Raw genomic sequence first — 57,671 nt, 5'->3', positions numbered from 1 at the left:
GCCCGGCGTGGAGCATTGTTGCTGCATTAAGCTTTCCTATTGGCTATGGGCTATGGGACTTAAAAGAATCTGGAAAGGTCAACGGCTTTTCTGTGCTAGGTATTATCAGCGTGCTGCTCACTGGCGGCTTCAGTTTACTTAAACTTCCTGCTGAATACATTGCGATTAAAGAAGCGGCTATACCGGGTCTTATCGGCATTGCGGTACTCATTACTCAATACACCAATAAGCCTTTGGTTAAAATCCTCATCCTAAACGACCAAATTATCAACTGGCCTCATCTTAACCAAGTACTAGATGCCAAAAACAAACAGAGTGAATTTAAAAAGAAAGTAGCAGTTAGCTCTTATATCGTTGCCAGCTCCTTTTTTCTTTCATCGGCGCTTAACTACATACTGGCTAAAATGATTTTGGTTAGTGAACCGGGCACAACCGCTTATACCGAAGAACTAGGTCGAATGACTGCGCTTAGCTATCCAGTGATTGTCATTCCGAGCATGATTTTGCTTATTGCTGCCCTTTGGTATTTGTTTGCGCAAATTAAAAAGATTACTGGCGAAGAACTCGACAATTTTATAAATCAGTAACGCGTTTACTACTAAGGGGCTCACCGCCCCTTTTTTGTTTCTCGCAAACAGCTACGCCTTTTAAGCCTAATACCTCCCCCATGCGTATAGAATTTACTGCTGAGTATTGTCGGCGCTTATAGACTATAAAAATACCTGCCTATGCTGATTATAAACAAGTTGAAAAAATCATTTTCTGCCTCAGAAAAGCCGCTGCTAAACAATCTTGAACTTACATTAAATAGCGCTGAATCAGTAAGCATTCAGGGCGCATCTGGCTGCGGCAAATCAACGTTGCTGTCGCTGATCGCTGGTTTCGACAGGCCAGATAGCGGTGACATATTCATCGACAACTTATCTATTACGAAACGTACAAATAACGCTCACGACATTGATGGGTTTCGCAAAAACAAACTGGGCATTGTTTTTCAAAGCTTTAACTTATTCGATTGCTTTAACGCATGGGACAACATTGCCTTCACAGCACGGCTTAAAGGAAATTACGATAAAGGCTATCAGCAAGCACTTATGCAGCAGCTGGGTATTGTTGCGCTTTCCAAAAAGCCCCTAAGCCAGCTTTCTGGTGGTGAACAGCAGCGCTGCGCCATTGCCCGTGCCCTTGTGCATCGCCCTTCCCTTGTGCTAGCCGACGAACCTACAGGTAACTTAGATGAAACCACCAGCGAAAGCGTAGCAGATCTGCTTTATCAAACCTGTAAGAATACTAATACCGCGTTAGTGGTAGTTACGCACAGTAGCGATGTGGCCAAACGAGCAGACCGAGTTATGAGACTGCATAAAGGTGTACTAGAAAACGCTGAGTCTGAAGAAACGCTTGTTACAACCACCATGTAGTCCATGACATTGCGATGACATCCAACACCAAAATAAAGCACCAAAACAGCAAGTAAAAGGAGAAACGGTTGCGTACCTTATTGCTCACTACCTTAGCTCTCTTTGCTATGGCGAAAAAGCGCCCGTGGGAGCCGTTGCTTATTATTTTTGCAATAGTGTTGGCAAACGCAGGGTTGGTTACCGTTCTATTGATAAACGAGGGCGCCACGCAGGGTGAGCTGCTGCAAAATAAGCAAAACCTTTTAACCAATAGCCTTGTTACGCCAGCTGACAAGGCGGTAAATTTCACCAAAGAGCAGTATTCGTTATTGCGAAGAAGTGGTTTTACTCAGCTTATTGCATTTACTACACGAGATATCACGCTAACTTGTAGCAGCAATAAAAACGAAACTCAGGAAACCAAAAAGCATTCGACGATTACGCTGTTAGGTATAGATTCTCAGCCGTTTCTGGGAAGCCGGATGCGAGGCTTTTCGGTCCCTGACCTGTCTTTACTCCAAAACTCAATGTCCACTGCTCAGGCTTCATCGAAAAATAACGCACGGATATTTAGCCTAAAGCCATCGAGTTCACAGCGCTCAGTCTCAGATACGTTTAATGCTTTTCCAGTAAATGGGCTTCTACACTCCGCCACCAGCGCCAAGCTTGATTGCCATAACCATCATGTGCCGCCGCAAATAAGGTCAGCAGAAGGTAAAGAAACACGACTTTTCTGGCCTGCGACTATAGCTGCCAGCACTACCAACCTGGTTCCCCAAGATACGCTGGTGATCCCAATTGACGATTTCTATAAAGCCGGTGTTAATTTAAACGATGGGCAATTTCCACTTGCCGGGTTTATTGCTTTAACTGCGCTTAAAACACAAGACGTTAGGGATATAGAGGCAATTCTTGGTACACCCGTCTCGGTGACGACTTCAGGTGCTACAAATGAAACAGGCTCTCTACCCGACAGCTTTCGTTTAAACCTGTGGGCGATGAGTGCACTTATGGGGGTAGTAGCGCTATTCATCGTGCTTAATGCGCTTAATTTAATGTACCGTACACGCTTACCTAACATCATTCGTTTTCGTCAGTTGGGTATTTCAAGTGCAATATTAACGAGTGCTTTATTCACAGAACTCCTTTTATATTGTCTGATAAGTATACCTATTGGAATGTTTATAGGCTTTCAGGCCGCTACTTTGCTCTCTCCGGTAATCAGCGGTACTTTTACATCGTTGTTTAACGCGGTGTTTGTGAACCCCGATGTTAATTTACTCTCGCTGTTTGGCCTGGCGCTATTCGTAACATTTCTCTCGCTAGCCCTGTTTGCACTCGTACCGGTGTCAAAGCTTTCAAAGGCTTTGACCGTTAATCGAGTAAAGAAAACAAAAGGCGCTTCTCTCTTATTTGTTCTGACTTCAACACTGCTGACACTCCTGTTGCTCTTCGCTATAGAGCAGGTTGTCGCCTCAACCGCATCTGCACTTTTCTTCGTTGCACTGCTTCTGCTATCTAGCTGTGTGCTAGTACTTCTATGGATTCCAATTATCGCAAAAGCACTAACGAGCATTACGCCCAAAAGGTGGCCGGTGTTTTATTATGTTATTGCCAATATGCATTCATTATCGGGCAAAACCCGCCTTGCAGTATGTGCTTTTTTCATCGCCCTTACTGCCAATATTGGCATGAATACCATGACGGATAGCTTCAGGAACGCTACCGAGCAGTGGTTAACCCAAAGGCTTTACGCCCCCTTCTATTTATATACCGACCAGCCTCTTTCAAGGGTAAAACTTTTACCCTCAATGACAACGACACCTCTTTTGAAAGTAGAAGGAAAAATCATAGGCGTCGCTGGAAACGAAGGAGGAGCAATACAAAGGGTAGATGCGCCCACAAAGATATCTATAAGTAGCTACCCTGTTCACGACACCGGCAAAAAAGCACTAGTGTTAGATTCAGTGCTAAAAACAGTTTCAAGTACCGTTTCGGGCTCAATGTCAGGCTCAGTGTCAGGCCCAATGTCAGGCTTAGCGCCGAATTCAGAAAAAGGCACATCATCACAGAACGAACTAAAGGGAAACAAAGCGATTAATTCTGTGTGGCAAGAATTCATTAACGGCGAAGGTGTTTTTATCAATCAGCAGCTTGCCTACAATTATGATATAGCGCTAGGTGATACGTTGGCTATTTCGAGTATCAAATTTCGTCAGTCAGAAACATCAGACAACGCTGCGCTAAATGCTCAAATAGCAAAGGCTGGTTCAGAGATAAGTTCAACTGTCTTTTCAACAATGCCTACGTGGAAAGTCCTCGGCATCTACCCAGATTATGGGAATCTGAACGGTCAAGTATTAGTCCCCCTGCCCTTCTTTGCTACGCAGGATGATGTGGTTAAAAACGCATTGTATTCTGGCGTAATGGCAATATATCCAACGGCTAAAACCGATAAACCTGAAGCCAAGACCACTGAAAAGAATAAAGAGAGGGGCAGTGGTATTAGCGGTGGTAGAAGCGGTGATAACAGCGACGGATCATCGACGCCTCTTAATTCAAACGACGCTGAGTTTAAAGCTGAAGTAGAAAAGGTGCTAGATGCACAGCCCCAAATGCAAGGTAAATACACCTTGTATGCCAAGCAAAATTTACTAGATATCTCCATGCAAACCTTTGATAGGACTTTTGTATTGACCGATGGCCTAAATATAACAACGCTTTTGGTTGCGGGTATTGCTTTCGCGGTTTCACTGACGGTGCTAACCCTAGGCAGCGCGGCGCAGCTATCGGTACTTAGAGCCCTTGGAGTAAGCCAAATCAAAGTGAAATTTGCACTTTTTATGCAGTACATGTTGCTGTGCTTTATATCTGCACTTCTTGCCGTACCTTTTGGTATTTATCTGGCGTATGTATTTATCAACTTAGTAAACAGATACGCCTTTAACTGGACATATCCGCTCGCCATTAACGCACAAGTCATTGTATCTAGCGTGGGCTTGTCTCTGCTTATCGTATCGCTTGTACTGCTGCTTCCTTTGGGCAAGTTAAAGCCTAAAATAGACTTAAGACAGGAGGTTCAGCTATGACGCTAAATCATGCTAAAAAGCTGTCATTACAACTGTTAAACCACTATCTAAAACATTTGATAACGTTATTCGTAAGCCTGTTAGATAAAGAGGAAAAACAGATAAAATCTTCAGCACTGCTTGGAATTATCGCTACGTGCTGTTTATTAACAGCTTGCAGCGAGCAAGCCGATGGAACAATGAAAAATGAAACCGGTGGTAAAATTATCTCCCACAGCGAAGCTAGTATCGGTACAGCGGATAACACTGTAAAGAAACCGGACAGTAAAAACAATGAAGTGAATAGCACACCCAACCACTTCTTTGGAGACATGGAAACTAGCACTCGGTTTACCGCTGTAGAACGCGATAACCCCTTAAAATTACCTTCTGATCACAAAAGCCATCCTGATTTTCAGCTTGAGTGGTGGTATTTAACTTTCGTATTGGAAAGCGAAACTGGTGATGAAATCGGCCTTCAATACACTCTCTTTCGCTTTAATACCAGTGACGATGCTCATAACGATGCCACAAGTAGTCGCTGGTCAAACGGGCAGCAGTGGATGGGACATGCATCACTTCATACCGCAAACACTCACTACTTTGAAGAACGCTTTGCTTCTGGCGGCGTAGGCAACGCTTATGTTCGCTCTCAGCCGTTCAGTGCAGCCATAGACGATTGGGTGTGGGAAAGCTCAGCTAGAGATACAGATGACAACAACGAACGCGAGAGCATGTTTCCCTCCACACTGTCCTTTGCATTTGGGCTACCTAAGCAAGTAATGTCTGACATACCTGAAAAAGAAAACCAACAGGCATCATCACCTGCTGCATTAACCAGTGCTCACAAGCTCAACGATAATGCAGTAGCTGTATCGCTGAACCTCACCTCTTCAGGCCCTTTTATTAAGCATGGTGAAAAAGGCTACAGCAAAAAGACCGAGGATGGGCGTCTGCGCTCGTACTATTACAGTCAGCCTTTTATTCAGGCAGAAGGCGCTATTAACGTTAACGGTAAAGCGATAAAGGTAAAAGGAAACGGTTGGTTCGACCATGAATGGACAAGCCATCTAGCCAATAATCAAGCCATGGGATGGGATTGGTTTTCGCTTCATTTAAACGATGGCAGTAAGTTGATGGCTTTTCGCATGCACGCCGCTAACCAGAGCGAGAAAGTACGTAAGGATAACGACAAGCGTGGCGAAAACCACGTAAACGAAGTTTACATAACCGCCAGCTACATCACTGAGAATGGAAATAAAGAGACTCTGAGCCAGAATGACATTCTTATCTCGCCGTTAAAAAATGAAACGATACACCGCGAGAATAGCCGCCATATCGTTTCCTCTCATTGGCAAATAAAAATTCCTTCAAAGGATATCGATGTGACTATCTCTGCGTTTAAGAAAGATCAGTGGAATGACAGCGTTTTCCCCTACTACGAAGGGCGGGTTCAGGTAAAGGGAAGCCACTCAGGGAGCGGCTTTATGGAGTTGACAGGCTATTAATAGATAGACCAGTTTATGCGTTGGCTAAGCGAGGTTAGCGCGGCAACGCCTAGCTGGGAGTTACCTACACTGTTAAGCGCTGGTGAAAATACGCAAATTGAGAAACGGCCAGGTACAACGGCAACGATACCACCGCCTACCCCGCTTTTACCTGGCAGCCCCACTTTGAAGGCAAAACTACCTGCTTCGTCGTACATGCCACTGGTTGCTAACAGGGCGTTCACCTGTTTAGTTTGATAAGGCGTAAGCACTTGTTCGTTGGCGCAGGTAGAAAAACCGGCGTTAGCGAGAAAACTGGTAGAGCGCGCTAAATCTTCACAGCTCATTTCCAGCGCGCAGTTGTGGAAGTAGTTTCTAAGCACATCCTCCACCTCATTTTCAAAGTTACCGTAGGCTTTCATCAAATAAGCCATTGCCGCGTTGCGGGAGCGATGCTCAAATTCAGATTCTGCTACTACTTTATTAACAACAATCTCACTGTTACAACTTAAGCGTCTCACAAAGTCTCGCATGGCAATGAAGGGGGAAGCAAAACGAGACTGCACCATATCGCTAACCACCAGCGCCCCGGCGTTGATAAAAGGGTTTCGTGGAATACCATTTTCATATTCTAGCTGCACTAACGAGTTAAACGGCAGACCTGAGGGCTCACATCCCACGCGTTCCCACATGGTTTCTCCATAGTGATTAATAGCTAACACTAAGTTGAAAACCTTCGAAATACTTTGAATAGAAAAAGGCACGCTGGCATCGCCGATTGACGTAATTCTCCCCTGGGTGTCACAAATTGATATGCCAAATTGCCGTGGGTTTACCGTCGCCAAAGCCGGAATGTAGTCAGCAACCTTTCCCATTCCCAACATAGGTTCAACTTCTTCAAAGATATCTTGAAGTAACGACAGCATTTCGTTTTCCATTCTCTGTTATAGCCTCATTTTTTGCTGATAAAAATAAAGCGCCTGTTATAACGTCGGCGCTTTATTTATGACAAGCTACTTCTTAAATCAAAGAAGCAATCGCATTAACTAGTTGCAGTGCCAGTCCTCTTTAAAATTGCACTGACCATCATCGTCTTCGTCAGACGTAAGCTCTATATTAGTAGATACTTTCTTCGATGGAGACGCGATCTGTACCGGCTGCTTTTTATCAATAAAGCTGAAGATTTTCTTCGCAATATCCGTATTGTCAATTTGCCCCATGAACGATTGATAGCCCCGACCGAAAGCAAATACTTCAACATCTACCCCAGTATGGCCGCCAGTGGTCCAGCCTGTGTTAGTTTTTGTATCTAAAAAGGTCTTCACAGCCATGAAGCGTGTCTTATCATCCTGATTAGATACGCTATCAAGGGTAGCGAGCTCTTCTTCACTTAAAGAAAGACCTAGCTTTTTCGCAACAAACTCGCCAGGATTCTCTTCGTTAGCCATTTCAAGAGCAATAGTCATTACTGATGCAGACATTGACTTCAAATGCTCTGGGCTCCAGCGATAGTCGCCATTAGCACCAATCGTTAAACCGCCGGTACTGTGATCAGCAGTTAACACGACCAAGGTGTCTGGATTAGCTTTAACGTAATCCCGTAGATATTCCATGGTAAGCGCTAAGTCGTGCATTTCAGCCATAGCAGAAGCGATGTCATTTGAATGACCAGCCCAGTCTACCTGACTTGCTTCAACTAAAAGAAAGTATCCGTTATCGTTTTCTAAATGCTTGATGGCATTTTGCGTTAGGTACTCAAGGCGATTTTTACGCTTATCATCAAGCACTGCAGGCAGCGCTACAGGTGCAAATAAGCCCAATACGTTACTGCCTGCAGGTACTGATGCTAGGCGGTTGTATGAATCGGCATATTCGTAGCCCGCATCAATAAACTCGGCCAAGATGTCTCTGTCTTCACGTTCAAAGTATGAGGTTCCACCACCCAGCATTACATCAGCAACGAACTTTCCATCAGCGCGAACATCGAAAAAATCTTCAGCAATTTCGTTATAGTTCTTACGGCTTTCATTGTGAGCGATATAAGAAGCAGGCGTCGCATGAACAATTTGAGAAGTCACCGCTAAACCAGTTCGCATACCCTTGCTTTTCGCGTGATACATCACTGAGTTTACAGGCTGCTTATTTACATCAACGCCAATGGCACCATTATATGACTTCACGCCAGTAGCCAATGCGGTAGCCGCTGCGGCTGAATCTGTTACATAGCCGGAAACCTGAGCAGGATAAGTCGATGCATTGCCAACTAAGATATCGTCGAAGACAACGGGTTCTATCTGAGGTGTTGAAGGATCGTCAACAAAATTACGATATGCCGTTGTGTAGGCAGGCCCCATACCGTCTGCAACAACCATAATAATATTCTTCGGTACAGATTGTGTATAAAGACTGTTTGGGCTGGCAGGCTGATTTGCAGATTCAGTGATACCACAACCCGCTAGAACGGCGATTGACGCACAGCTTAAAACGGATGTGCGAACAAATTGTTTAATCATTTAAACTTCCCTGAGTAAGTTAAAAGTATCTAACAGCCCTTGTAGTCGGGTGCAGATACAAAACATCGGTGCTATCGCTACTATTCGCTCATGTGCACTTAGGTTTGTTAAGCGATAGAAAATAGTAGTGTAATGCAGGCAGGCATGATGCTCAAAGCTTTTGGATAAAAATGCTGCGCCACCAGATGACTAAAGGTTCATCTGGCAACGCTAGGAGGTCAAAAGGCGAAAGAGAAAAGAGGGCTACTTATTGTTTGTAGACTCAAGATATTCGCGCATGCGCTGCTGAGCAACGTCAACAAGCATATCTGGTTGGAATTTTGAAATAAATCGATTACATCCCACTTTTTCTACCATGGCGTCGTTAAAGCTGCCGCTTAGGGACGTATTAAGCGCAATAAACAAATCACTCATCCTTGGATCGCCGCGCACCTCCGATGTCAGCCTATATCCGTCCATCTCTGGCATTTCAGCGTCGGTAAACATGAGTAATATCTCGTCGGTAGGATTTTTGCCTTCATCAGCCCATTTCTTCAACAATGAAAGCGCCTCGGCGCCGTTCTTACGCTCAATAATGGTAACACCAAGCTGTTCCAAGGTATCTTTGATTTGTTTTCTTGCGGTGCTGGAGTCGTCCACTATAAGCACTTTTTTGCCCGCAAAGTGATTAACTATTTCTTTGTCCAGTACTTCCTCAGAGATAGATGTGTCGTAATCAATGATTTCAGCTAATACTTTTTCAACATCAATTATCTCGACCAGCTCTTGTTTACCCTCAATATTCACCTGAGTTATGGCGGTTAAATAGTTTGACTTTCCTATTGCTGAGGGAGGCGGTTGAATAGAGCCCCAGGAGGTGTTAACAATGTTTTTTACGTTACCTATGATAAAACCCTGAATGCTTCTATTATATTCAGTAATGATCACGTTCTTCGCCGTTTCTTCGGTAGACGTACCGCGCATTTTAATAGCTTGTCGCAAATCAATGATAGGAATTGAACTACCTCGGTAGTTCATCACGCCTTTGAGATTATGATGAGAGCCAGGCATGATGTTAAGCTTTGGAACATTAATGACTTCTTTAATTTTAAAGACATTCATTGCAAAAACGTGCCGCGTTCCAAGCTGGAACATCAAAAGTTCTAGCCTGTTTTCACCAACCAGCTTGGTTCTTTGATCAACTGACGACAGTACACTGCTACTCATAAAACCCACTTTTTATATTAATATCAATTAGCTAGCCAAAATATTGCAGGCATGTTACCGCCGTATTTACTCGCGGAAATTTACCCTGCCTTCTCACACAATACTATTACCCTTTTAGCTAATAGACTGATTAAAAAAACGACAGCAACTACCGCTTACTGTACATATCATCGTACTTGCTAATACATGTACGCCATTGTACGCCCCTGTACTCCCCATATATATTCACAAAATAAATGACCGTAATGCAAAATATATATTTCTCTTATTCCAATTCCGGCACTAGGATGAAATGGAATCAACGGGAACGCCCTACAGCGTAAACATAAACAACGTTAAGTATTTTAATTATAGTCGGGAGAGACGCTCATGTCGCAATATCAACAAGACATTGATAACTTCGCCACATTAAAGGCAGCACAAAACGGAACTTGGGAAGGCATTAATCCAGAGTTCGCTGCACGCATGAAGGTTCAAAACCGTTTCAAAACAGGTTTAGACATTGCTCGTTACACAGCAAGTATCATGCGCAAAGACATGGCTGAATACGACGCAGATTCGTCTCAGTACACACAGTCACTTGGCTGCTGGCATGGTTTCGTAGGCCAACAAAAAATGCTTTCTGTTAAGAAGCATCAAGGCACTACAAGCAAAAGCTACCTTTACCTCTCAGGTTGGATGGTAGCAGCACTTCGCTCTGAATTTGGTCCTCTTCCTGACCAATCAATGCACGAAAAAACATCAGTATCTGCACTTATCGAAGAGCTTTATACTTTCCTTCGCCAAGCAGATGCGCGTGAATTGGGCGACCTTTTCCACAAACTAGACGACGCAAAGAAAAATGGCGGTGATGTAGCGGCTATCCAAGCTGAAATCGACAACTACGAAACTCACGTAGTACCAATTATTGCTGACATCGACGCAGGTTTCGGTAACGAAGAAGCAACGTACCTACTTGCGAAACAAATGATTGAAGCTGGCGCGTGCTGTATCCAAATCGAAAACCAAGTATCAGACGCCAAGCAATGTGGTCACCAAGACGGTAAAGTAACGGTTCCACATGAAGACTTCTTAGCAAAAATCAATGCAGTACGCTATGCATTCCTTGAACTAGGTGTTGATGAAGGTGTAATTGTTGCACGTACTGACTCATTAGGTGCTGGTCTTACTCAGAAAATTCCTGTGTCTACCTCTGAAGGTGACCTCGCTGCCCAGTATAACGCATTCCTTAAAACGACCGAAGTTGCGGGTGTAGACGACCTAACTGAAGGTGACTTAGTGCTTAAGCAAGGTGGAAAGCTTGTTAAGCCAGAGCGCTTACCAAACGGCTTATTCCGCTTTAAAGACAATACAGGTTTTGACCGTGTAGTACTTGACTGCGTAACGTCGCTTAAGCACGGCGCTGACCTACTGTGGATTGAGACTGAAAAGCCTCACGTTGGCCAAATTGCTGAAATGGTTAACGCTATTCGCGAGCAAGTACCAAACGCTAAGCTGGTATACAACAACTCTCCATCTTTCAACTGGACGCTTAACTTCCGTCAGCAAGTATTTGATGCATGGACAGAAGCAGGCAAAGACGTTTCTGGTTACGACCGCGCGAAACTTATGTCTGCTGACTACGATGACAGCGAACTTGCAGCAGAAGCTGATGAGAAGATTAAGAGCTTCCAAGCTGATGCAGCACGTGAAGCGGGTATCTTCCACCACCTTATCACGCTACCTACTTACCACACTGCAGCACTGTCTACTGACAACCTTGCAAAAGGTTACTTCGGTGAAGAAGGCATGCTTGCTTATGTACGCGGTGTTCAGCGTCAAGAAATTCGTCAAGGTCTAGCGTGCGTTAAGCACCAGGCGATGGCAGGTTCTGACCTAGGTGACACGCACAAAGAGTACTTCTCTGGTGAAGGTGCACTGAAAGCATCTGGTGAAGACAACACCATGAACCAGTTTGACGTATAACGCGAACAGGTAAAGAGTTAAACGGAAAGTATCCCAACCTTTCCTACAGGGCACCTTCGGGTGCCCTTTTTTATGCCTCACATTTATTTTATTTATGCCTTCAACAAAAGACAAAGAAAACTATCTTTTTTTGGATTTCATAAAAAAACAATATACTCAATAAAAACCAATAACTTAAAGATATGAAAACTGTTCTGTTAAGACTAAACGCTTATCTGACATTGCAATAAAAAAGCTTTATAATAGTTACATTTAATTCGGTTTAAAAAGAGCATTAGAATAATGAATATAGCGAAGGTCGACCTGAATTTATTGGTTTATTTAGATGTGCTGTTGCGCGAAGGAAGTGTAACAAAAGCGGCAAACCAGCTAAGCATTACTCAACCAGCAATGAGTAACGGCTTAAAACGCCTTCGCGATCTGTTTAAAGATCCGCTTCTCGTTCGCACCAGTGACGGGATGACACCCACTAAGCGCGCACTTGAGCTGCAGCCTATTATTCGCGATGTGCTTAGCCGATTAGAAAGTTCTATTCAGCCAGAGACTGATTTCGACCCCTTAACCAGCGACAGAACCTTCCGCATAATGACCAGTGACTATGCGGAGAGTACCTTGCTACTTGAATTAGTGGGCAGGCTGGCCGATTTAGCACCCAATATTACCCTCGACCTTATCACGCCAAGCGACGTGACGTTTCACGATGTAGAGCAAGGTAAAGTTGATATGGCAATTAATCGCTTCGACGAACTGCCTTTGTCTTTTCACCAAAAAGTTATCTGGTATGACACCTTTAGCTGTGTAATGAGTGCCGACCACCCGCTAGTTGAAAAATGTGACCTTGAAGGCTATTTAAGTGCTCAGCATATTTGGGTTAGCAAAACTGGCTTTGGCGTGGGCGTGGGTATTGACCCAAATGAAGTTCAAAAATTGGGATGGGTTGACGCTGAGCTAACAAAAATTGGTAAACAGCGAGCTATTCGCGTGTTTACGCGTCATTATCATGCAGCCCTGCAGATTGCGAAAAAGCAGAAGCTTATTGCTACCTTGCCAAGTAAAGCTGCCCGTTTATTTAAACACGACCCAGACGTGGTGATTAAAGAGCCTCCTTTCGACATCCCGCCTATTGCGTTAAAAATGGCGTGGAGTGCCCTACTTCACCATGATGCAGGCCACATTTGGCTACGCCGATTAATCAGCGATGTGGCTAGCGAAATGAACGCCGGCTAAACATTCACGAGATATATGGCAAAAATACAAACCATAAATTAAAAAACTATCTCTATACACACTACACTGGGTTAACAGACAAATGTATAGAGGTAGTTATGCAAGGATATATTACTAGAGGCCGACTACAGGTTGCCGAACAACTCGATAACTTTATCAACGAACAGGCTCTTCCTGGTACAGGCGTAGATAAGGATGCTTTCTGGCAAGGTGCTGAAGCCCTCTTCGAAAAATTCATTCCTCAAAATCGCGCGCTGTTAGAAAAGCGAGAGCAGCTTCAACGTGCAATTGACGACTACCACAAGGCTGGCAACCCAGTAAGTGGGAATCAATATACTGATTTCCTGAAAAATATTGGCTACCTCGTTGAACAACCTTCAAATGTAAGTGCTCAAACACAAAATGTTGATGCTGAAATTGCAACGATGGCTGGTCCTCAGCTAGTTGTACCAATCAATAACGCCCGCTACGCTCTTAATGCGGTAAATGCGCGCTGGGGAAGCCTTTACGACGCGCTCTACGGCACTGACGTTATAAGTGATGAAGACGGTGCAGAAGCAGGCCAAAGCTACAACCCTGTTCGCGGCGCCAAAGTCGTTGCGAAAGCGAAAGACTACTTAGATAACATGATACCGCTTGCTAAGGGTAGTCATGCCGACGTTACCAAATACAAAATTGAAACAGGTAAACTGGCTATCACCCTTTCCGATGGTGATGAAACTACGTTAGCAAACACTGAGCAATGGCAAGGATATCAAGGTGACATTAGCGCCCCCTCAAGCTTGCTTTTCGCTCACAACGGCTTGCACTTTGAAATTCAAATTGACCCTACACACCCTATTGGCGAAAGCGATGCCGCGAACGTAAAAGACGTTCTGGTTGAAGCCGCACTAACCACCATTATGGATTGTGAAGATTCCGTTGCCGCGGTTGATGCTGAAGACAAAACCTTGGTGTATAGCAACTGGCTAGGCCTTATGAAAGGCACGCTAAGCATTGAAATGTCAAAGGGCGGCAAGCAGCTTGTTCGCGCTATGCACGACGATAGACGTTATCAACCGTCGAAGCACGTATCGAAAAACAAGCTACAGGATGGAGAGCTAGTGCTTTCAGGTCGAAGCCTTATGTTTGTTAGAAACGTGGGCCACCTTATGACTAACAATGCCATGCTCTTTGACGGAAAAGAAGTGCCAGAGGGGATCATGGACGGTATAGTGACATCTCTTATCGCAAAGCATGATCTTTTAGGTAACAGCAAATTTAAAAACAGCCGCGAAGGCAGTATTTATATTGTTAAACCTAAAATGCACGGGCCAGAGGAAGTCGCATTCTCTAACGCACTGTTTGGCGCTATCGAAACGATTATCGACGTTCCAGCCAACACCCTTAAAATGGGCATAATGGATGAAGAGCGCCGCACGAGCATCAACCTTCAAGCGTGTATTGCTGAGGCCACCTCACGTGTTGTATTTATTAACACAGGTTTCTTAGATAGGACCGGTGACGAAATTCACACCTCAATGCTTGCTGGGCCTTTTGCAGAAAAAGCTGCGCTTAAGTCGATGGCGTGGATTAAGGCTTATGAAACTGCCAATGTTGCTGTAGGGCTTCGCTGCGGCCTCTCTGGCAAAGCCCAAATTGGTAAAGGCATGTGGCCAATACCTGATGAAATGCAAAATATGATGACCGCTAAAATTGGCCATCCAAAGGCTGGGGCTAATACGGCGTGGGTGCCCTCACCTACTGCCGCGACGCTTCACGCGCTTCATTATCATGACGTAAACGTGTTTGACGTTCAGAAGTCTCTTGATGCCGATTTTGATGGGTTGAGCGATATTCTCACCATTCCTTTGTTAGAAGATGGTTCTACACTCACTCGTGACAGTATTAAGCGAGAAATCGACAACAACGTTCAGGGTATTTTGGGCTACGTTGTACGCTGGGTTCACCAAGGTGTAGGTTGCTCGAAGGTGCCGGATATCAACAACGTAGGGCTTATGGAAGACCGAGCAACCTTGCGTATTTCATCACAGCACATCGCCAACTGGCTAGAACACGGCATTGTGAGTGTTGATCAGGTAAAAGAGTCTTTGGCTCGCATGGCAGTGCTAGTGGATGAGCAAAACGCCGGCGACCCTGAATATATTCCGATGAGCCCTGACCTAGACAACTCTATCGGTTTCTTAGCCGCAAGCGACCTTATCTTCAAAGGTAAAGAGCAACCTAGCGGCTACACCGAGCCTTTGTTGCACGCCCGTCGACGGGAGATGAAGGCGAAACTAGCTGGTAATTAAGTTTAGCTATTAAAAATTAAATGCTAGAGAAAGAAAGCCCACCTGTTGTTATAGCAAAGGTGGGCTTTTTGTTTTGTTCATCTCTATTGGCTACCTTTTCTCGTTTATTGCTTTACATCAGGAAATTAACACGAGGTAGTTCCTTCTCCCCACACTCCATCTCATCCCATCTTGTGGCGAAAAAGTAACACCCTAGACTAAAGATCCTAACTAAATAGCGTCTCTATTTTGCCGTTACGAGCTCAGTAAACTACGCTTTTAATAAGAGGCTAAGCAGTAGCAGTTAAAGCAAAAACTGCGGTTGTAACAGCCTCATCATTGTGGAGTATGTACATGCAGATAGCCCCGGCAACAGTTCCGAATGACCTATTACGAGCGGGCATCACACAAATTGTGCCCATCTTTTCAGGTGGCGGCACACGTTTAAGTGCACACATTGGTATTATTAAGGCCTTGAACGATATGCATATTGGTTTCGATACGCTAGTAGGTGTATCGGGGGGCTCTATTGTCGCATCGCTTTACGCGAAAGGTTACTCCGTTGAGCAAATGCGAGAGCTAGCGCTAGTCACTGACTTCAAGCAATTTACCGAGTTTTCACTCGTAAGACTGCTTCGTGAAGGTGGACTTTCATCTGGTGATGTCTTTCAAAAATGGATTGATAGGCAACTCGAAGGGGCAGTGTTTAGCGATATGCCGATGGATTTGAACATTCTTGCCACCGATGTGAACGGTGGCGGGCCTGTTTTATTCAACAAAAAGACTGCGCCTGATATGAAAGTGTCTGAGGCCGTGCGTTACTCCATGTCAATCCCACTTATATTTTCATTTAAGCCGTTCAAAGAACATTTACTAGTGGATGGTGCTATTTTATCAGAAGACGCACTTTTTGAAGATTGGCGAGGTGATGGAACGCCCTCTGTATGTTTTCGGCTGCAAAGCACCGAACAAAAGCGCAAAGCAATTAAGAAGAATATGCTTCAACTGCCTCAATATGTCAGCATGCTTATTAGAACGTTTATGACGGCAATTTCTCGGGAATACGTTAATGCAAAGTATTGGCATAATACCGTGGTGGTAAATACAGGTGAGATTTCAGCGGTAGACTTTTCACTATCGCCTGAGATAAAGAACACACTTTTTGAACTTGGTTACGCAACCACAAAAGAATTTTTGCCCAAAAAGTGTGCGGGTGTAATGAAACGCAGTGCACTTGATGTGTTGTAACCTCATCAAGTGCTCATTAGAATCAAATTTTGTAAAAGTCTCGATACCAATCAACAAAGGCTTTCACGCCCGTTTCTACGTCTGTTGAAGGCTGATAACCCGTGTCGTTGACCAATGATGATACGTCTGCATAAGTGTCAGGCACATCGCCTGGCTGCATAGGAAGAAGCTCTTTTTTCGCCTCAATGCCCAACGCACTCTCAAGGGTCTCAATAAACTTCAAAAGATGAACAGGCGTTTGCGCACCAATGTTATATACCTTATAAGGCGCTTTACTGGTGCTTGGATCTGGGTTACTGCCATCCCAACTCTCATTAGGTTTCGCCACATTATCTAACGAACGGATTACCCCTTCCACGATATCATCAATGTAGGTGAAATCGCGACGGTGGTTACCGTAGTTGTAAACCTGAATCGTTTTACCTTCCAAAATAGCTTTTGTGAACTTAAACAGCGCCATATCTGGACGACCCCAAGGACCGTAAACAGTGAAAAAGCGCAGCCCTGTTGTAGGCAAGTTATAAAGGTGGCTATAAGTGTGAGCCATTAGCTCGTTCGCTTTTTTAGAAGCTGCATACAAGCTTACCTGATGATCAACATTGTGCTGCTCTGAAAACGGCATTGTTTCATTCGCGCCGTAAACTGAGCTAGAAGACGCATACACCAAGTGCTCGACTTTATTATGGCGACATCCTTCCAGGATATTCACAAAACCGACGATGTTAGAGTCGACATAAGCGTTAGGATTTTCAAGGGAATAGCGCACACCCGCTTGAGCGGCCAAATGCACTACCCTGTCGAACTTGTGTTCTTCGAACAGCGCCGCCATTTTATCGCGCTCTTCAACGCCCATTTCTACAAATGAAAACAAATCAGCAGCAGTTGATGACTTGATCTCATTTAAACGCGCGTGCTTTAAATTCACATCGTAATAATCGTTAATGTTGTCAATCCCGACAACTTGGTCACCACGATTGATAAGGTATTGCGATACAGCTGCACCAATGAAACCAGCTGCTCCGGTGACTAAGATTTTCATGTATTGTTCCTGTTTAATTACTTTCCATTTTCGATAAAGCACGTTCCAGTAAGCTGCTAACATATTTAATAGGTATTGCGTAAGTTATACCAGATGGATTCGATAGTGCGCTTTCTTTACCGTCCCTAACATAGACTTTATTTACTACAGCAATAACCTCGCCAGTTTTAATATCAACTACTGGACTTCCTGAGTTTCCTGGAAATGCCGTTATGTCTAATTGATAAATAAGATCAGGGCTCTGTAAGCGCTTAAGCTGTTTGCTTGACAGAACCTTTGAATCTCTGACGGGCATAAAGTCAGGGGTGATTGTAGCAATGATACCTTTATGCACAGCGGGAAATAACCCTAAAGCAGCGCCAAGAGGATACCCAAAAACAGCAATATCAGTACCAGCCGGTTGTAATACATCTTTCGCTAATATGAGAGGTTTCATTGCACTTTCAACTGAAAAAAGCGCAAGGTCATGCTCAATATCTATTTCTAAAAGTTCAACTTTTTGAAAAGAGAATCCGTCCTCAGATGGAATCATCGCCACGTAATATTCAACTATAGTAGGATCCAACTCTTGACCTATAACATGATAGTTTGTAATTACATAGCTTCCGTCGTGTATTACAAATCCCGTTCCCTTTATTGAAGGGGCCTTACTTTTAAGAGGACTATAAAGTGCAATAGCAACGGTAGACTTTGTAGCGCGTTTAGTAAGGGTTACAAGCTCTTCTGCAAATACAGGTGCATTACCAAGTAAAAAGTGTAGAAGCATCATCACGGAACATATTGTTTTAAAGCTATTTTTTATAAGCATATGAAAGTATATTGTTGAAAAATTATATTTCTCTATGGAATTTAATAAGCAATGATGCGTTATTGGTGTTTGGAAAATATTACGTTCATGAAGGTATTTTTACAAACTATACTTATTGAAGCCGAATAAAATATAAAAACATTATTGCTCATAAAGCAACAATGCTTGTGGTCTCTGAGACGGGTAGAAAGTGTTATGCAAAAAGGAAAGTTGGTACAGAAGGTACAAAATATTTTTGGCGCCAATAGTCGGGTCACAAAAGCTCTAAAGGGGTATCAAAAACTGCAAGAAGTTAAAGAGATATCTCATCATTTCTCCACATATTTAGCACCAAAAATTGCGCACAGCGATGCATTAAAAAATGAATCTTACAAAATGCGATACCAAGTTTATTGTATTGAAGAAGGTTTTGAGCCACCAAACGACTTAGAAATCGAAACTGATGAGTTTGATGCTTACTCTTCGTGCTGTTTAATCGAGCATATACAAAATCAAAGGTTTGCGGGTACGGTAAGATTGGTCCGCCCCCAAGCTAAAGATCAATTGCTTCCCATTGAGAAGTACTGTAGCAATTCTATAACACACAATGCACTCGCCCCCAGAAACTTCCCTCGACACGAGATCTGCGAAATATCGCGTCTTGCAGTGCCCAATGAGTTCCGTCGAAGACAAATGGATAAATTCGATGGTGCCGCAATTGGTGCCATCAACACTGATAGCTATTCTGAGACCGAACTGCGCTGTTTTCCCTTCATTGCAATTGGCTTATACTTAGCTGCTGCGGCTGTTTCTATAAACTCTGGGGTGAAGCACAATTATGTGATGATGGAACCCCGTTTAGCACGCTCCATGCGCTTCATTGGTATACGATTTGAACAGATCGGACCGATAGTTGATTACCACGGTAAACGCGCTGCATACCATATCACGCCTGAAATGCTTCATAGAAATCTGCCAAAAGGTTTTTCAATAATGTACGAAAACATCAGACAGACACTGAAATCACAGGAAAACTTTTCCAGCTTGCCCCTAGATTAACACTATTAATGTTGTCAGATAAATTTACACAACAGATAAAGACTTATTTTTTATCTTTATTTTTCATTGACTTAAGTTTTGGCACGTAAACTGCTTTACCGTGATGACTTCAAGACACGCTGCAAACACAACGGAGAGCAGAAATGAAAAAGTTACTACTTACAACAACAATGGCTGCAGGTTTAGCGCTTAGTGGACAAGCTGCAGCGACACCTTTTTACCTAGACCTTACTGACGATTCAACTGTTAACCCTCGCGGTTCAATTGACGCGCTTGGCCTTCAATATGACTCTGTATCAGAAGTTAATACACTGACTGGTCAAATCACGTCACGCGGTGGTTTAGGCCTTATCGGTTACACATTCAACGGCTCAAATGCTGGTTTTACAGACCTTGCAGACTTAGTTCTTTCTGACGACGGTGGACTTCAGAACACCTTCACTTATGACCCTGAGCCAAACAACCTAGGTTCTGACGGTTCTGGCTTCCCAACTATTGTAGTTACTGCCCTTACATTCGATTTCGAGCTTGAAGGTTTCCTAAACCCAGATGGTGATTCTGTTTCTTATACTGGTGGTGTACTAGACATTTATTCTTACCAGTACAGCTACCCATTCGGAGACGATGACAACATAACTGTCGTTGCAAATAGTGAAAACTTACTTGTAAACAGCGAATTCAGTACCAGTTCTATTGACCCAGGCGAGCAAGTAATCGAATCTCTTATTACTGAAGTTAGCCTAACGCCTGCCGGTCAAGAAACATTTTACTTCGAAGGAAATTCTGGTTTCGTTTCTTTCCAAGACTATATCGACGCAACATTGACTGATATCTTAATTTACGCCACACAAACAGTTACAGTAGGCGAGCTTGCAAATAGCATTGCTAACCCAATCGATGTAGACGGTAATACCGTACTTATCAGCGACAACCACGCAGTTACTGTTGAATTCCGTGTACCTGAGCCATCAACTGTTGCAGTTTTAAGCCTTGGTCTAATCAGCATGTTTGGTTTTTCACGTCGTAGCAAAAAGTAAAGCTCGGCTGATTCACGATATATCATATAAAGTATTAAAAAAGCTGCCTAAATCAGGCAGCTTTTTTTTTGCCAAAAATATGTCTAAATTTGCTGGTTTTCACTATAAAAAGCCATTGAATAGCTTGTAAATTATCGTGAATAAGTTACCTTAGCGAAGTTAAGCAATAAGGAAGTGAATGTGAAAACCTATTCTAAATTGTCTGTTGTTTCATTGTTTTGTTTTTTATCTGCATGTGGCAACAACTCTCCAGAAAAAATGATGGCTGATGCCAAATCAATGCTTGAAAGCGGACAATTGCAAGAAGCTTCGGTTACTTTAAAAAACGTTATACAAAACAACCCCTCGCTTTTAGAGGCGAGAGAAATGTTAGGAATGATTTACCTTAATCAAGGGCTTTATCTCGCTTCTCAAAAAGAACTACAACGAGCAGAGAACGTCTTAAGTGATCAAGGCAAAATTGCATTAGCTGAAACGTATTTGTGGCTAGAAGAATTTGATAGTGTTCAAGAACTAGAGATACAAGCTGATGGTACTGATAAAGACGAACTGAAACTTTATCAGGCAATAGCATTGTTTCGCTCTGACCAACCAGCAAACGCTGCTAAGTTTATGAGCGAACTTGAATCGTCTTCCTCGCTTACAGTTGCTTCGGTCGCCAGAGCTTACAGTCATACTCTAAATGAGGAACCACAGCTTGCGTTACAGGCTATGGATGGGACAATCGACGACCTGGCTAGTTCGCCACTTGCGCTGCAGTTAAAATTCACATTGGAAAATTTTCTGAATAACTGGCCAAATGCTATCGCAACCAGTAAACAATTATTGTCGTTACGACCTGCAGATTACAAGATTAAAACGCAGTTGGCGACAGTGTTAATAAACGATGGAAAATTTGAAGAAGCCAAACCCATTGTAGAGCAACTGTTACAACTAAGTGCCGATCAGGCGTATTTTAATCAACTAAAAGGTACCATTTTACTTTCTGAGAAAGATTTTGAGGGCGCGACACTTCACTTAGATAAAGCAATTAAAAACGGACGCTCTAATCAAGTAACAAGACTTTTTTCAGCAATTGCTCATTACCAACTTGGCAATTTTGAACAAGCATACCAAAATCTTTCCAGTATTATTAATACTTTACCCAAAGACCACTACGCAAAAAGATTGTATACCACCATTCAGCTTAGATTAGGCTATACGCAGGATGGCGTGAACAGTATCAATTCAATGTCAGACCTAGGTCAAGATGACTTATTGTATATCGTTGAGACATCAAGACTACTTATCCAAAGAAATGAGTTGAGCCAAGCTAAGCAATTAGTAAACAAGATAAACTCCGAAGAAATTGCTGATGCAAAAATGCTACAAAACATTGGATTGTTGAAGTTACTTACGGGCGATAGTGGTATATCAGAGTTAGAGCGGAATTTAGATGCATCTTCGGATACAGAAGATAGCTTCTATCTACTCCTCGTAGCTTACGTAGAAAACAAATTATATGATAAAGCATACGAACTCATCGATACGCGGTTTACTGGTGAGCAAAATACGATTCAACGCTTAAAGTCCACTGGCTTTGTGCAGCAAACATCTGGTGATATGAACGCTGCAAATAAGACGTATGAGAAACTCAGAGAGATAAAGCCTGATAACTTCGACGCTATGTTATTTTTTGTTGAGCAATCAATTAAAAATGCCAACTTGAGTAATGCTGCGAGTCAACTTAATCGCGCAATAGAACTCTACCCGCTAAGCACCCGCCTTTTAATGCGTTCATTTCAAGTCCATCAGCGTATAGGCGACTTAGCTCCTGCCATTTCTCAGTTAGAGAATGCGCAATCATCGTCTGATGAACCTAGATATGCCTTATTGTATGCTGCGGCGTTGCTATTAAATGAACAATACAAAGGCGTCGTCGATTACCTAAAAGAGAAGCAACAATTGCTTGAAGCAATTCCTAAGTATTGGATGCTTCTAGGTGATGCATATTTGAAGCAAGCTAATTACAATGATGCACGAAAAGCATTCGCAGAATGGAGAAAACAGGAACCAGCAGTATCTTCCTATACACAAAGCATACAGTTAGAAGAAATAGAAGGTAATTATTTACAAGCTGAACAGTTAATTTCTGAAGCTAAAAGAAAACTAGGTACGAACACTACCTTCGATCTTCTTGCAGGCCGTCTGAAACTTTTGCAAGGCAAGAACAAAGAAGCAAGTGTCATTTATGGAAGGCTTCCGGAAACTGCCAAGCAGTCCTTAGCTGGTCAATTAATCAAAGGTCGCCTCGCCTTTGCAAAAGGTAACTATAAAGCAGCACTAGAGATAATAGAACCGCAATATAATAAAGCCCCCTCCAGAGAGTTGGCACTACTCGTTTTTTCGTCCCTCGTAAAACTAGAGCAACACGAACGAGTTATTAACTTTACTGAAGCACATTTAGCGAACGTACCCAGTGATGCCAAAGTGCGTTTGTTATTTGCAAACTACCTGCTAGAAAAAGAGCCTAAACGCGCTATTGAGCAATATGCTTTCCTTGTTCAAAACGAGAAAACAGACAGCCCGCTCGTGCTTAACAATCTGGCTTGGCTTCTCACTAAAGAAGGCTCTCCTTCTGAAGCACTAAATTATATTGAAAAAGCGGATACATTAGTCCCTAACAACCCTAATATTTTGTCAACCTACGGCGCCGTTTTGTCATCGCTATCACAACACGAGAGAGCTATTGAAAAGTCAAAAAGTGCATTTTTACTCAGCGATGAGAATGCCAATATAGCGCTTGAATATGTTCACGTTCTTGCTTTGGGTGGAAGAAAAACTGAAGCAAAACAAGTTGCGTCAACTATCATTCCTGTTACAGCTGCACAAGAATTACAGCTCAATGAATTGAAAAAACAACATCAGCTGCAGGACTAGTTCAGGGTTTTATACTTATGTTTGATTACAATGATGCTTTTTCGAGAAATATTGGATGGGTTACAGAAGAAGAACAGCTTAAGCTTAAAAATAGTAAGGTTGCAATAGGCGGTCTGGGTGGCGTAGGCGGCGATCATGCTATAGTTTGTGCCCGCTTGGGAGTTTCCAATTTTCATATCTCAGACCTTGACGCCTATGACTATGCAAACTTCAACCGTCAAGCCGGCGCATTTGTATCAACCATAGGTAAAGAAAAGTCTGTGGTGATGGAGGAGACGCTTAAGGATATTAACCCTGAGGCGAGTATCGTTAATTTCAAACACGGCATAACACTTGAAAATCTAGACGAATTTTTAGACGGTGTAGACGTCTATATCGATAGCTTAGATATCTTCGCACTAGAAATTCGTAGACAAGTTTTCCGTCGTTGCTACGAACTCGGAATTCCAACGATCACAGCAGCTCCTATGGGAATGGGCACAGCAATGCTTTGTTTTAAACCAGGGAAAATGTCATTTGATGAATATTTTGCCATGGTTGACGCCCCAGAAAATGCAAGCGACGAAGAAAGAGCACTCTATTTCGAAAACAACATTGTACGTTTTGTGATAGGCGTGTCACCTTCCGTGCAGCAAAGACATTATTTGGTACAAAATTCATCTGTAAATTTTATGAAAAAGAAAGTTCCTTCCACCTGCATGGGCATTTCGCTTGCAGCAGGCGTTCTTTGCACTAACGTGCTGAAGCTGTTGCTGAACCGAGGAGATGTGGTTTGCGCGCCAAGGGGACTTCATTTTGACGCCTACAGAAATAACTTAATAAAAACATGGCGACCGTGGGGAAATAAAAACCCTCTACAGAAGTACATGTTTAGAAAGGTGAAACAAATATTAGATGACAACAAAGAAAGTTAGCGATGTCTGCAACCTTTAAATTAATAAAATCAGATATTGCGCGAAAAAAGCAAATATTCTTGGATGATGGTGCTGATATTTCAACGCTTCGCACTCTTCTTACAGATGGAACAAGCGCAAATATAATCTATCGTTTGGCATATCGATGCGCGCAGAACAAGTTTTTATCTCCTTTTGCACTAGTACTCTCCCATATAAATCGGGTTTATAATGGTTGTGTAATTGGTGTAAACGCGAAGTTTGATGAAGGTTTTGTAATAATGCACCCTATTGGGGTTGTTATTAATTCGAAAGTTGTTGGTGGGAAAAACATAACGCTGGAAAGCGGTGTGGTGATAGGAGATGAGAAAGGTAAGTCACCTACACTCAGCGACAACATATTTTTTGGAGCTGGCGCCAAAGCATTCGGCGGTATTAACATAGGCAGTAACGTGAAAGTTGGCGCTAATGCTGTGGTTGTGAAGGAGATACCTTCAGACTCTACAGCGTTGGGAATACCAGCAAAAGCTAGATAAATTTCATGAAGTACATAGAATTCTTTTTTTGCTTAGCCATTTTCCTCATCCTATACAGCTATCTGTTGTATCCAGCGATACTCTACTCGCTTAGCCGAGTATTTTCTAAAAATAAGTCATCTGATGTAAGTCCTATTACAGAAAGTAATGCATTACCTTCGGTGTCGGTTGTAATATCTGCTTACAATGAAGAAAGCTGTATAGCCGAGCGTATTGAGAATTTGTTATCACTTGATTACCCCCATGATAAAATTCAATTTTTCATTGCTTCAGACGGCAGTTCTGACGATACCGATAACATCATCAGTAGCTTTAATGATCCACGCCTTTGTGTTTTTTGCTTCGAAGAAAATCGAGGCAAAATCAATGTACTCAATGATTTGCTTAATCGAGTTTCCAGTGAAATAACGGTTTTTTCTGATGCTAACACCATGTTCGCAACGGACGCCGTATTACAACTCGTTTCGCCTTTTAATGACGTAAATGTGGGCGCAGTGTGCGGAGAACTCAACCTTATTGACGCTTTTTCAGGCGACAACAAGGATAACCTTTATTGGAAGTACGAACAGTTCCTCAAGTACCACGAGTCTAAAATCGACGCCTTGCTTGGTGCAAATGGTGGAATTTACGCAATTAGAACGTCGCTTTACGAACCGTTGCCTGATAATACAATTATTGACGACTTCTGCATTGTTATGAATGTAGCCAAACAGCACTACCAAATTGTGTATAACAAAGAAGCCTTAGCGACGGAAGAGATTGCCCCAACCTTGAAAGAAGAAGCAGGCAGACGCATTCGTATAGGTGCAGGAAACTATCAATCACTTTCCCGGTTAACATGGCTTCTTAACCCTCGTTATAAATGGCGTTGGTTTTCTTATGTAAGTCATAAAGTGATACGCTGGTTTGTACCGCATCTGATGATAATTACGCTGCTACTTAATACTATACTCTTGTGGCACACAAACTATCTATATCCCGCACTATTCATTGGCCAACTTACATTCTATTCATTTTGGATGCTTGGTGAGCTGAAAATTTTTAAAAACGTTCCCGTGGTTGGCAGTGTTATTGGTTTAGTAACATTTTTTGTGTCAATGAACATATCCCTTTTCAGAGGGTACATTCGTTTCTTATCTACGAACCTATCAGCGACATGGCAAAGGACATCTAGATGATCGCGCTCATACTACTATTAATATTATTCGTGTTGGCATTCACTATCGTTGTGAAAAAGAAAAAAATGCAAAGTTGGCTTTGGAATTATACCAAGAGCAAATTTGCTCAAAAGCCATCGGTAAGTGGTACCCAACATGTGATGTTCTGTTTTGTAGACCACTATGAACCACAGTGGAAAAATAAAGATAACATTGAACTGGAAAGACAGCGTGTAGACAGATGGATGGTAGATTACCCTAAAATGGCGTCGCAATTTACCGATGCCGATGGATGCCACCCAAAGCATAGCTTTTTCTTCCCTGAAGAAGAGTATCGCAAAGAACATTTAGATAAAATTTCTGATCTGTGTGCAAAGGGTTTTGGAGAAATCGAAATACACTTACATCATGAAGATGATACTAGCGATAACTTGCGTAAGACGCTCTCTGGTTTTGCGAAGTGCTTGCATGAAGAACACAATGCGTTAAGTGTTGATCCTAAAACAGGTGAGCCTGTATACGCTTTTATTCATGGCAACTGGGTTTTGGACAACTCCCATCCAGAGGGAAAATGGTGTGGTGTCAACGATGAGCTTATCGTACTTCGTGAAACTGGATGTTATGCCGATTTCACGTTCCCGTCGCCGGACGAATCGCAACCGGCAATGTTAAATACCATATATTATGCGAAAGACGACCCAGATAAGCCAAAGTCTTACGAAACCGGACGACCTATTGTAAAGGGCGGCAAGGCTTGGGGAGACTTGCTGCTTATCCAAGGTATTTTAGGTTTAAACTGGAAAGTAAGAAAGAAGGGTATTTTTCCTCAAATAGAAAATTCAGATGTAAGGAAAACATTTCCTCCTACACCAAATCGTGTTGATTTGTGGGTTGAGCAAGCTATTCATGTAGAAGGAAAGCCTGAATGGATATTTATAAAAGTACACACTCATGGCGCACAAGATGGTGACATGGACACGCTGCTTGGAGCCCCAATTAAAGAAATGCATAAACACTTAACTACGCAATATAATGATGGTAAAGACTATGCATTGCATTACGTTTCAGCAAGAGAGATGTATAACATAATAAAGGCGGCTGAGGCTGGGGAAGAAGGCAATCCAAACAACTTCAGAGATTACATACTTTCACCACCTTCTTTTAAAAAGCTAGCTTAACATGTTATCAAGAATAAAAATGAAAGTAGGACGCTTACTAGGCCTTGACGGTTTGACCTGGCGTTCAGCCCCTAATGGTTTGTATAGCGTGAACTTTCATCGAATTGGTAACAGTAAAGAAACGGAATTCGATCCTTGCGTGTACTCATGCACTACCGAAGAGCTTGACGCACACATAAAGTTTTTCAAGACACACTTTGACATTATCAGTCTTAAGACGTTGTCTGAGATGTTATTAGACAATACAAAGCCATCGTCTAAACTAATGTGTCTAACATTTGATGATGGCTATATAGACAATTTTAGCAATGCGCTCCCAGTGTTGCGTGCCAATGATGTAACAGCTACATTTTTTATCGCCACGGGATTAGTGGGTAGCGGGCATGTGCCTTGGTGGGACAAAGTTGCCTATCTCATAAAGTACCATCAGCCTAAAAGCCTTCGCCTTGCTGCATGGCGAGATGATGTGATTTTTGAAAACTGCCAGGAGCGTTTTATCAGAAACGTTTTGCACGCTATAAAAAGTTGTAAACTACCCGCACAGAAACAGATAAATCAACTTGAGCAAGCCCTACTCCATCAAAACGGCTACCCTGCGGCTGAATTCATGGATTGGCATCATTTAAAGACGTTACTGGAATCAGGAATGGAGCTTGGTGCCCATTCTCATAATCACGACATATTAACAAAACTCTCGGAAAATGAATTGTTGTACGAGCTAAGTCACTCAAAATCTTTACTTGAGAGTAGCTTAGGATGTGATATCACTGCTTTTTCTTATCCTGTTGGAAGCAAGTCTACTTATGATCAAAGAGTAATAGAAGGATTGAAAGATACCGGCTATAAGCTCGCCTTCAATTTTCAACCGGGCATCAATACGTCTCCCAGTACTAACCCGTATGATTTACATCGATTCCCAATCGCTCCTGACATGACTAATGCCGATATAAGACGGATGTTTAGCTACGCTAAGAGGTATTAGAATGCGTATCGTACATTGCGTAAGCAGCCTTAAAGTGGGCGGTGCAGAAAAGTGTGTAAAAAATCTTATAAAGGTTCAAAAACAAAAAGGTTTTGATGTTGAAGTGTTGTCTTTTGGCGATAAAAGCGATGCTTTCCAGTATGATATAGAATCACTAGGCGTCAATGTTATCAACGTGAAAGGTAATATTCTTACGCGGCTTTTGAAGGCAATACATTACTTACAAGGCTTCTCCACTATCCATATTCACTCTCCTGCAGTGATAAAAGCTTTTGCCCCTATTTTTCCCGTTCTTATTTTCAAGAACGTTATCTACACCATACACGGCGAAGTTGAGCCTCCAATCGGATTCATAAAGGGGTCGCACAAGTTAGCCCAATGCTATATCAATAAGGTATTTGGGGTTTCTGAAAGTATCAAAAAGGGAATAAGGCAGCGTTATGGGTGGAACTCTCACGACGTAACCGTTATTAATAATGGTGTTTATTGCCCTACTCTCCCTCATCAAATCGCAAAACAGCCGATTCTTAACTTATGCACAGTATGTCGACTCGTACCACTTAAAAACATTACGCAATTGGTAGAAGCCTTTGCTCGATATGAGCTTGGTCACCTCGCAACGTTAAATGTGTATGGTGATGGACCTGAGAGGGGGGTTATAGAAAGGCTAGTGGAAGTTCACAAATTGCATGATTCTGTGATACTTCATGGTGAAGTACTTAATGAAGATGCTATCTACGATCATCAGGATATTCTCCTAATAAACTCGACAACTGAAGGTTTACCCATGTCTCTTTTAGAAGCGATGGCACGGGGTATTCCGGTAATATCAACGTCGGTGGGCCAAATTCCCAAATTGATCCAGCATGGCGAAAACGGGTTTATTTATGACGTAGGTGATATTGAGTCTTGGCACAAATTAATACTTTCGCAAATACATGATCGCGATAAGCTAATGCAAGTTGGGCAGCACGCCTTTGCGTTTATCAAACAGCATTATGCCATTGATGATGTATCCGCCATTTATGAAGCAGCGTATCGCTAATGAAGAAATCTATTCTATTTTTCACCAACCTACACCCGCTTCCGTGGCAACCTGCGAGAGCGACATACAACTTTGAGGAAATTAGACACCTCAAAGTACATGCTGACGTTAAAGTGCTTATGCCGGTACCCTGGTTTACGTACCTTAAACAAGTTGTGTTCAAAGGTCATAGGAGTCCTGAGGGCTTTTGCTTATTTCCGTTTTTCTATATTCCCAAAGTGCTTACTTCTTTACATCCTCTCTTCTTATTGCTATCGCTAATAATTTGCGTAAAACCATTACTTTGGTTAGCTAAAAGTAAGAATGTAATAGCCAGCTGGGCTTATGCCGAAGCTGTGGTTGCAGCACTCGGAAAAACCGTTTTCAAGTACAGACTTATCATTGAATGTTTAGGTAGCGATGTAAATGCGCTGATGCAGAAGCCTATGCACAAGAAGCAAATGAGCTGGGCGTTTAAGAAAAGCACCGCGGTTACGACAAAAAGCAAAGCACTTGCCAAAGCTGTAAAACTGCACGTTCCAGAGGTAACTCCTCACGTCATCTATAACGGGGTCGATTTTGATGTATTTACGCTTAGAGAGACTGTGCCGTTTTCTAGTCAAACTCAAAGCCTTTTATTTGTGGGCTCCCTCATTCCAACTAAAGGTGTATATGAGCTTATTGACGGTTTTGAACAGGCAATCGCCAATAACCCTCTGATAACGTTGCGTATTGCAGGAGAAGGCGGCAGTAGAGGCATTCTGCAAAAAATGATAGACGCTAAATCGTTAGAGCATGCGGTCACATTACTGGGTGCAATACCTCACCAATCGCTTGTAGGCGAGCTTCACAAGTCAGACGCTCTCATATTACCAAGCTATAGAGAAGGGGTTCCTAATGTCATAATGGAAGCCTTAGCGACGGGAACACCGGTTATCGCAACCGACGTAGGCGGTATAGCTGAAGTGCTAATACCAGAAGTAGGCGGTATACTAATAAAGGCGCAAAGTGCTGATGCAGTAGCAGCAGCAATAAGCGAAATAGCGATAAAGCCATGGAATTCACAAAAGATCCACGCATCGGTCTCTAGCTATACTTGGCAGAATTCGGCCAAACATATTATCTCACTACTTATATGATTTTTGGCAATTAGAAAAATACAGCCTATATCAACGTAAATAAACATAGACTTTTATATCAAGTCACAGTTTTCACTGTATGGTTGTAGAGAGTTAATGATATATGTTTATACTAGTGTGAGTAGATTTATAATTCCTACTAACTCTGAAGTAAACAGAGTGGTATTTAATTTTTAATATTGAGTTACTTTCATATATTCAGGACTTCAGTGAATGATTGTAAAAACCGCAATTCTATGTGTTTATTATGTCCCAGAAGATATGGAATGGGTATTTTATAAACAGTTAGAGCAAATAAGAAAGAACAGTCAAAACTATATTATTTATGCGGCATTCATTAAAGGCTCAGATAAAGTTTACAACGCACTTAAACAATCCGACGATGTGAAACTTTGCAAGGTGCACGCAGAAAATAACCACCCCAGTAAACAACATAGTATGGCGCTAACACAGCTCATGCAATATGCTATAAGTGACGAAGTTGACGCAGTTGTAACTTTAGATGTTGATAGTTTTCCAATTTCTGACAAATGGCTTGATAGCATGTATCTTTTAGCATCTTCAAGCGACGGGGTATGTGCTGTTCATAGAGTAGAAAATGGGGATAAATTTTTGCCTCATCCTAGTGGATGCTTATTGTTAACACAGTTTATTAAAGATTTCCCGTTTGAGTTTTACCCAGATAACCTAGATGACCTGGATGATAAGTTTATCAATGAAACAGAACAAAGACCTGACAGTGGAGTTGGCTTAGGCCGAGTTTTGTGGGAGCATGACCTGAGTTGGAGCCAAATAAAACGGACTAACAAACAAGATTTGCATTACTTAATGGCAGGTGTTTATGGAGACATAATTTTTCATTTAGGTGCAGGCTCAAGAAGTCCATTGTTTGCTAAGGAAGTTAATAACTCAAAGACACTACGTCTCATTCAAAGCATCGAAAACCTGCCTTTACTGTGGCGAGTTCACAATAAGTTGAAGAAATATATCGAAAATAGATTAATCAAACAAAATTCTAAAGTTGTCAGGAGAATAGAGCTTGAATTAAAAAACAATGCCGAAGACTTCTTTATTTTTCTAAAAACGAATTGAACTCTTAATAGTTTGTTACTTTTAGATTATTAGCTCGAGATCAAAAGGATGCTATTTCAATGTACTCTCCTTTTTGTGGGCGCAGTTTCTGAATATTTTCTATGCTAGTGATAATTGGGGCAAGCTCTAAACTATCATGTACAATTACGAATGAACGGTCATCACTAGTGGTGACTTCATCACGTTTCAGTAAAATGCTGTCTTCTGTCGTTACATTGTTCTCAAATGTTATATGCGGACGCCCTTCTACCCAGTTTGAATCTGAAATTTCGTCGGTCAACCATAGTAACTTACTATAGCTTCCAACAAAAGCGACTGAGTTATTACGTAGGGTTATCGAACGTATTCCTTGAAAAGTCCTTAATATAGTACGTTCAAAACCTTTATCAATAAGAAACAAGTTATTTTCAAACAACACGTCTCCTCTGGAGCCACTGTTACCATCACCGCCCACACGGCTACCCAAGCCAGGAGGCCGCATAAATATAATGTTATTTTTTACTTCAAATTGCTGACCTGCAAAATCGTATTTCTGGTCGTAACCGATAAGTTCCAATAAATATTTAGCTTGGCGATCACTTCCTGACTCAATCCAGTTATTTTGAATGAGTGAATTTTCAAAACGAGACTTAACAATGTTACCACGATTACCATGCAAATAGCTGTTTTTTAAAACAAAAACACTACCGGGGAAAGCATGTTGATCGCTAGCCACATAAACAGCATGCCCCCAGGGGCGACCATTTTTCTTGCCACCACTTTCCGTTACTTCCACATTAGACATGGTGAAATTTCCGGAATTTAAGTCTGTGGACAGTACCCCAGTGCTACAACGCCGTACTACCACATTTTTTAATTCTGTATTAGTAGCCTCATTTCGGAAACAAAGCCCCCCATCTTGCAAAATAATATTATCAATACGCCAGTTATGAGAATTACGAAGTGCTAGAGTCCAGTTAAATCTCTCGGTCCCCCCTGCAAATATCGGCCTAGAACCAGCGTCTTTTGTATTACCGATAAGACGTATAGGTAATTCCTTTGTCCCAGATATATTCTTGATCTCAACCGGCTCGTAAACTGCGTTAGGATCCAAGTAAACTGTATCACCAGCTACTAACTGATGAAGGATTTCTTTTAGTTGACGGTGCTGACGAGAAGGCCCTAAGTACCAAGTTTTAGGTTTTCTTGGAGTATTAACAGTCTGAGAGTTCCAGATTATTCGATAGATTTTACGACGTCGCTGGCTGTCTGTTTCTTCAAACGTTAAACGGTGAGTAAGCGTCGAATTGTATTTGTTATAAACTTGCACCCTTACCCTGAGCGTATCTCCTTCTTGAATTTCCAACGGCTGGTCGCTTACAGGTACCGAACCATTAACCGATATACTTATTCCTTTCGCGTTTAGAATTAAAGGGTGCTTACCAACGCCTTTTACCGTGAAGCATTTCTCAATAATAGCTCCAGGTTTAAGTTCCAAGTCCGCAGGTAAATTTGCTACGTGGCGAACGCCCCATTGGTAACTCGACACATCTTTAACCAAACATTCATTCTTTACGTTATCTATAGTACTTGCATTAATAACTTCTGAATAAAACAGCGAAAAAATAATAAATATCAAAACATGTTGAAATCGAAACATAAAATTCAATACGTACCCCAGATAAATGAAATATAACGGTAAATGACAACTCGAAGGCCACAAACAATAATTGCATTAACTAGAGCGTGGAGAGTACAAACGATTTAAGTTTAGTAGCTCTCAACAAGCACAAAATCTGAAACCATATATTTTGAATTTATGCTTTCTACCATTACGACGAATAGACTCTCAGACATGCGAACGTGAGTTCAACATATCAAAAATGCGACTTAACTTTCTCAAGATTAACTTTAACACAATTAGACTACATTTGTTTATCTGACCTTTCGGAATGTATAAAATGGCGTGTGAAAAACAGTCGTAATGTGCAATATCCTGACGCCTTTCCTTCGAACACGAGCGTAATTAACTCTCTAGCTTTACCTCGTAACAATACAAGCAATTAGTAAAGACGACACTATTAAGTGTACTGGAAGCCCATTCACTGAGCTAAACATCTTCATTAAGATTAGAGACAACTGATTTTATTGCTGCTTACGATACCGCTATTTGAAAGCGTATTTCGTCTCTCATTACAACACTTTAAATTATTGCGAAGAGTTTAATAAAACAAAACCTTTATCAACCATATTTTCAATAAACCTTTGCCCAAAAATCATCTCCCCTGTATGACTAATATGTCGATTGTCTGAATAGGTAACGCCTCCTTCGAGAATCAAGTCATTAGGAAGTGTTAATGCAAAAGATTCAAATTTAGAAATGTATGGTATTTTGTATTTTTCAAGTTCAGTAGAAAATATTTCATCAACAACGATAGTCAGCTCAATGGAATTTTGTGAGATTATTTCATCAAACTGCTGTTCGAATGGTTGTTCATACCTCCAACTAATTGGCGATATTTTTAATGAGGGCAGCATTCCTATCATAATTACGTTTAATGAATGTTTTTCTTTAATATCTGCTAGGTAGTTGACTACTTCTCGCACCCTTTCAAGCGATAGGTCCTCATGAGTTGCGCTGTGTAAAGTGTTAACTTTAAACAGTCTATCCGGGGTTTGGGTGTATAAAACATAAGAAATACTCTTTGAGAATTTCTTAGCGAAGGTTTTAAAATCTTCATATTGACACTTAGGTAACTTACTTTGGTCCCCTATAAACTCATGTGCTCTGCAAAAACCTCTAGAAACACTGACAACAAAAGGGTTTAATGCATTTTTCGCAATAGCATTGTACAAGTCCATACCATGGCTACCGCCCAATATAAAAACCGCACCATTGTATTTATTTGCACATTTTTCAAATCTATTTATGAAATTGCTATTGAACTCGGACGACCAAAACTTACAGTCCTTATTATCAAACATAACTTGGTTTGTATGAGAGTTGTCTGCGTTTTTCAGAATTTCGTATCGCGCCATTTGTTCAGGGGCAACTATTTTTTGTATCTGTAGATTTTCTCTTAAAAGAAATCCACACAGAAAGCATATGAAAACAGAAATAAACGAATATCTTAAAATTTTTCTACCGTTGAATCTTTTTCTATTTCTAAAAGGGGTTTCAATATATTTCCAAGTTAAATAGCTAAGCAAAAAGGTCAACGTGATTGCTATCAATATCTGGACAGGCTCTAAATGGAGCGAGTATTCTTTTTTCATCAAAGCTAAAATGGGTTGATGCCACAAATACAAACTGTAGCTAATCAACCCAACCTTTGTTAAAAACCCAGTCGACAAAACCTTGCCTGTAAAGTTTCTTTGGTCTGAAAATAACAAAACCAAAACCGTACCTAATACGGGAAATATCGTTAGTTTAGTAGGGTGAAGAGTTGAAGGAGTAAATAGAAAATAGAAAATAGGAAATTAAAATTAAGCATATACCAAGTGCCGAAAGGAAGGTTGAAGACTTTGCTTTTATTTTGTTTAGATAGCCATTCAAATAAAATACTGAAGCCAACGCTCCTGCCAACAGCTCCCATGCTCTAGAAGGGAGTAGGTAAAAATTTGCTATTGGTGAGTTTAAAGCTCCCCACTCAGAAATTAATAAACTTGTGATCGATATTAAAATGAGAGCGCTAATAATTACTTTCTTTCCTTTTGAAAATAAAAGCATTATTAATAAAGGGAAAAAGATATAGTATTGTTCCTCAACTGCCAAACTCCACGTATGAAGCATCGGGGAAAGCTCAGATGCACTTCCAAAATAACCTGAAGTTTGCCAGAAATAGATATTAGAGGAGAAAAGGATAGCACTTAATACACTTGTACCATAATCGCCAATGAATTTAGGGTGACTACTCACGAATGGTAGAATTAATGATGTTACAGCAATAACCGCTAAAAAAGCGGGTAATATTCTTCTTGCTCTTCGCTCATAAAACTTGGTAAGAGAAAAACTGTTAGCTTCAAACTCTTTCAAAAGAATAGATGTTATTAGAAACCCACTAATTACAAAAAAGACATCTACACCTAGAAAACCACCTGTTACATATGGAAGTCCCGAATGAATCCAAATAACGGGAAGAATGGCAACGGCTCTAAGACCATCAATTTCTTTTCGATAATACAACTCTTAGTCCTTGTTTAAACTATTATAGTGATGAGTACTTTGTTTGTACTGAAGCTAGATTAACACCTAGCCCCCCCTGAAACTGCTAGCCTATTATGGGAATTTGTTTGCACTCAATTAGCGTTAACTTCACCTATCAACCTAGAAACAATTTTATTACACTGAAGATACTCTTTTGCATACCTTAAATTTGCTTCCTTCATTTTCAACAATTCGTCAGGCGATTCATAAAGCCTCTCGACTTGCCTTATGCACTTTTCGGGAGAATTAAACTCTAAATAGTTAGTGGATTCCTCTATTTCTCCCGGCAAACAGTAGTTAAATGATTCCGATACAATGGCTTTGCCTAAAGAGACATATTCAGCAAACTTCGCGCCAATAGAACTATGTAACCCCGTTGTCGCAATGCAAACAGACGATTCCTGAACCTGTTTTAGATATTGCTTTTTAGAGGTAAATGATTCATCAACGATTAATTCAGGTGCAACCTTTCTTGCGAATGGATCGTTCATAACACCAACTAGAGCGTTTTCTCCAAATTTTGCTTTCAGAAGTCGAATTATCTCTAGTCTAGAGGTATTGATAACTTCTCTGTCTCTCTTTTCACTCTCTGAAAGAACAAATTCCTTGTCTCCATTTGGATTCCAAAGCCTGACGTAGAATAATACTTTAAACGTACTGTTTTTCTCGCAGTCATTATTCACTTTATTAAAGCAATCTTCTCTAGGAAGAAAACCTAACCTGTTGTCTGTGTCAAGAGCTTTTAATACGCTTTTACATTTATTCTTAACCCCTTTGCCGGAAAAACTTAAAAAGCGTTTAAGAGTAAAGGGCGAATAGAATGAAGGATAAACCTCAAAATACAAACCAAAGGGCCGCACTTTTCCACAAGAATAAGCATCTGTACTCCTCAATGTCCTTTTAAAATAAAGATCACATTCCTCATATTCTGACGTATGCATCTCTGGTGAATCAGAACAATCAATGTAGACTTTCAAATTATCTACATGAATCATGATACTCGCTTTGTGATGTCTGGGTACAGAGTAATCATAAGTCAGTGAAATATGCCCTTCACGGGCATTAAGTTCAAGCCCTGTAAATAGCTGCTGTAAGTGTCTTGCATTTGTTGTTAAAGGAACAACTACATTTGGAATTTCATTTTTCAAAACTATGCCTATCTATTTGTTACAGTTGTAAGCTAATTACTCTCTATTATTTATGGTCTTATGTAGGTAGGTTTACAAAATACTCGAGTGCAATTCAATATGTAAAAACTAAACAATAAGTCTCAACATACCTTTCCATTACATTTAAAAAATGAAGCGCTTAGGAAGCTGAAAGCGTATTACTTTCGCTTAAACAAATTCATAAGCTCTTTCAGCTCATCTCGTGAAAATAACCACGTTAATCCAACATACATAAAAGTACCAATAAGTACTTGCGACAGTAGGACAATCCAAACATTAATGAAATTGCCCAGCAATGTATCCAGAAGGATACATGCTGCTAACATTGTAGTCCCTATTAAATAGGGTTTAACTAGGAGCAATAAGACACTTGAGTGCTTTATACTCAACGCATTACAGGAACGACTGGTGCTAATAAAAAAACAGCCACTAAATGAGACTAACCAAGCAATGGCTAACCCTTCTCCCCCGAACTGCGCTCCAACAAAAAACGATGGGATGAGCACAGCACCGAATATGGCAGTATTTCCTATAATCACATTCATCTTATTCAAAGATTTTAAAAGCGGCCCAAACAACTGTTCAATGCCTTTCAAAGGCATTGAAAGACAGTAAATGAACAAGACAGTAGTTGCACCGTTCCATTTATCTCCAAAGAATGCCGAGGTTAGCGTGTTAGATACAGCCGCCAACCCAAAGAAAACTGGAACAAACAGTAAAGCACTTAATCGTAAACTTTTTAAAAAGTAATGTTGAATCGCTTTTGAGTCCTCTTGAATATTTGAATACACGGGGAACGCCACTTGACGAAGGAGAGGAAGTACTTTGGCTGCAGGCATCATCGCGAGCATTACAGCAAATTGATAATAACCAAGTTCAATAGTCGATAAATACATACCAGCAATAGCAACATCGACATTAAAAATCATGTAGCCAACAGTGGATTGAAGTGACGCCTTCCATGAGAATTCAAAGATTGATTTAGTCTTGGATGTGAACCATCTCGGCATAACCCAAACAGTATTTTTAAACAAATATCCACACTGTTTAAGCAATTCCGCCAATAACATTCCTATTATGATTGACCAAAACCCAAAACCTGCCCACGCTAATGTTACGGTAGTCACAGCACTAATAGACTCCGCAGTCGCGTCCACCATTGAGAGCTTTTTGAAGTTCATGTTTCGGTTGAGTAATGTGCCTGGAATGAAACCAATTAAAGCAATCAAAAAAGTTATTGAAGAAAAACGTATAACGTCTTCAAGTCTTTCATCGCCATAAAAGTCAGCGAGGACGCTCGCGCTTGATTGTAAAATAATGAACAACGATAGATGTGCAATAATTGTGAAAGTAAAAAACTCACTCAGCGTTCGTTCGTCTAACTCTTTCTCTCTAATCAGCGCTGCAGAAATACCGCTTCGACTAAAAGACCATAGTAGTGATGTAAAAAAAGAAGACAGTGCAATAACAGCATAATCCTCTGGAAACAAAAATCGTATGGTAAATATTGTTGTCAACCACCTTACGGTTTGGCCTATAGCTTTGCCAATAGCCACCCACTTGAGTGAGTTGAGTACAACTTCTCTCATTGCGCTTCTCTATATCAAAAAATTCTTATTGCTGAAAAATATAAACCCTGAAATGGTTCACTTGCCTCAAGATTTTACACACAGGCCAACTTAGGCATTATGCTACATATTTTCCTACCCTTATTTTCCGTGAATAACTTTGTATTCTTCGTGTTTCACACCAAATAAACCGGCAATTGTCCCTGCTGCAGCGCAAAAGCGAAAAAGCCCGTCTACCAGCTTTCGTTTGTTAAGTGTAAATACGCCCACAAGAACACTTACAATCCCCCTTGCTACACGTACACCTGACATAAGACAAACGCGAGAGACGGCTTTGAATAGCTGTTCTTCAAATAAATGAGAACGCGTGTAACCGACCCCCGAACGAAAGCCTCGGCGGCAAAACCACTTAACGGTGGCACGACTTTTCGGAAATTCTTCGATTACTGGCGCTTCCGTGTAAACACAAGACAATCCAAGATGATTGCAACGTAGTGCAAAGTGATAGTCGCTCGCCCCTGTCATGGCAAACCGAGCATCAAAACAAGGGCTTGTTTTTTCTATGACATTTTTTGAAAGTAACAAGTTGTTTGTATAAAACGCTTTAACTTCGTCACCTTCCGAATAGGGGTTATCGCCATAGATAAGGTCGATAGCCCAGCTCGGAACGTCATTTTCCCCAGTAGAAATGACCCGACTAGTGACTATATCTGCACCGTATTTACTCTTGGCATCTAATAAGCGTTGAATCCAGTCAGTATCTTTCGTCCACTCGTCATCATCAATAAACAAAAGAAAATCGGCGTCCGCTTCTTGAAACAACGCTACGCACTTATTTCGTGCAAACACAATACCCGCTTTAGGCTCAGTGTCGTAATGGAGCGCGATTTGTTTGTTCTTGATAGTCTTGTTTAGTACTACCGACTTGGTTTCTTCATCAAGCGCATTATCAACAACAAATATAGTTACGTTAACGTTGCTATTGACTTCTTGAAGTATCAAACTATCCAAAAGTCTTGAAAGCCAAGCGGGCCTTCTACACGTAATTACACCTACTACTACATGCTGCATTACCGCTTTCCTTTCAGTAAATGTTCTAGTTTTTTAATTGGCCAACTGAACTTCCACCAAAACGAGTCATAGGCGTCCAAGAAGAGGTGGCGATAAAAAACTTCTTCTTTCTTTATACTGACACAGTGCTCTTTTAATACCGCTGACAACCCTTGCTGGTAGTCTTCGTACTTCTCTCTTAGCGAAACTATGGCTTGATGATCAACATGTTCTTTTGACAGGTTGCAATACAATTCGTTAGCAAGCTCTGATAAATAGGTGTCGGGCACCACATGGCTCGTTTGATTTCTTAGTTTCTTGTCCACAAAGCCAAGCTGCTCTTCATCAATCTCGGCGGTTAAGTCGACAAGTTCAGCAATACTTTTTGCAATCGTTTCAGGTGAAGACAATAGATTGTCGTAAGACACTATCAACCTTGGAGCATCCAATGAGTTAAAATAACCGAGAAACGTGTAATTGAGCCAAAGCATAAGCGACTTTTCTAATGAAAAGTCGTCTCTCTTCTTAAGTGAGCCAGCGACTTCGAAGGGTGAACGAAGCATCAGTATGTAATTAACCTTTACAGACGGCAGGCTTGAAAAGATATGACGCCAAAATGGCAGCAGTAGCGTAGTTCTAGGATCCTTCATACCCCAAAGTGGTTGGCTACTGTAGTCTGTAGTCAACATCTTTTGTGCGCTTTGTTCGTAGTCACGCAATAGATCTTCGGTGCTTGCAGTTTCTGTCGTCATCAAAGGGTCATCCCAAGAAGACAGTTGGGCATCGAGTAAAAGATCATTGAGTTTTACGAGCTCGGAGTTTTCAAAAAAGCCCTTTTCGTTTACCCCTTTTTGCGCAGCGAAAAGCGACTTTCCCATAAAAACACCCAGTTCATTGAGCAAACCAGATAGCGCTGAAGTACCACTTCTATGCATACCAATGACAACTAACGCGTTACTTTGCATATTTATTTCGCTCGCTTTCTTATTTGTTTTATTTTCTTGAGGACTACAGGCACGGTGAGAAATGCCGCCGTACTGGCGAGTAATAACTCTAAATGCCACGGCTTAATGCGCCATGCAGAAAACAAACACTTAGCAACGTTCGTTGTGTCGTTCTGGTAAAAGAAGTTGTGTGCATAGTGCTTGTAAATATTATACCGCCCCAATTTACATAACTTTTTTTGCTGGCTGTCTAACCCTTCGGTGTTTTCAATCATATCAATACACAAAAGGTCTGCTTCAAGCATTTTCGCTTCATTTAGCGAGTAGTTCTCACCGTGAATAAAGTACACGGCTAGCGGCTCTTTAACCACTGCAAGCTTTGCAATTCGTGCAACTTTCAACCATAAATGCCTGTCATCAACACCGTGTAACGCGCGGCTTTCCTCCAAGCCACCGACTTTTTCGATACAGCTTTTTCGGACCATAGCGGAACAGCACGAGATAAAATTTCGATTGAGAAGAGCCTCGAAACAGTCACCTGAATATTCTGGCGTGCTTTTTGTCAAAACACCAAGCGTATCGACATTTACCCAGCTATAAACCAACCCAACGTCGTTATCATTGAACAAGGGCAGTTGTTTGCTTAATTTCTCCGGAAGCCATTGGTCATCTTGATCGCAAAACCCAATAAACCTTCCATTGGCTTTTTCTATACCAAAGTTTCTGGCCGACGCTACGCCACCATTCTCTTTCTTGTAGTACTTGACTCGCTCATCACCTAAATACCGCTCAATTAATGCTGCTGAGCCATCTGAAGAGCCGTCGTCGACAAGGATGAGTTCAAAATTAGTGTAAGTTTGATTGAGGATACTCTCTATGGTTTTAGACAGCGTTTTCTCGCCGTTATAAACAGCAACGATGACACTTGCTTCAACTATACTCACCTAGCAGACCCTTTTTATTAAATTTTGAGGAGAATTATTATTAATTGGCACAGTACGAGTAAACTAACAGCGCTTAACGCCATCAATCTAAATATATCGTTTCCTGAAACTTGGAGCGTACCTCTACTCACAAGATTTGAACATCTAACAAAGCAAGCAGCAGACATTGCTGCGAAAATATACAAAAACATTATAAAACTTCTGCTAATAAAAAAAGCAGTAGCACAATAACCTATTAACGCAATAACCAAATAAGTTGCCAATAAAATCTCTTGTTGTAGTTTATCGCACGGGTTTGCTATTTGAGTTTTTAGCTTTACTACTTTGAAAAGCATGAAAAAACACAAGAATAAGAATGTCATCCAAAGGATATATCCAATAGAACCTAATTCTGCCATTATGGTAACAAAAGAGTTGTGTGCTACTTTCGGGTGGTACTCTAAAAAACGCCCTTTCCCGAACCCAAATAATGGTCTATGACCGAGCATTTGTATTCCTTCATACCATGCAGTAAGGCGCTGCATTGAGCTTTCATCGTCTTTACTAATAGAACGAAATGATCCCATAATAACGAGTAAGGCTGGGATTGATAATCCGGCCAGTACTAACGATTTCACTTTACCAAATCGCAAATAGAAAAATGAGAACAATACCGCCATTAAACCCACTAAAGAGCCTCGGCTACCAGTCCAGTAGATCCCTAAAAATAATGCAGCCAGCACACCACACCACAGTAGCTTTATTAGTTTTCTTTTTGCATTGGTTAAAAAGAAAACTGCAATGGGAATATTCATAACAAGAAACATTCCCATATCATTTGGGTCGTTAAATATGCCAATGTATCTGGCTTGCATCATCTCTGTGGGGCCATCATTTCGATAAATAACTGACTCTGCCCAACCTTGCCCAAAAGGGTCATTCACTTGAATATAAGCATGCTGAGTCATTACTAGGCATGCCGCAACCGATATTAATAGTATTATCTTTTGACGAGCAATAGTGCTCAAAAACCCCAGATAGAGTATGAAAGGTATAGTATTTGAATTGATCCAATCAATAACTAAGGACAAGTCTGAAAAATAGCGAAATGCCCTAACTTCAGACATTAACATGGCGAAAAACATCAGAACTAAAATAGTGCACTGTGTGTTCCATATTTTAGGTCTTAGTGATATGAGATATACACAAAACGTAGCAATTAACACTGTGCGCAAAATTGGAAACTGTATATTAAGAACGGGCCACTCATGTGGACGTATTAATACCAACGCGGTGTAGACGCAAAGCAGAAAATACCCTAGCGCAGCACCAGAGTGCGTATCAGGCTGACCAAATGCTCTTTTAGCTGTGGGATGGTTTGACACTACTTACTCCCCACCTTTTTATGGTTCTTATAGTTTCTAAAAGTCTACTTTTGAAAAAACTCAAAGGGCTTATATATAAAGCAAATGACACAACATCTTCCTTGGTATCGGTCAATTTCGACTTGTACTCACTTGCACTGCTTGAAGACATAAAGTCGTACATGTCCTTACCTTGATTCTGAGCTTCGATTGCTTGCGCATAGTGAAGTATAATTCCAGGCGAGATATTTGGTCTGAAAGACGTATTGTTTCCACTTTGATAAAAAATGAGTGAATTTCCAGAGACAATACTGTAATTGACTGCGACTATGTTATTTTGTTTGTAGAGATAATAAAGCGATAACTTGTTGCTCATTAGCAACTTTCTAGCAATATCTTTGTGAAAATCGGTAAATGTCTTTTCAACGAAAATAGCGGGCTGTCCTTTGGCAATCCAACGCTCGCTATTTAGTTTTGTTAGTGCAGAAAACACCACTTCTAACTCTTCCATATGAGATACTTTTCGTATGTTCATTCCTATTTTAGTGGCAGCCTTACGATACCTTCGCGTTTTTTTGTTTAACTTTTCCATTCCAGTGAGCAAGGGGATGTAGAATCGTACACGCTCTTTTGTTACTTCTCGAAAGCCTGGCAACTCACTTGCCCAACTGAGAAAGAGTGAGCGTGGAGAAAGGTTACTCATTTTGATGTTGTTGATCCCTTGCTCTACTAAGTGGTGCTTGAACATTCTTACTGGTGGCAAGGTGTCTACAGAAAGTGACATGAAATCTTGAGCTTCACTACATGTCTCAATATGCGATGGCTCAAAGCTACTAATATAGTATGCCGTAGTAGCGTTTGAAGTATTTATATATAAAGGCAAAATACTACACAGTTCGCCTTCACGCCAATACGTGAAAATCAACAACCTTTCTATATAGTGGGCGTAATGCCTAGCCCATGTATCTACCCAATCATAGCTGTTAAAGAGATTTTTAAATAAGGCTACCTCTTCAAGTTTCAGCCAGTTTTCTCGAATAGAATGTAGTCCGTCAAGGTCAGTTATCACCAAGATACGATTAAGCGCTGTCACAGGGAAACTCTTTCCACATCCATTTTATTGCATGTGTTTTTACAACGGGTAAGTTTCCACTGGATATTCGACGACGTATTAGCACTAAAGGCGTTGAGCAAACGCGCTTTTTTTAGAGATAGTGGAGATAAGTAGTGTCCGAAATCTGTACCGTAACGATAAGCAATAAGGAACCTTTCACCCTTATTATTTTTCGCTTCAAGCAAATTCCAGTTTTCATTTTTAGTCACGTTAAGCGCAGTGAAGCCTGTGGGCAAAGGGTCATTAAGGTAATAAGAGGCTTTACTGTCAAAGGATGTGCCATAGAAATAAAAGTTTGCAGAAGCAACGTCATTTGATTTATCTGTACAAACCAGTTCAGCATTATGTATTTCAGGTAAAATAGGGAGCGGCTGGCTTGCGCAAGTATCTTGACTGTTATGCTGAGCAGATGACATTGCGACAGACGAAGAAAGGATAACCCCAATAATGGCAGTTGCAACAACATTTTTCAAAGGGAGTAATGAGCTATGTGGTTTAATTACTTTTTCGTTTATTTCAAGAATGTCAGATTCTCTATCTTCCAGTTTCCTTCCAATATAAAACTGAAAGATAGCGACAGGAACATAAATATACCAACCGAAATTGTTGTGATCAGTCATAAGACTACTTTGCATTTCTGTCTCATGACCAATCACGATAAGCGCTACAATCCTCAACCAGTTGGTTACTAATGCCCCAACTAACGCAACTGTTGTAAATATAAGTGCCGAGCGCATTGTCTTTAAATACAAAAACACATAAAGACTACTTATGGCGGCGGAAACAATAACGTAACGCAAACCACTGCAACCTTCGGCGATTTCAAAAACGCCTGCCGGAATGGTAACAAATTCATTTTCTACATATACGGGTATACTTGTTAGGCTCATGAGCGCGCTTACAACGTATACCGACAAACTCTGGAGAGGGGAAGCGAGTGCGCCCCAAAAGGGAAAAATGAAAACTAAAAACGCGAATGGAAAAAAAGTAGATATGTTAAATCTAAATATACAAAAAACTAAAGCAAACAGAGCCAGCAAAGACGCGGCCCAATAAAGCAGACTAATTTGCGACCACGTAGCTAGAACTAGCCCAAAGCCTATCGCAACTGCTAGCATGCTCCACGTTATACTGAGCTTATCTCGATATGATACACGGTTTTCTTGTTCTAGAATGTGAAAAAGATAAATAACAATAAAGGGCACAAGATACGCATGAGAGTACGTGCCATCGTCAAAACTGTATGTCCATAGAGACCCCATAATTGGATAGTTTACTACACTCCAAACTACAGTGATCGCTAGTAATATCCAAAAACGACTGTGCACCCTTAATTCCATTGCTACTACTCTACTTCGTGTTAAATGCAGTTATCTTCCTTTGCCGAACAATACAACTTCCACTGTTCTAATAAGTATGAGGATATCTAACAATAAACTCTGATGCTTTACGTAATACAAATCAAATTTAAGTTTTTCCATTGAGTCTTCGACACTTGCTCCATAGGGATAGTTTAGTTGTGCCCATCCTGCCAAACCAGGCTTCACGTTATGTCGTTGATTGTAATACGGTACTTCTCTAACCAATTGCTCCACGAATTGCGGCCTTTCTGGTCGTGGCCCGATGAACGACATTTCCCCTTTAAAAACGTTAAGCAGTTGTGGGAGTTCGTCTATTCGATATTTGCGAATAAAATGCCCTATCCGCGTAACTCGGTCGTCGTTCTTACTTGCCCACTTAGCGCCATCTTTCTCGGCGTCAGGACGCATACTTCGAAATTTAAGTATTTTAAAAAGTTGTCCGTTCAGCCCTACTCGTTCTTGTTTATAGAGGACAGAAACCCCAGTTCGCCGCCCATCATCAAGGTAAATGATAATCGCGGTAGCGAGCATAATAGGCCACACAAAAAAGAATATGATGAAGGCTAGCATCGCATTAACTGTATAATCTAAGGCATCACGTAAATAGTTTTGGCTCTTAAACCCGTTAGAGTAAATAACCCAACTAGGGTACATAAGATTCACGACTATTTGACCGGTTTCACGTTCCATAAAATCAAGTAGCTCGGTAACCTCAATGCCGCGTAGTCGACAATCGAACAGTACTTCAACTGGCAAAGTACCGCGTCGTTGATCGCACGCTATAACGATTTCTTCAATCTCATTATCTGTAATAAATTGCTGAAAATTCTCGTCTACCTTCACATGAATTATTTTTTCTTTTCGTATGCCATCTTCTCGATTATCTCCTGGAATAGGGACAAAGCCGACTAACTCAAAGCCAATACGGTCAACATCACGACGCATTCTTTTTTCAATTATCGACGCCCGCTCCCCTGCCCCCAAAACTACTATCCTCACCTTTCCCAAACCTAACAAACCTAGACGATTCGTGAAATATCTGAAAACAACGAGTGTTATAATGATTGCGCACACTGAAGCAGGGAGGAAATAGCTCCCCATGAGTAATCCATCAAATAATGCTCTACTCACCACCTCTACTAAGAAATAACTTAATCCAACACTTACAAAGATTCGTCGGATAATACCTCTGAAGGTTTCACGGAGCTTCGCCTCATAGAGACCCACCGAGAGTGAACACAAAAGAATTGAGATAGTTAATAGACCAGTATTGATAACAAGTTTTTCGATAGAGACTTGGGATGATAGCCCAATTTGCGTTAGTATGAAGTGGGTGATGTACCCGATGTAAGCAATAAGTAATGCTTCACTTATAACTAATATATTCGAGCGTTTATTTTGATTTCGCTTGTTTAATGCCACCCTGGCCCCCTCAAACTACTTTTTAAAACCCATCATAAAGGGATTTATTCTAATAGACTAGAATTGATGTTGGCATTATAGTGTCAATTCCCGTAGGGTAAACAAAAAAGTACGCTAAAAATTAACCATAATGAGTGTAGGATGATCTCTTATGTATCGCTTTAAGTCGTTTTGCTATGTAGCTACAGCAATAGTGGGAACCTCGATAGTTGGGTGTTCTACTAGTTCGTCATTGCCACAAGCTACAACCCGTCCGTCTCTCACCACTGATGTAAACCAATATCAATATTTGATTGGTCCAGGTGATACATTAACTATTTTCGTATGGAGAAACCCCGAAGTATCAGGTCAATTTGTAGTTCGCCCTGATGGAAAGGTCACGACCTCATTAGTTGAAGATATTGATGTTGCGGGCAAAACGCCCTCAATGCTTGCGCGCGAAATTGAAGAGCAGCTTTCTACATTTATTAACAGCCCCCGTGTAACTGTGAGTGTCAACAATTTCTCTGGACCTTTAAGTGAGCAAGTTCGCGTAATCGGAGAGGCAACTAATCCAAGCGCGGTCAATTACACTGAACACATGACCTTATTAGACCTGATGATAGCGGTTGGTGGTTTAACAGAATTCGCGCACGGTAATGGCGCGAAACTTGTTCGCGTAGTTGATGGTAAGCAAACAACATACAGCTTGGACATAGACGACCTCATTCGCAATGGTGACATTGCAAAGAACGTCGACATCTTGCCAGGCGATATCGTTATCATTCCAGAAGCATGGTTTTAGTTCTAAGCAGTTAACGGAACAATTTAATGCAAGATTTACAACAAACCTTACTCCAATTTTTAGATTTAGTTAAAGGAGTTTGGGTTAAGAAACGCTATGTTATTATTGCGTCGTGGCTCATTTGCCCATTAGGCTTCTTACTAGTTGCTTCTCTTCCAGACCAATACACGTCAAAGGCTCAGGTTTATGTGGATACGCGCTCGGTCTTACAGCCATTACTGAAAGGATTAGCGATACAAACTGATCCTGATTCCGAAGTGCGAATGATGGCAAAAACTCTACTTAGCCGTTCTAACGTTGAAATAATCGCGAGGGAAAGCGATTTAGATATAACGACTAACTCTGCGGCGGAGTTTGAAGATTTAGTTACGCAACTGGCATTTCAAATACAGCTCCGTTCTGCCGGAAGAGACAATATTTACAACATAAGTTATGAGCATCCCAATGCCGTTACTGCGCAGCGCGTTGTTCAAGAAACACTAGACTTGTTCGTAGAGGGCTCTCTTGGAAATAATAGGAGAGATACTGATACCGCGGGTCGATTCCTCGAAGAGCAAATAGCAGAGTATGAATCTCGATTATCGGAATCGGAACAGCGTCTAGCTAACTTTAAGAGACAATACAACAACATCCTACCACTCTCTGGTACATACTATTCTCGTCTTCAAACGCTAAATTCAGAGTTAGAAGTTACTAAACTTTCAATTCGTCAAACAATTGAACAAGTAGATTCTTTAAGTTCACAAATAAAAGACCAAGTTTCGACTTCAAATTTAGGAGTGACGAATCAAGAGGATAGCGTTTTAAAAACTCGTTACGATGACCGTATAAAAAACTTGGAAGAAGAGCTGGATAGGTTGAGACTAAGATTTACGGACAAGCATCCCGATGTCATTGAAACCAAACAACTACTGGAAAGTTTAGAAGCATCTAGGAAGAAAGAAGTTGAAGCGTTTCTAGCTGCTGCCGAGGGTGATATTCAAGGCCCAATGAATGAACTCACTCAAGAAATTCGACTTGAAATGAGTCGACTTCAAAGTGAAATCGCTTCTTTGAAGGTAAAAGAGTCTGATTTAAAAACAAAGATTGCTGAATTAGAATCAAAAGTTGACCTTATCCCTCAAATTGAGGCTGAATCTTCAGCACTCAATCGCGACTATGACATTCTGAAGAAAAAGTACGAAGAATTGCTTGGAAGAAGAGAAGCGGCTGACCTTTCAAGAAGAGCAGAGGTGTCGTCCGAAGAACTGCAATTTCGAATTATAGAACCACCACTTGTAGCGAGTAAGCCTTCAGGCCCTCATCGAATCATACTTTACACCGCAGTTTTATTTGTAGGATTTGGTACAGGTATAGGGTTAGCCTTTTTAATTAGTCAGTTAAACCCAGTACTTATAAGGCCGAAACAGCTGCTTCGATTATCTGATTACCCTATCTGGGGAACGGTGAGTCATTTGGAACTAGAGCGAATAAGCAAAAAGAATAACCGAAAACTTCTTGTTTTTCTCGTCTCCTCAGGCGCAATTGTTATGATCTATGGCGTACTTGTCGCTGCCGACGTAATGAATATAAATATCGCAGAGAGGTTCTTTTAAATGAAAAATACTATTGAAAAAGCTCTGCAGCGTCAAAAAGCTGAACGAGAAGGTCAAATAAAGAATAAAATAGAAAATTCTTCAGGCTTCAAAAGCGAAGAAAATGAAGAACTAACATCAGCTGAAAACGCAGTAACTGAAAGCCTTTCGAAAGAGCCGATGAGGGTCGAAAAAGCTAGCTCAAGTTTCAACTTACCCCAATTCGACCTTGACTTGAAAGCGTTGAGTGATAAAGGCCACATATCGGTTTTGGGTGAACGCAAACAAATCAATGAAGAGTACAGAGAAATTAAGCGTAAGCTTATAGCAAACGCGTTTGGTGCGATGTCAAAAACATTGAATAACCCAAATATAATTATGGTTACTAGCAGCCGCCCCTCAGAAGGAAAAACCTTTACAGCGACTAATTTGGCTTTAAGTATTGCAGCAGAACAAGATAAAACAGTACTTTTAGTTGACGCTGATGTACTCAAACCTAATGTATTGAATACATTGGGTTTACAGCGTAGAAAAGGCTTAATGGAATATTTGACAGGAGACGTAGAGGATATTTCTGAAGTTCTATATTCCACAAACATAGATAAGCTAAAAATTATTCCTGCTGGCAAATCGCACCACTTATCAACTGAAATGCTCGCAAGTCAAAAGATGCATGAAACCGTTGATGAGTTTGCCAACAGATATCCAGATCGAATCGTCATTTTCGATACTCCTCCTCTTATTGGTATTAATGAGAGTGCGATTTTAGCTAACTTTGCTGGCCAAGCCGTTGTTGTAGTCGAAGAGGGAAAGACCAAAGTTAACGATATAAAGATGTCGGTAGAGCGATTAAATCCCGAAATGGCCATCGGGTTCGTTGTGAATAAGTCAATACACCACGATACTGATGGAAGTGGATACTATGGATATTATTATGCTGAGCGAGAAAACTAAACAACGTACGCAACAGCAAACGACGGTTTGGGGCATATCTTTGAGTATCTCACTCTTAAGCGCCTCTAACGCTTTCGCTGAAATTAAAGTAACAGGAACAGCAGAAGCCGAATATATTTTCCAGGATGTAAAATCTGAGGATCTTGGGCAGCTCTCTTTAGATACGTTTCAAATTGCACCGTCAATTAATGCCAGTATCGACACAAGGACATTTAGTGGCTTTTGGTCAGGTTCGCTAACGCATCTCGAACGAGACAAAGTCAGCGATAGCCGCAGAGATACCTTTGAAGAGTACAACTATAGCGTTATTTGGCAACCATTTGAACGCGTCTTTCAGATTGAAGCTACCGGTGCATTGAATTATCAAAATGCAAATGCAAACAACTACTTAGTTTCTGATTTTTTAAACAACTCTGATTCTCTATCAAAAACTCGCTCAAATCGTGTTTCAGCGCTTGCTAATTTGGAACGGTTAAGTTGGATTAAGGCTCAGGGTGGGGTTGCTTATTCAGACGTTGCTTCAGAGCGCTCGACGCTCAACAATGGGCAGGCTTTGGATAACAACACCCTAGAACTATTTGGCGGAATGTCTAATAGCGACAACCGTAGACAAGTTTTGTGGGAGTTGAACGGCGCATATATCAATACCGATCGCGCACAAACTAACGACGGTAACTTTGTGACCCGAGTTGGTGACGCTTTTGTAGACGTAGCAATCGTTAAAGATATAGGTGTGAGACTCAACGCTAGACACGAAGCCAACCAAATTTCTAATCGAGATGACACTACGAGTATTACACGCGAGTTCAACTCTTACGGTATTGGATTGTCGTATCGTCAGAGCGAAGATAGATACATCGCAATCACTGCCAATAAGAGTGATTCCGATCTGGACGAAGACAATAATGAAACCTTTGTAGGTCTCGATTTCAATTGGGCATTGAGTTCCCGCACTAATTTATCAGGGTCGTATGGGAGACGTTTTTACGGCGAAGCTGTGGCGTTCGATGCTACCTACAACTCTAAGTATTTTCGAACATCGTTAAACTACAGTGAAGACGTAACTAACACATCAAGGCTTTTAGCGAACCCTCAGAACTTGGGCGTATTTGTTTGTCCTGCTGCCAACATCTCAATTGCTGATTGCTTTCAGCCAAGCACTCTTGTATATCAACCTGATGCAAATGAACAATTAGTCCAACTCACATCGCAAGTAATTGAGTTTGATGACAATATCATAGTGAGAAAAAGCACAAACTTTCAAGCTGGTTATGACTTTTCTAGAATTACTATCGCACTAACTTCTCGCTATGCAGAAGATGATTACCTTGATTTAGAACGATTGAGACGTACATACTCACTTGGTACTTCACTGGCGTATGAGCTTGGTAGCTATACAAACCTTAATGCAGAGGTTACTTACGCCAACATTACTCAGATATCAGAACAACAAGAATTAGATGGCGAATCAGACAATTGGCGAGGCAATATTGCTCTTCAGCGTGAGTTTGGAAAATCGTTAACCGCGGTTGTTGATTTTAGCTATATTGAGCAGTCTGGTGAGATTAATGCAGGAGTGGGATTGTTCGGAAATGACTTCTCAGACCGACGTATTTCACTTTCCATTATCTACAAATATCAATAAAGAAATAGCGCCATTTTGGCGCTTTTCTTTTATCACTCTTTCTTATCATCACTCTTTAACCGTACATAGGTCTTAAACTTTTTCTTCATAAGTTTGTCTACGTACTGGGTCATTTTCACTTTCTGTGAAATAGCGTCATCTAGTGCGTCTACTAGCTCTGCCAGCATATCCAAATAGTACTTGGTATCGCGTATGACATTCCCCTTTGGGGTCATGATAGTTTGACTTTCTGGGTGGTCGGCAAAGCCCATATGTTCGGTCACTTCTGCGCCCGTTTTATCAGGCTCGAACATCTCAGCTTTCACTTCTTCAATTACTTCGTTTACCGCATTAGCATCAAAGCTTTCAAGCTCTTCTAGAAAGCCGTAGAGCATTACCCTATCCATAAGGGTGTTAATTTTACGGGGAATACCGCGAGAAAACATATGAATGCGCTCTAACGCTTCATCACTAAATAACGCAGAACCGTTCCAACCGGCATGGTGTAGGCGATACTCGATGTACTCTTTGCACTCTTCTAACGATAGCGGTGCCAAATGACAAGATGCCACTATACGCTGCCTAAACTGTTCCATGTTCGGCGCACGCAAAATTGGCTGCAACTCTTCCTGCCCCAGTAAGAAACTTTGAATAAGCGGCTTGCCGTTCAGCTGGAAGTTACTCAGCATTCTTAGCTCTTCTATGCTTTCCAGAGGAAGGTTCTGTGCTTCATCTACTAAAAGCAAAGCGCGACGCCCCGCTCTATTTAGGTCATACAAGAATATTTCGAGGGCCTTAAGAATGTCCGCTTTCGAACGCCCTTCGGTAGGAACATCAAATTTAGACGCCACCATCTTTACCAGCTCATCTGGCGACAGCTTTGGCGTTACAATTTGGGCCGCGGCTATATCGTCTTCAATTTCTTCAAGCAGACTGTTGGCAACGGTCGTTTTTCCCGTGCCTATTCCACCGGTAATAACAATAAACCCTTCAGCTTGAGACAGGCCATACTGCAAATAAGACATAGCACGCTTGTGCCATTTGCTCGCGAAGAAAAATTGAGGGTCGGGGGTTAACTGAAACGGTTTCGAGTTAAGTCCGTAGTAACTTTCGTACATGCAATTTACCGTTATTCCATTAAAGAATGTGCGTTCAAAAAAACGTAATATTGTTGGTGCTCGACGCGTAACTTTTGATTATATGGTAACCAACAACGCGCCATTCTCGAAGTGTTATCTTTTTATTTGTTAAACCTTGAATGCTAACACAGCTTATTTTGCGTGATGCGCTCTATAATACCTGTGGTAGACACGCCATCTTCAAAGGTAAGCACCTTAACTTCACCGCCATTAGCCACAACTTCTTTGCCACCCGCAATGTCTTCAACCTTGTAGTCACCGCCTTTAACGAGCACATCGGGTAACAATCGGGCGATAACGCGCTGTGGCGTATCTTCTTCAAAAGGTACAACCCAGTCGACAGCGCTTAGGCCTGCAAGTACTGCCATACGTCGGCTTACGTTATTTACCGGGCGACCAGGTCCTTTTAATTTAGTGACTGATGCATCGGTATTTACCGCTACAATTAATCGGTCGCCGAGCTGCGCAGCCTCTTCTAAATAGGCAACGTGACCAGAGTGCAGGATATCAAAACAGCCGTTTGTCATTACCACTTTCTCGCCTCGTGATTTCGCTGCTTGTAGCGCAATCTCCAGCTGGTCTTCTGTCATCACACCGCCGTCCAGATGAACTGACTGTTCGCCTAACGCTAATGCTAGCTCGGTGTTAGTGACGGTAGAGGTACCTAACTTTCCAACTACGACACTTGCGGCTAAGTTAGCAAGCACACAAGCAGCTTGAAGTGGCAAGTTACAGGCCATGGCAACAGCGAGCGTGGAGACAACTGTATCCCCTGCCCCAGTTACGTCGTATACTTCTTTCGCTTTAGCAGGTAAATGAAACTCGCTGTTGTCGCCGTCAAACAACGTCATACCATCTTCTGAGCGAGTTACGAGAAGCGCGCTTAAGTTCAACGATTCTTTTAATGACTGTGCTTTTTCCACTAGCACCTGTTCGCTACCTATCTCGCCAACAATGCCGCGAAGCTCGTCCATATTTGGGGTAACTAGCGTAGCACCAGCGTACTTACCGAAGTCACTGCCTTTCGGGTCAACTACCACGCGCTTATTTTTGCTGCGTGCCTTTTCAATAAGGCTTGCGGGATCGCTCAAACACCCTTTAGCATAATCGCTCAAAATGACGATATCAGCTTCGTCTAGCGCTTTATCAAAAGCCAATTCCAATTCTGATTTATCAGCGTGTTCAAAGCTTTTTTCAAAATCCAAACGCAGAAGCTGTTGATTTCTGCTCATGACGCGAAGCTTGGTGATGGTATCAAAACCCTCTACCTCAAAAAACTGACACTGAATGTTGTGAGTTGCTAAACGCTCTCTGAGAATATTCGCATTTTCGTCTTTACCGCACATGCCCAGCAAAGTTACTTCAGCCCCAAGAGTTGCCACGTTTACTGCAACGTTTGCAGCACCACCAGCTCGGTCTTCAGAACTATTAACGTTAACCACTGGCACTGGTGCTTCGGGAGATATACGCCCTGTGCCACCGCTCCAATAACGGTCTAACATTAGGTCGCCGACAATAAGCACTTTCGCTTTGCTAAAATCTGGTAATATCATGCTGAGAATAACTTTGTAGATTTTAAAAACATTGGCACAGAGTATAACAGCCAAGAACGGCAATACCCACCAAGGATGTACAAATAACCCGTGGTATCTTTATCTTATAGAGAACAAGCTTGGGCAAATTTATACGGGGATCACAACCGACCCCAAGCGACGCATCGCACAACACAGGGGCGAACTTAAAGGTGGCGCCAAGGCGCTTAAAGGTAAGTCGCCGCTGAGTTTTAAAGCGGTATTCGAAGTAGCAGATAAAATACATGCAGCCCAGCTTGAATATGCCGTCAAGCAAATGAGCCGCCCACAAAAAGACGGCATTATCAAAAAAGGGCAGCTCAACGATTTAGCGTGCGTGAAGGCAAAGTTCGAAGATTGAAATGTGCCGTCAAGTTGAGCCCTACACGTTCTGCGTTGTTTAAAAACGATACGGGCACAACGCTCGTTGATGAGAACTTAAAAGCTTTCTACCCGCCTAAAACACCGTTTATGATCATGGCGTTACCAATACTTAGCGTGAAACCAAGGGCAGCCACCCCCACATTGTGCTGATGGTCCACCTCTTGCCGAATATTCATGCCAAAAAGAATTATTTTCTTACTCGCCAGTACCAGCAAATGAAGTGCTATCGCTAGCCCTACACTTACAATCAACCAGCCTGTTACATTGCTCACATAACCCGATGGATTGTAAATAAGCAGGTTCTTTGCTGCCGACACTATCATAGCCGTACCAAGAAGATTGCCGCTATGCTCGATAGCGAGTGCTAACTGCCCTTTTTCAAGCGCGCCTTGAAACGAGTCATTTTGATTATCGCGGGCATACCTGAATTCTAAAATTCGCGTCATCACCAGCAGCATGGTAAGCACCACGGTAAAACCAGTAACAATCGCAATTAGTGCATTCATGTCACTGCCATCAACCCAAATCATAATATTGCGCAACACAATGGCACTTGCCACCAAGCTCGCCGCATCAACGAGTGCTACACTTACACTTCGTTCGGCAATCATTGCATGGGTGTCTACCTTATTAAGCACCAGCTTGTCGTGAGCAAAGCGCCCGAATTTTACGAGTACGATCCCCACTATACCGAACGTCACCATACCTATCGCCGCTTCCTGATATCCCACACCAATATGACGCCCAACCACTGAACTTAACACAATGCATAAAGACAGCATGCCACCCGCGATACTGATACCGAAAGCAAAGTTATCTTTAACTCCTAACTCTTCTGTCACTGAATATTTTCTAAATGCACCAGTTAACCACTTCATGATCATCAGAAGTACCAACGCTATCGCCACATCCATGGCCAAATAAATGAGTAGCTCTTGTGTAAGGGGTACTAGTTTTACTAATGCTTCCACGTTATCTTTGCTCCTTGAACATAGAAAGTTCTATATTTATGCATTCAATTAGTGTTGTAAAAACAATAACATCTAAATGAACCGCTTCCATCTATTACAAACTTGTACAATGATGGGAAAGAACTTGTTCAGATTTATTTTAATTGGGACTTGGTTGAATCGGGTGTTGACGCTAGCAACTTCAATTACGCCCAAGCCTTTAATACTTGCGCTATCGAATGAGTTTCAACACCAAAACGCGAGCTTTTTTCTAAAGACCGGAATATTATCAAAAAGATGCGAGCATTATGCCAACAGATAACGAAAATAGCATGACAAACGTAGAACAAGCCGAGAAATTCTGGCAGCAATTGTTAACAGTACCATCGTTAACGGCAGATGATAAAAACCTTGCGGTACAACACAGTGAATTATTAAAACTCGCGTTTTCTCGCTCTGCATTTTTGGCAGAAACGCTTATCCAAAAACCAAGCTTCTTATCACATGTCATTGGTGCCCAATCCCTAAAACCCAAAACACCTAAAAAAAACCAAACTCAAAATACAAGTGAACAAGATGACGCACTGCCTGTTGACCTTAATGAAGTGCCGCAAAACGCTCTGCCAAAACCTTATGTAGATAGCGATGCACAACATATCTCATCTGAATATGAATCGGTGTTGAAAGGCAAACTCTCCAATGTTTCAAACGAAGACGATTTGCTTAAAGTGCTTAGAGAGTATCGCAACCAAGAAATGGCGCGTATTACGTTTCTCGATACGTTAAATAAACAGACTATTGAAAGTTCGCTAATACAAGTCTCAGCATTAGCTGATGTGTTGATCACCCAAGCATACCAATGGATTTATCATCATTTAGCCATTCGCTATGGAAAGCCACAAAGCGGTAACCAAGATATGCACATGTATATCTTGGGCATGGGTAAATTAGGCGGGAAAGAGCTGAACTTTTCTTCCGATATCGACCTAATTTTTGCTTACCCTGAAAAAGGTGAAACGCAAGGCGGCCGTAAGAGCTTAGAGAACCAGCAGTTTTTTACCAAGGTTGCGCAAAAACTTATCCAGGCGCTCAATAAGGTAACCAACGACGGTCAAGTATACCGTGTAGACATGCGCCTGCGTCCCTTTGGTGATTCCGGCCCGCTGGTTATGCACTTTGCTGCACTTGAAGATTACTATCAAGATCAAGGCCGTCACTGGGAACGTTTTGCCATGGTAAAGGCACGAATTATTAACGATGATAATTCACAAAACGCAGTTTGGCTGCAAAGTATTCTTCACCCATTTACTTTCAGACGCTACCTTGATTTCACCACGCTTGACGCGCTTCGCAACATGAAGAAGTTGATTGCCACCGAAATTCGTCGCCGTCGTTTAAATAAGAATATTAAGCTAGGTGCAGGTGGTATCAGGGAAGTTGAGTTTTTTGCGCAAAGCTTTCAGCTTATTCACGGTGGAAGAGAACCTGCCCTACAGAGTAAATCACTGCTTCGCACTTTAACTGCCTTAAGTGAACTCGGCATTGTAGAAAGTAACGTTACCGAACAGTTGAAACACGATTATCTTTTTTTGAGAAAAGTGGAGCACACGCTTCAGCAAAGCCAGGACCGTCAAACTCAAACCCTACCAGAAGCACCTTGGCAGCAGAGCGCACTTACCGAGGTAATGGGGTATAGTACATACGCTGAATTTCTTAAGCAGCTCGACGCTACTATGGCACGTATCCATGGCCACTTTAATGAGCTGGTGGAAGAATCTCACGAAACCCACTCAGATGAAGACCAATTATTTACCGCCTGCCAAGATGCCTGGCGCCTTCCTCTACAAGAAGACGAGTTTGCAGAGACGTTTAGCGATTATTTATCGGCGGCAGATAGCAGCGGTATTTACATCGCGCTTAAGACCTTTAAAGATAAGCAGCGAAACTATCGTATAGGTCAAAAAGGGGAAGATACGTTAAACAAATTGCTTCCTGAGATTTTATACGTACTTATCAATCAACACCCGAATCATGCAGCGCAAGTTCTCAACCGGTTACTGGGCGTTATTGAAGCTATCACTGGGCGCACAACCTACCTCGACCTTCTTCTTGAAAACCCTGATGTGCTAAAACAACTGGTTAAACTATGTGAGCGCAGTGACTGGATTGCGCAAGAAATTAAACGTTTTCCGCTGCTGCTAGATGAATTACTTACCCCGTTATATTTAGGGCAACAGAATACCGACATTCATACCAGTAAGAAGGAATATCAGCTTGAGCTTCGGGAGACCATGCTCCGCATAGAGCAAGACGATGTGGAAATGCTAATGGACGGTCTTCGTCAGTTTAAACTCTGTCAAC

Annotated in this window: 45 protein-coding genes (2 of these 45 cut by a window edge); 25 read left to right on the top strand and 20 right to left on the bottom strand. The window is 41.6% G+C overall.

Annotated elements, in window-relative coordinates:
- From C6Y39_RS12605 to C6Y39_RS12590, 4 genes are all read left to right on the top strand, one after another.
- Nucleotides 1–587 carry the 3' portion of a VC0807 family protein gene (locus C6Y39_RS12605; RefSeq protein WP_105931615.1) on the top strand. It extends 115 nt beyond the left edge of the window, so only the last 587 of its 702 coding nucleotides appear in the window; its start codon lies beyond the left edge, outside the window; the stop codon is at nucleotides 585–587.
- Nucleotides 588–728: 141 nt separating this feature from the next.
- A complete protein-coding gene (locus tag C6Y39_RS12600) occupies nucleotides 729–1,421 on the top strand; it encodes an ABC transporter ATP-binding protein (protein WP_105931614.1) in 693 nt (230 codons plus the stop codon).
- A 107-nt stretch (nucleotides 1,422–1,528) separates the two neighbouring features.
- The gene (locus C6Y39_RS12595; RefSeq protein WP_105931752.1) at nucleotides 1,529–4,489 is read left to right on the top strand and encodes an FtsX-like permease family protein; all 2,961 of its coding nucleotides are present in this window, start codon (nucleotides 1,529–1,531) and stop codon (nucleotides 4,487–4,489) included.
- Nucleotides 4,486–5,976, top strand: a complete 1,491-nt coding sequence (locus C6Y39_RS12590) for a lipocalin-like domain-containing protein (RefSeq protein WP_240618889.1) — start codon at nucleotides 4,486–4,488, stop codon at nucleotides 5,974–5,976. Before C6Y39_RS12595 ends, C6Y39_RS12590 begins: the two co-directional genes overlap by 4 nt.
- Here the strand turns inward: C6Y39_RS12590 and glsB are convergent.
- The 3 genes from glsB to C6Y39_RS12575 form a co-directional block, all read right to left on the bottom strand.
- Entirely contained in the window at nucleotides 5,973–6,881 is a 909-nt protein-coding gene (gene glsB / locus C6Y39_RS12585; protein ID WP_105931750.1) for a glutaminase B, read from the bottom strand. The two genes, C6Y39_RS12590 and glsB, sit on opposite strands and share 4 nt — an antisense overlap.
- A 120-nt stretch (nucleotides 6,882–7,001) precedes the next feature.
- Complete coding sequence (locus C6Y39_RS12580; RefSeq protein ID WP_105931613.1) at nucleotides 7,002–8,468, bottom strand: alkaline phosphatase; 1,467 nt, start codon at nucleotides 8,466–8,468, stop codon at nucleotides 7,002–7,004.
- A 243-nt stretch (nucleotides 8,469–8,711) separates the two neighbouring features.
- Nucleotides 8,712–9,674 (bottom strand): chemotaxis protein CheV, encoded by a 963-nt coding sequence (locus C6Y39_RS12575; protein ID WP_105931612.1) that lies wholly within the window; start codon nucleotides 9,672–9,674, stop codon nucleotides 8,712–8,714.
- Nucleotides 9,675–10,043: 369 nt separating this feature from the next.
- Here C6Y39_RS12575 and C6Y39_RS12570 point away from each other — a divergent pair, with 369 nt between their 5' ends.
- From C6Y39_RS12570 to C6Y39_RS12555, 4 genes are all read left to right on the top strand, one after another.
- A complete protein-coding gene (locus tag C6Y39_RS12570) occupies nucleotides 10,044–11,639 on the top strand; it encodes an isocitrate lyase (RefSeq protein ID WP_105931611.1) in 1,596 nt (531 codons plus the stop codon).
- Nucleotides 11,640–11,921: 282 nt separating this feature from the next.
- Nucleotides 11,922–12,866, top strand: coding sequence for a LysR family transcriptional regulator (locus tag C6Y39_RS12565; RefSeq protein ID WP_105931610.1), 945 nt, complete (start codon nucleotides 11,922–11,924; stop codon nucleotides 12,864–12,866).
- 98 nt (nucleotides 12,867–12,964) lie between these two features.
- Nucleotides 12,965–15,160 (top strand): malate synthase G, encoded by a 2,196-nt coding sequence (locus C6Y39_RS12560; protein ID WP_105931609.1) that lies wholly within the window; start codon nucleotides 12,965–12,967, stop codon nucleotides 15,158–15,160.
- A gap of 333 nt (nucleotides 15,161–15,493) precedes the next feature.
- Nucleotides 15,494–16,387: a patatin-like phospholipase family protein gene (locus tag C6Y39_RS12555; RefSeq protein ID WP_105931749.1), complete on the top strand. Its 894-nt coding sequence runs from the start codon at nucleotides 15,494–15,496 to the stop codon at nucleotides 16,385–16,387.
- 22 nt (nucleotides 16,388–16,409) lie between these two features.
- Here C6Y39_RS12555 and C6Y39_RS12550 read toward each other — a convergent pair whose 3' ends face one another.
- Nucleotides 16,410–17,426 carry an NAD-dependent epimerase gene (locus C6Y39_RS12550; RefSeq protein ID WP_105931608.1) on the bottom strand — a complete coding sequence of 339 codons (1,017 nt, stop codon included), beginning with the start codon at nucleotides 17,424–17,426 and terminating at the stop codon, nucleotides 16,410–16,412.
- Between the two features lie 13 nt (nucleotides 17,427–17,439).
- Nucleotides 17,440–18,234, bottom strand: a complete 795-nt coding sequence (locus C6Y39_RS12545) for a S1 family peptidase (protein WP_105931607.1) — start codon at nucleotides 18,232–18,234, stop codon at nucleotides 17,440–17,442.
- 195 nt (nucleotides 18,235–18,429) lie between these two features.
- On the opposite strand from C6Y39_RS12545, the gene C6Y39_RS12540 reads away from it, so the two are divergent.
- The 11 genes from C6Y39_RS12540 (at nucleotide 18,430) to C6Y39_RS12490 (ending at nucleotide 31,229) form a co-directional block, all read left to right on the top strand.
- Nucleotides 18,430–19,272, top strand: coding sequence for a PEP-CTERM/exosortase system-associated acyltransferase (locus tag C6Y39_RS12540; protein ID WP_105931606.1), 843 nt, complete (start codon nucleotides 18,430–18,432; stop codon nucleotides 19,270–19,272).
- A gap of 143 nt (nucleotides 19,273–19,415) precedes the next feature.
- Nucleotides 19,416–20,309, top strand: a complete 894-nt coding sequence (locus C6Y39_RS12535) for a PEP-CTERM sorting domain-containing protein (RefSeq protein WP_105931605.1) — start codon at nucleotides 19,416–19,418, stop codon at nucleotides 20,307–20,309.
- Nucleotides 20,310–20,489: 180 nt separating this feature from the next.
- Nucleotides 20,490–23,228 (top strand): XrtA/PEP-CTERM system TPR-repeat protein PrsT, encoded by a 2,739-nt coding sequence (prsT, locus tag C6Y39_RS12530; protein WP_167390655.1) that lies wholly within the window; start codon nucleotides 20,490–20,492, stop codon nucleotides 23,226–23,228.
- A gap of 17 nt (nucleotides 23,229–23,245) precedes the next feature.
- The gene (locus C6Y39_RS12525) at nucleotides 23,246–24,142 is read left to right on the top strand and encodes a ThiF family adenylyltransferase (RefSeq protein WP_105931603.1); all 897 of its coding nucleotides are present in this window, start codon (nucleotides 23,246–23,248) and stop codon (nucleotides 24,140–24,142) included.
- A 2-nt stretch (nucleotides 24,143–24,144) separates the two neighbouring features.
- On the top strand, nucleotides 24,145–24,657 hold the full coding sequence (locus tag C6Y39_RS12520; protein ID WP_105931602.1) for a serine O-acetyltransferase: 513 nt from the start codon (nucleotides 24,145–24,147) through the stop codon (nucleotides 24,655–24,657).
- Between the two features lie 5 nt (nucleotides 24,658–24,662).
- The gene (locus tag C6Y39_RS12515; protein WP_105931601.1) at nucleotides 24,663–25,835 is read left to right on the top strand and encodes a glycosyltransferase family 2 protein; all 1,173 of its coding nucleotides are present in this window, start codon (nucleotides 24,663–24,665) and stop codon (nucleotides 25,833–25,835) included.
- Between the two features lie 65 nt (nucleotides 25,836–25,900).
- The gene (locus C6Y39_RS12510) at nucleotides 25,901–26,992 is read left to right on the top strand and encodes a hypothetical protein (protein ID WP_240618888.1); all 1,092 of its coding nucleotides are present in this window, start codon (nucleotides 25,901–25,903) and stop codon (nucleotides 26,990–26,992) included.
- A gap of 19 nt (nucleotides 26,993–27,011) precedes the next feature.
- Nucleotides 27,012–27,974 carry a polysaccharide deacetylase family protein gene (locus tag C6Y39_RS12505; protein WP_240618887.1) on the top strand — a complete coding sequence of 321 codons (963 nt, stop codon included), beginning with the start codon at nucleotides 27,012–27,014 and terminating at the stop codon, nucleotides 27,972–27,974.
- Nucleotide 27,975: 1 nt separating this feature from the next.
- A complete protein-coding gene (locus tag C6Y39_RS12500; RefSeq protein ID WP_105931598.1) occupies nucleotides 27,976–29,019 on the top strand; it encodes a glycosyltransferase family 4 protein in 1,044 nt (347 codons plus the stop codon).
- Nucleotides 29,019–30,137, top strand: a complete 1,119-nt coding sequence (locus C6Y39_RS12495; protein ID WP_105931597.1) for a glycosyltransferase — start codon at nucleotides 29,019–29,021, stop codon at nucleotides 30,135–30,137. The genes C6Y39_RS12500 and C6Y39_RS12495 overlap by 1 nt, the downstream gene beginning before the upstream one ends.
- Nucleotides 30,138–30,350: 213 nt before the next feature.
- On the top strand, nucleotides 30,351–31,229 hold the full coding sequence (locus C6Y39_RS12490; RefSeq protein ID WP_105931596.1) for a hypothetical protein: 879 nt from the start codon (nucleotides 30,351–30,353) through the stop codon (nucleotides 31,227–31,229).
- A gap of 40 nt (nucleotides 31,230–31,269) precedes the next feature.
- On the opposite strand, the gene C6Y39_RS12485 is transcribed toward C6Y39_RS12490, so the two are convergent.
- The 12 genes from C6Y39_RS12485 to C6Y39_RS12430 form a co-directional block, all read right to left on the bottom strand.
- Entirely contained in the window at nucleotides 31,270–32,877 is a 1,608-nt protein-coding gene (locus C6Y39_RS12485; RefSeq protein WP_146128608.1) for a hypothetical protein, read from the bottom strand.
- Between the two features lie 539 nt (nucleotides 32,878–33,416).
- Nucleotides 33,417–34,607 (bottom strand): acyltransferase family protein, encoded by a 1,191-nt coding sequence (locus C6Y39_RS12480; RefSeq protein ID WP_146128607.1) that lies wholly within the window; start codon nucleotides 34,605–34,607, stop codon nucleotides 33,417–33,419.
- Between the two features lie 31 nt (nucleotides 34,608–34,638).
- The gene (locus C6Y39_RS12475; RefSeq protein WP_105931593.1) at nucleotides 34,639–35,394 is read right to left on the bottom strand and encodes an acyltransferase family protein; all 756 of its coding nucleotides are present in this window, start codon (nucleotides 35,392–35,394) and stop codon (nucleotides 34,639–34,641) included.
- Between the two features lie 113 nt (nucleotides 35,395–35,507).
- Nucleotides 35,508–36,563, bottom strand: coding sequence for a hypothetical protein (locus C6Y39_RS12470; protein WP_146128606.1), 1,056 nt, complete (start codon nucleotides 36,561–36,563; stop codon nucleotides 35,508–35,510).
- Nucleotides 36,564–36,742: 179 nt separating this feature from the next.
- Nucleotides 36,743–38,173 carry a lipopolysaccharide biosynthesis protein gene (locus C6Y39_RS12465; protein WP_105931591.1) on the bottom strand — a complete coding sequence of 477 codons (1,431 nt, stop codon included), beginning with the start codon at nucleotides 38,171–38,173 and terminating at the stop codon, nucleotides 36,743–36,745.
- A 120-nt stretch (nucleotides 38,174–38,293) separates the two neighbouring features.
- Nucleotides 38,294–39,223, bottom strand: coding sequence for a glycosyltransferase family 2 protein (locus C6Y39_RS12460; RefSeq protein WP_105931590.1), 930 nt, complete (start codon nucleotides 39,221–39,223; stop codon nucleotides 38,294–38,296).
- Nucleotides 39,223–40,266: a sulfotransferase family protein gene (locus tag C6Y39_RS12455; protein ID WP_146128605.1), complete on the bottom strand. Its 1,044-nt coding sequence runs from the start codon at nucleotides 40,264–40,266 to the stop codon at nucleotides 39,223–39,225. Before C6Y39_RS12455 ends, C6Y39_RS12460 begins: the two co-directional genes overlap by 1 nt.
- Nucleotides 40,170–41,090, bottom strand: coding sequence for a glycosyltransferase family 2 protein (locus C6Y39_RS12450; protein ID WP_105931588.1), 921 nt, complete (start codon nucleotides 41,088–41,090; stop codon nucleotides 40,170–40,172). The genes C6Y39_RS12455 and C6Y39_RS12450 overlap by 97 nt, the downstream gene beginning before the upstream one ends.
- Before the next feature lie 17 nt (nucleotides 41,091–41,107).
- On the bottom strand, nucleotides 41,108–42,454 hold the full coding sequence (locus tag C6Y39_RS12445; RefSeq protein WP_105931587.1) for an O-antigen ligase family protein: 1,347 nt from the start codon (nucleotides 42,452–42,454) through the stop codon (nucleotides 41,108–41,110).
- A complete protein-coding gene (locus C6Y39_RS12440; protein WP_105931586.1) occupies nucleotides 42,432–43,526 on the bottom strand; it encodes a GNAT family N-acetyltransferase in 1,095 nt (364 codons plus the stop codon). Before C6Y39_RS12440 ends, C6Y39_RS12445 begins: the two co-directional genes overlap by 23 nt.
- Nucleotides 43,523–44,887, bottom strand: a complete 1,365-nt coding sequence (xrt, locus tag C6Y39_RS12435; protein WP_105931585.1) for an exosortase — start codon at nucleotides 44,885–44,887, stop codon at nucleotides 43,523–43,525. Before xrt ends, C6Y39_RS12440 begins: the two co-directional genes overlap by 4 nt.
- A 30-nt stretch (nucleotides 44,888–44,917) precedes the next feature.
- Nucleotides 44,918–46,330, bottom strand: a complete 1,413-nt coding sequence (locus C6Y39_RS12430) for a TIGR03013 family XrtA/PEP-CTERM system glycosyltransferase (protein WP_105931584.1) — start codon at nucleotides 46,328–46,330, stop codon at nucleotides 44,918–44,920.
- Nucleotides 46,331–46,481: 151 nt separating this feature from the next.
- Here C6Y39_RS12430 and C6Y39_RS12425 point away from each other — a divergent pair, with 151 nt between their 5' ends.
- From C6Y39_RS12425 to C6Y39_RS12410, 4 genes are read left to right on the top strand one after another with little or no spacing between them, the layout of a single operon-like run.
- Nucleotides 46,482–47,114 carry an XrtA/PEP-CTERM system exopolysaccharide export protein gene (locus C6Y39_RS12425; protein WP_105931583.1) on the top strand — a complete coding sequence of 211 codons (633 nt, stop codon included), beginning with the start codon at nucleotides 46,482–46,484 and terminating at the stop codon, nucleotides 47,112–47,114.
- 26 nt (nucleotides 47,115–47,140) lie between these two features.
- The gene (locus tag C6Y39_RS12420; RefSeq protein ID WP_105931582.1) at nucleotides 47,141–48,709 is read left to right on the top strand and encodes an XrtA system polysaccharide chain length determinant; all 1,569 of its coding nucleotides are present in this window, start codon (nucleotides 47,141–47,143) and stop codon (nucleotides 48,707–48,709) included.
- Nucleotides 48,710–49,642 (top strand): XrtA-associated tyrosine autokinase, encoded by a 933-nt coding sequence (locus C6Y39_RS12415; protein WP_105931581.1) that lies wholly within the window; start codon nucleotides 48,710–48,712, stop codon nucleotides 49,640–49,642.
- On the top strand, nucleotides 49,611–51,287 hold the full coding sequence (locus C6Y39_RS12410) for a porin family protein (protein ID WP_105931580.1): 1,677 nt from the start codon (nucleotides 49,611–49,613) through the stop codon (nucleotides 51,285–51,287). Before C6Y39_RS12415 ends, C6Y39_RS12410 begins: the two co-directional genes overlap by 32 nt.
- 32 nt (nucleotides 51,288–51,319) lie before the next feature.
- Here C6Y39_RS12410 and C6Y39_RS12405 read toward each other — a convergent pair whose 3' ends face one another.
- The gene (locus C6Y39_RS12405) at nucleotides 51,320–52,384 is read right to left on the bottom strand and encodes an XrtA/PEP-CTERM system-associated ATPase (protein ID WP_105931579.1); all 1,065 of its coding nucleotides are present in this window, start codon (nucleotides 52,382–52,384) and stop codon (nucleotides 51,320–51,322) included.
- A 143-nt stretch (nucleotides 52,385–52,527) separates the two neighbouring features.
- Nucleotides 52,528–53,958, bottom strand: coding sequence for a bifunctional D-glycero-beta-D-manno-heptose-7-phosphate kinase/D-glycero-beta-D-manno-heptose 1-phosphate adenylyltransferase HldE (hldE, locus tag C6Y39_RS12400; RefSeq protein WP_105931578.1), 1,431 nt, complete (start codon nucleotides 53,956–53,958; stop codon nucleotides 52,528–52,530).
- A gap of 31 nt (nucleotides 53,959–53,989) precedes the next feature.
- Between hldE and C6Y39_RS12395 the strand changes: the two genes are divergently transcribed.
- A complete protein-coding gene (locus C6Y39_RS12395; RefSeq protein ID WP_105931577.1) occupies nucleotides 53,990–54,337 on the top strand; it encodes a GIY-YIG nuclease family protein in 348 nt (115 codons plus the stop codon).
- Between the two features lie 88 nt (nucleotides 54,338–54,425).
- Here C6Y39_RS12395 and C6Y39_RS12390 read toward each other — a convergent pair whose 3' ends face one another.
- Nucleotides 54,426–55,331, bottom strand: coding sequence for a DUF350 domain-containing protein (locus C6Y39_RS12390; RefSeq protein WP_105931576.1), 906 nt, complete (start codon nucleotides 55,329–55,331; stop codon nucleotides 54,426–54,428).
- 287 nt (nucleotides 55,332–55,618) lie between these two features.
- Here C6Y39_RS12390 and glnE point away from each other — a divergent pair, with 287 nt between their 5' ends.
- A protein-coding gene (gene glnE, locus C6Y39_RS12385; RefSeq protein WP_105931575.1) for a bifunctional [glutamate--ammonia ligase]-adenylyl-L-tyrosine phosphorylase/[glutamate--ammonia-ligase] adenylyltransferase crosses the window boundary here: on the top strand, nucleotides 55,619–57,671 show its 5' portion. 971 nt of this gene lie beyond the right edge of the window; the window shows 2,053 of its 3,024 coding nt (coding positions 1–2,053); it begins with the start codon at nucleotides 55,619–55,621; the stop codon falls past the right edge of the window.

Source organism: Alteromonas gracilis (assembly GCF_002993325.1).
GTDB lineage: Bacteria > Pseudomonadota > Gammaproteobacteria > Enterobacterales > Alteromonadaceae > Alteromonas > Alteromonas gracilis.
Note: the sequence above shows the minus strand (reverse complement) of the source record. Positions and strands in the feature narration are given on the sequence as shown.

What these genes read in the sequence shown, in the direction of transcription:
- C6Y39_RS12600 (WP_105931614.1), top strand. Translation starts at nt 729, where the DNA reads ATGCTGATTATAAACAAGTTGAAAAAATCATTTTCTGCCTCAGAAAAG.
- C6Y39_RS12595 (WP_105931752.1), top strand. Translation starts at nt 1,529, where the DNA reads ATGGCGAAAAAGCGCCCGTGGGAGCCGTTGCTTATTATTTTTGCAATA.
- C6Y39_RS12590 (WP_240618889.1), top strand. Translation starts at nt 4,486, where the DNA reads ATGACGCTAAATCATGCTAAAAAGCTGTCATTACAACTGTTAAACCAC.
- glsB (WP_105931750.1), bottom strand. Translation starts at nt 6,881, where the DNA reads ATGCTGTCGTTACTTCAAGATATCTTTGAAGAAGTTGAACCTATGTTG.
- C6Y39_RS12580 (WP_105931613.1), bottom strand. Translation starts at nt 8,468, where the DNA reads ATGATTAAACAATTTGTTCGCACATCCGTTTTAAGCTGTGCGTCAATC.
- C6Y39_RS12575 (WP_105931612.1), bottom strand. Translation starts at nt 9,674, where the DNA reads ATGAGTAGCAGTGTACTGTCGTCAGTTGATCAAAGAACCAAGCTGGTT.
- C6Y39_RS12570 (WP_105931611.1), top strand. Translation starts at nt 10,044, where the DNA reads ATGTCGCAATATCAACAAGACATTGATAACTTCGCCACATTAAAGGCA.
- C6Y39_RS12565 (WP_105931610.1), top strand. Translation starts at nt 11,922, where the DNA reads ATGAATATAGCGAAGGTCGACCTGAATTTATTGGTTTATTTAGATGTG.
- C6Y39_RS12560 (WP_105931609.1), top strand. Translation starts at nt 12,965, where the DNA reads ATGCAAGGATATATTACTAGAGGCCGACTACAGGTTGCCGAACAACTC.
- C6Y39_RS12555 (WP_105931749.1), top strand. Translation starts at nt 15,494, where the DNA reads ATGCAGATAGCCCCGGCAACAGTTCCGAATGACCTATTACGAGCGGGC.
- C6Y39_RS12550 (WP_105931608.1), bottom strand. Translation starts at nt 17,426, where the DNA reads ATGAAAATCTTAGTCACCGGAGCAGCTGGTTTCATTGGTGCAGCTGTA.
- C6Y39_RS12545 (WP_105931607.1), bottom strand. Translation starts at nt 18,234, where the DNA reads ATGCTTATAAAAAATAGCTTTAAAACAATATGTTCCGTGATGATGCTT.
- C6Y39_RS12540 (WP_105931606.1), top strand. Translation starts at nt 18,430, where the DNA reads ATGCAAAAAGGAAAGTTGGTACAGAAGGTACAAAATATTTTTGGCGCC.
- C6Y39_RS12535 (WP_105931605.1), top strand. Translation starts at nt 19,416, where the DNA reads ATGAAAAAGTTACTACTTACAACAACAATGGCTGCAGGTTTAGCGCTT.
- C6Y39_RS12525 (WP_105931603.1), top strand. Translation starts at nt 23,246, where the DNA reads ATGTTTGATTACAATGATGCTTTTTCGAGAAATATTGGATGGGTTACA.
- C6Y39_RS12520 (WP_105931602.1), top strand. Translation starts at nt 24,145, where the DNA reads ATGTCTGCAACCTTTAAATTAATAAAATCAGATATTGCGCGAAAAAAG.
- C6Y39_RS12515 (WP_105931601.1), top strand. Translation starts at nt 24,663, where the DNA reads ATGAAGTACATAGAATTCTTTTTTTGCTTAGCCATTTTCCTCATCCTA.
- C6Y39_RS12510 (WP_240618888.1), top strand. Translation starts at nt 25,901, where the DNA reads ATGCAAAGTTGGCTTTGGAATTATACCAAGAGCAAATTTGCTCAAAAG.
- C6Y39_RS12505 (WP_240618887.1), top strand. Translation starts at nt 27,012, where the DNA reads ATGAAAGTAGGACGCTTACTAGGCCTTGACGGTTTGACCTGGCGTTCA.
- C6Y39_RS12500 (WP_105931598.1), top strand. Translation starts at nt 27,976, where the DNA reads ATGCGTATCGTACATTGCGTAAGCAGCCTTAAAGTGGGCGGTGCAGAA.
- C6Y39_RS12495 (WP_105931597.1), top strand. Translation starts at nt 29,019, where the DNA reads ATGAAGAAATCTATTCTATTTTTCACCAACCTACACCCGCTTCCGTGG.
- C6Y39_RS12490 (WP_105931596.1), top strand. Translation starts at nt 30,351, where the DNA reads ATGATTGTAAAAACCGCAATTCTATGTGTTTATTATGTCCCAGAAGAT.
- C6Y39_RS12465 (WP_105931591.1), bottom strand. Translation starts at nt 38,173, where the DNA reads ATGAGAGAAGTTGTACTCAACTCACTCAAGTGGGTGGCTATTGGCAAA.
- C6Y39_RS12460 (WP_105931590.1), bottom strand. Translation starts at nt 39,223, where the DNA reads ATGCAGCATGTAGTAGTAGGTGTAATTACGTGTAGAAGGCCCGCTTGG.
- xrt (WP_105931585.1), bottom strand. Translation starts at nt 44,887, where the DNA reads ATGGAATTAAGGGTGCACAGTCGTTTTTGGATATTACTAGCGATCACT.
- C6Y39_RS12425 (WP_105931583.1), top strand. Translation starts at nt 46,482, where the DNA reads ATGTATCGCTTTAAGTCGTTTTGCTATGTAGCTACAGCAATAGTGGGA.
- C6Y39_RS12420 (WP_105931582.1), top strand. Translation starts at nt 47,141, where the DNA reads ATGCAAGATTTACAACAAACCTTACTCCAATTTTTAGATTTAGTTAAA.
- C6Y39_RS12415 (WP_105931581.1), top strand. Translation starts at nt 48,710, where the DNA reads ATGAAAAATACTATTGAAAAAGCTCTGCAGCGTCAAAAAGCTGAACGA.
- C6Y39_RS12410 (WP_105931580.1), top strand. Translation starts at nt 49,611, where the DNA reads ATGGATATTATTATGCTGAGCGAGAAAACTAAACAACGTACGCAACAG.
- C6Y39_RS12405 (WP_105931579.1), bottom strand. Translation starts at nt 52,384, where the DNA reads ATGTACGAAAGTTACTACGGACTTAACTCGAAACCGTTTCAGTTAACC.
- hldE (WP_105931578.1), bottom strand. Translation starts at nt 53,958, where the DNA reads ATGATATTACCAGATTTTAGCAAAGCGAAAGTGCTTATTGTCGGCGAC.